This window comes from Mesorhizobium sp. WSM4844 (assembly GCF_055811775.1).
This window is the reverse complement of the sequence record NZ_JBVVQB010000017.1, coordinates 84,136-124,965: the sequence shown is the minus strand read 5'-3', so window position 1 is coordinate 124,965 and position 40,830 is coordinate 84,136. Positions and strand designations below refer to the sequence as shown.

Sequence of the window (40,830 nt, the reverse complement as noted above, 5' to 3'; positions counted from 1 at the left end):
AAGCTGTCGTGCTCCTGGGGCAGCAGCGTCTCGCGCTCCACCGGCCTGTCGCTGACCACCCATACATCCGCAGCCTGCCCAGCCGCGCTGCGGAAAACCTGACATGGCTCGGCCGCTATATCGAGCGATCGGAAGGCACGGTGCGCATCCTGCGCGCCTATCACGTGCGGCTGGCCGAGGCCTCCGACCCGGACATGCCGCTGCTTGCCGATATCAGAGACCATCTCGAACCGTTCGGCATCGACGTCGCGGCGGCGATCCCGCCGGGGCTGATCGGCACGCTGGACAGCGCCGTCTACAGCGCCGGACAGATCCGCGACCGCTTCTCGCCCGACGGCTGGCTGGCGCTGAAGGATCTGTCGAAGACCATCCATCAATTCGCGACAACGGTGGCGCCGGGCGATGATGCGACGCGGGCGATGACGGTCATCCTGCGCAAGCTCGCCGGGTTTTCCGGCCTGCTGCATGAGAACATGTATCGCTTCACCGGCTGGCGCTTCCTGGAGATCGGCCGGCGGTTGGAACGCGGCATCCAGATCGCCCGCACGCTGGCCCGGCTGACCGGGGCTGCGGCGCCCGAAGGCGCGCTCGACATGATGCTGGAGATCGGCGACAGCGTGATGACCCACCGGCGGCAGTATCCGGTGCAGGCCGGCAGGCGCACGGTGATCGACCTCCTGGTGCTCGATCCGCTCAACCCGCGCTCCATCCTGTTCCAGCTCGAGCGGCTGAAGGCCGAGATCGCGCTGTTGCCTGCTGTCGGTGGCGAGGGGCATATGTCGCCGGCGGCGAAAGAGATACTGCAGCTCAACACGGCAATCGCCATCAAGGAGCCCTCGGACATGACGGCCAAGGCCCTGGACGATCTCGCCACCGAGATCGGCGGCCTCTACAACAGCCTCGCCAAGGCCTATTTCGGCTAAGGACGGGACCCGGAGGCTGGCATGCTCTACGACATCAGACTCAATCTGCGTTACGACTATGATGCTGCAGCCGGCGGCGGCCGCCATCAGGTGCGCGTGCTGCCGCCGACGATATCGGGCGTGCAGCGGGTGATCGCCGCTTCGCTGTCCTTCGCGCCGGCGCCGAGCGAACGCTCCGACTTTTCCGATTTCTTCGGCAACAATGTCACGTCGATCGCCTTTCGCGATGCCCATGATGCGCTCGACATCAGGATGAGCGCGCGCGTCGCCGTCTCGCGGCCGGAACCCGGGCTTGACGTATCGCCCGACATTCGCCGGCTGCGGAGCCAACTCGAAGCGGTGCGGTCGCTGTCGCCTGATACACCGCATCACTTTCTGGCCGCCAGCGACCATGTCGGCATTGACGCTGATATCACGGGGTATGCGCGGAGCAGTGCCGGCAGTTCTGTCGTCGGTACCGCCATGGACCTGTGCAACCGCATTCACCGTGATTTCACCTACGATGGCGAGGCGACCACGGTGCAGACCCGGGCGAGCGATGCTTTCAGCCTGAAGCGGGGCGTCTGCCAGGATTTTTCGCACATCATGATCGCCGGCCTGCGCGGCCTCGGTATCCCCGCCGGCTATGTCAGCGGCTTCCTGCGCACCATTCCGCCGCCCGGAAAACCGCGATTGGAAGGGGCCGACGCCATGCATGCCTGGGTCAAGGTGTGGTGCGGGCGCGACACCGGATGGCAGGAATTCGATCCGACCAACGGCATGCGGGCAAGCAATGACCACATCACCGTCGGCCACGGCCGCGACTATTCGGATGTAGCGCCGATCGTCGGCGTCCTGAAGACGACGGGCGGACAGGTCGGCGAGCAGGCTGTCGACGTCATTCCGGTCGTGCTGGAAAAGGCATGACGGCAAGCGAGGCCGCAATCGATCTTGAACATCAGAAGGCTGCTTCTCAAACGCGCATGCGGTGAGCCCGGCATCTTTGTGGCAGCCATGTTCGTCGAAGCAATGGCGGAACCAGCGGGCCGATCCGTTGCTTATCTACGGGAAAATTCCGTGGAGAGGACATGCTGGACAAATCCGGATCGTCGAATGGCCGGTCGGCTGCCAAGGAGGGTGCACCAAAAAACGGGGCGCCGAAGAATGGCGGAGAGGCCTCGGCCGATCGAGCCTCGCTCACCTATGTCACCGATACCGAGCCCGGTATCCGCCGTTTCAGGACCGGCAGGGGATTTTCCTACAAAGGACCTGACGGGCAGGGCGTCGACGAGAACACCATGGCCCGCATCAAGGCGCTCGCCATCCCGCCGGCGTGGGCGGATGTGTGGATTTCGCCCGTTGCTGACGGTCACATCCAGGCGACGGGCCGAGACCAGCGTGGACGCAAGCAATATCGCTATCATCCGCAATGGGCCGAGGAGCGCGACGGCGTCAAATATTCGAGCCTGGTTGCCTTTGCAGAGAGCCTGCCTGAACTGCGACGCCAGATCGACGCCGATCTGCGCCGTCACGGCCTGCCGCTGGAACGCGTTGTCGCCGCTGTGGTCTGGCTGCTCGACAACACGATGATCCGCGTCGGCAATGCCGCCTACGCTCGCGACAACAACAGCTTTGGGCTGACCACACTGCGCGACCGCCATGTCGACATCAACGGCTCGAGCCTGCGTTTCGCTTTCAAGGGCAAGTCCGGCAAGGAGTGGAAGCTGAAGCTCGTCGATCGCCGGATCGCCAGGATTGTGCGCGGGGCGCAGGATCTGCCGGGCCAGAAGCTGTTCCAGTATCTCGACGAGGACGGAAGCAGGCGACCGATCCGCTCCGACGACGTCAACCGCTATATCAGGGAGACGGCGGGGGCGGATTTCAGCTCGAAGCATTTCCGAACCTGGGGCGGCACCATCCATGCTGCGTCGCTGTTTGCGCAAACCGAACGACCCGAAAGCCAGGCACAACAGAAGCGGGTGATGAACGGCGTCATCGACAAGGTGGCCGAGCGGCTGGGCAACACGCGCGCCATCTGCCGCAGCTGTTATATCCACCCACAGGTTTTCGAAGCCTGGTCCGAAGGTCGGCTGCTCGGCGAAATGGCGGATGCGAACAAGCGGAAGCGATCGATAGCCGGCCTTGACGACGAGGAAGCCGTCGTTCTGAGATGGCTGAAGGCGCAGGAAAGTTGAACCGAACAGAGCGGCCTTCATTGCGGTATTCGGCAGCAAAAACCACCACCACGCGCCTGGACCTGTTCCGGTAGCGGGCATTGAAAAAATCACACGTCCTGCTATGTTGTCTAAAATCGACTTTTGTTAAACAGAAACCTGAGGCACCCTGATGGCGAAGACAGCTGTGCGTCGCGGCCTCTCCGTGGGCAAGCGGACGAAAACGCTTCCCAAAGGTGCTGCGAAAATGCAGATGCGTCGCCTAGCCAGGATTAATGCCGTCCTGCAGAGGGCGGAAGAATCCGGCCTGCGCGCTGAGAAGAACGGCAGGATTGCGGGACGGGTGAGTGCTGACCTGATCAAGAAGGCTAAGGCTCGAACCGGATTGACGTCTGATACCGAGCTGGTCGAATTTGCGTTGGCAAATGTAGCCTTGGAAGACAATTTCGCCGAGACCTTCAGGAAAACACGGGGAACGGTGGATCCGACGCTGAAGCTCGGATTCTGAATTGGCCGATTTCGACTTCGGTGCGGCCGTCAGATGGTCGCGATTTGACCCCCAGATAACTTTAAGCCGCCGGCCCGACAAGGAGTTGCCGATCATCGGTAACCTTGTCGAGGCGGGACAGGAATTGCTGCTGGATACCTGTGTTTACCTCGACGGTTTGCAAGGCCGAGCGCCAGAAGCAGTTGCCGACCTCCTCGACATCAGGCAGGTCAATCATTCCACCGTAGCCATCCAGGAACTAATGCACACGGTTGGCGTCCTTAAGCCGAAGCACCCGGGCACCGCCGAAGCGATCAAGCAGATCGGGACAATGATCAAGGATATGCCGCCCCATCGGGTTTTTGCACCAGATCCCGATGTCCTGGGCCGAGCCGCACTCCTCTCAGGAATGCTGTGTCGCCTGCAAGGCTACAAGAATGATTCCAGGCTGCGGGCGCTTCAGGATTGCGTGCTGTTCCTGCAGGCCCAGAAATTGGGATGTACTGTTCTAACGGGCAACATCAGCGACTTCGATTATTTGCTGCAGCTGATCCCGACGGGCCGGGTCTTGATGTATCGGCCAATCCAAATGTAGCTGCAATGCGCCCCAGAAGGCCGGGCGCGTCCGGCGCCTGGCGGTTGCTGTCGGATGATGCTTCATTGTGCTCGCAGGACGTAATTTTTTTATCGACGTTGTGTCGGGATCGGTCCTACTGTTTCGTCCTTTGACAGAGAAAAGGACGCACCTATGCTCTACGCAATCCTCTGCTATGCCTCCGAAGACGTCGTCTGCTCGTGGAGCAAGGAACAGGACGATGCCGTCATGGAAAAACTCCTGGGCGTGCAGGAAAAATACGCTCGGGCCGGCCGGCTTGGCCCGGTGGCGCGGCTGCTGCCGACGACCGCTGCGACAACGCTGAGAAAGGTCAAGGGCGAATCGGTCGTCATCGATGGCCCGTTTGCCGAGACCAAGGAACAGTTCCTCGGCTTCTACACGCTCGAATGCGCCGATCTCGACGAGGCCGTCGACTTTGCGCGCGAGCTTTCCGAGGTCAACCCGAGCGGCGGCTCCTACGAGATACGGCCGGTTTCGCTCTTCAATCCCGCCAAGGTTTCAGCATGACCGACCTTACCTGGATCAGCACAGCGATCAGCACCGCCCGCCCACAGGCGATGGGCGCGCTGCTGCGCTACTTCCGCGATCTCGACGCGGCGGAGGAAGCTTTCCAGGACGCTTGCCTGCGAGCTCTGAAGAACTGGCCGACAAATGGCCCGCCGCGCGATCCGGCGGCCTGGCTGATCTTCGTTGGCCGCAACAGCGGCATCGACGCGGTGCGCAAGCGTGCCAAGCAGGCGCCGCTGCCGGAAGAGCACCAGATCTCCGATCTGGAAGATGCCGAAACCGATATCGCCGAACGGCTGGACGGCGCGCACTACCGCGACGACATATTGCGGCTGCTGTTCATCTGCTGTCATCCCGACCTGCCGGCGACGCAGCAGATCGCCGTGGCGTTGCGCATCGTTTCAGGCTTGAGCGTCAAGCAGATCGCCCGCGCCTTTCTCGTCGGCGAAAGCGCCATGGAGCAGCGCATCACACGTGCCAAGGCGCGCATCGCCGATGCCGGCGTGCCGTTCGAGACGCCCGGTGCGGTCGAGCGCTCCGAGCGGCTCGCCGCGGTCGCCGCCATGGTCTACCTGATCTTCAACGAAGGCTATTCGACCAACAGCGGCGAGGCGCCGGCGCGCGCGCCGCTCTGCGAGGAGGCGATCCGGCTGGCCCGGCTGCTGCTCAGGCTGTTCCAGACCGAGCCGGAGATCATGGGCCTGACGGCGCTCTTGCTGCTTCAGCATGCGCGTGCGCCGGCGCGTTTCGACGACAACGGCGAAATCGTGCTGCTCGAAGACCAGGACCGCAGCCTGTGGAGCCGCAAGATGATCGACGAGGGGCTGGCGCTGGTCGACAAGGCGCTGCGCCACCACAAGCCCGGTCCCTACCAGGTGCAAGCGGCGATCGCCGCCCTGCATGCGCGCGCGGAAAGGCCCGAGGACACGGACTGGAACGAGATCGAGCTGCTCTACAGCCTGCTCGAGCAGATGCAGCCGTCGCCGGTGGTGACGCTCAATCGCGCCGTCGCGGTCGCCAAGGTGCGCGGGCCGGAAGCCGCACTTGCCATGATCGAGCCGTTGGAACAAAGGCTTTCCGGCTATTTCCACTTCTTCGGCCTTAGGGGTGGCCTGCTGATGCAACTCGGTCGTGGTGAGGAGGCGCGCATCGCCTTCGACCGCGCCATTGCGCTTGCCAATACGGCCGCCGAGGCCGCCCATATCCGCATGCACATCGACCGCCTGATGAAGGAAGGCGCCGTGCGGGGTGCGCAGGCAGCGCGCTGAGACGACTCGCTGGTTCAACGGTCTGCCTTTGGCTTAGACCATGCCGGGGTGGCGATTTTTCCCTGAAACGAGTAATGCCACGCCATGACAGCGCCTGATGTGCCGATCGGCGCAGGGACGGCATGGCGCAAGGGTGCATGTCCCAAAACGGCTGCGCACTTTGGGGTCAGGCCCGAGGGCATGCTTTTGGGCGACATGCATAATTGAGCGACGGGTCTGAAAGGGAAAGAAAATGACGATTGCGAAGGAAACAGCCGGGCTGCTGGCGAAACTGGGCGTTGCCGAGGCTGCGCTTTCAGGCGGCGATCTCATCGTGCGCAGCCCGGTGACGGGTGAGCAGATCGCCGCGCTGAAGACGATCTCACCGGCCGATGCGGCAGAGACCATCGACAGGGCGCATAAAGCCTTCCAGGCATGGCGGCTGGTGCCGGCACCGAAGCGCGGCGAGCTGGTGCGGCTGCTAGGCGAGGAACTGCGCGCGCACAAGGCAGAGCTTGGCCGGCTGGTGTCGATCGAGGTCGGCAAGATCCCGTCCGAAGGGCTCGGCGAAGTGCAGGAGATGATTGACATCTGCGATTTCGCCGTCGGTCTGTCGCGGCAATTGTACGGCCTGACCATCGCCACCGAGCGCCCGGGTCATCGCATGATGGAAACCTGGCACCCGCTGGGCGTCGTCGGCGTGATTTCGGCCTTCAACTTCCCGGTCGCGGTGTGGTCGTGGAACGCCGCGCTGGCGCTGGTCTGCGGCGACGCGGTGGTGTGGAAGCCATCGGAAAAGACACCGCTGACGGCGCTCGCCTGCGAGGCGATCTTCGAGCGTGCGGCAGAACGTTTCGGCGATGCTCCGGAAGGCTTGATTTCGGTGCTGATCGGCGATCGCGCCGTCGGCGAAATTCTGGTCGATCATCCTGATGTGCCGCTGGTCTCGGCCACCGGCTCGACCCGCATGGGCAGGGATGTCGGTCCACGGCTGGCGAAGCGCTTTGCCCGCGCCGTGCTGGAGCTCGGCGGCAACAATGCCGGCATCGTCTGCCCGACGGCCGATCTCGACATGGCCTTGCGCGCCATCGCCTTCGGCGCCATGGGCACCGCCGGCCAGCGCTGCACGACGCTCAGGCGCCTGTTCGTGCATGAGAGCGTCTACGACCAACTCGTTCCGCGCCTGAAAAAGGCCTATGAAAGCGTCTCTGTCGGCAATCCGCTGGAGACATCAGCGCTGGTCGGACCGTTGATCGACAAGGCAGCCTTCGACAGCATGCAGAACGCGTTGAAGGAAGCCGCCGCTCAAGGCGGCAAGGTCACCGGCGGCGTGCAGGTCGAGAACGGCCTTCCCGACGCTTATTACGTTCGTCCGGCGCTGGTCGAGATGCCCAAGCAGGTCTCGCCGGTGACGGAAGAGACCTTCGCGCCGATCCTCTACGTGATGAAATACTCGGACTTCGACGCCGTGCTCGACGAGCACAATGCGGTCGGAGCGGGGCTGTCGTCGTCGATCTTCACCCGCGACCTGCAGGAATCCGAGCGCTTCCTCGGCGTCGACGGGTCCGACTGCGGCATCGCCAACGTCAACATAGGCACGTCGGGGGCCGAGATCGGCGGCGCCTTCGGCGGCGAGAAGGAGACCGGCGGCGGTCGCGAGTCGGGCTCCGATGCCTGGAAGGCTTACATGCGGCGGGCCACCAACACGGTGAACTATTCCAAGGCGCTGCCACTGGCCCAAGGCGTGTCCTTCGACATCGACTAGGCTGGTGAGACCCTTGTCGTGGCGGCTACGCCAATAGCTGCCACGATTTATCTCGCTCGCCGTTCAGCGGCTTCCGGGAGATCCAAATCAGTCTGCGAAAGCCGCATCGATGATGGCGAGCTCGGGACTTGAGCGCTCGTAAGGCCCTTGGCCGCCGCAGGATTGCGTCCAAAAATCACACATGTTGACGTTAATTTAACACCATTGTATGGTCGATTCCGTTGGTTCGGATTTCCCATCGGTGTTCGGCGGTTGCTTCGCCGGGCAGCTTTCCCCGCCGTCGTCAAGCGCAAAGCACCAGACTCCTATTCGCAACGCGTATCGGCAAGCGATGAGCTGAGAGGTAGCCATGTCCAGCCTGCTTGGGATCGACAACGGCCTGACGGTGACGAAGGCAGTGATCTTCGACGCCGACGGTTCGCAACTGTCGGTGGCGCGCCGGCGGGTGCCGCAATCGATGCCGCACGCGCGCTGGGTCGAACGCGACATGGCCGGTCTCTGGCAAGCGACCGCCGAGGCGATCCGGGAGGCCATTGCCTTGAGCGGCCGGCCGGCCAGCGACATCAAGGCAGTGGCGGCGACCGCGCATGGTGATGGTCTGTACCTGCTCGACAACGATCGCCGGCCGCTAGGCCCCGGCATATTGTCGCTGGACAGCCGGTCGGGCGAAATCGTCGACAGATGGTCGCGAAGTTCGGTCTTCGCCGAAGCGCTCGCCCTGACCGGCCAAGTGCCGCACGCTTCCTCACCGTCGTCGCTGCTGGTTTGGTTGCGGGAGCACGACCCGGAACGCTTCAGCCGGATAGGGCACGTATTCGCCTGCAAGGACTGGCTGCGGTTTTGCCTGACCGGCACCATCGGCACTGACCTCACGGAGGCAAGCACCTCGTTCACCAATATGCGTACGCAAAGCTATGTGCCGGAGGCGATGCGCATCTTCGGTCTTGAGGCGTTGTTTGAAGCCTTGCCGCCGATGGCGCATTCGGCCGACATCGTCGGCTACGTCACCGCCGATGCAGCGGCGATGAGCGGGCTTGCGAAAGGCACGCCGGTCGCTTGCGGCCTGCATGATGTCACGGCATCGGCGCTTGGCATCGGCGGCCACGAGGAGGGCGTGGTCAGCATCGTCGCCGGCACCTATTCGATCAACGAAATCGTCTCCACCGAGCCGCGCGTCGACCCGCGCTGGTTCTGCCGCAACGCTATCGACTTGGGGCGTTGGAACAACATGTCGATCTCGCCGGCCTCGACGGCGAATTACGACTGGTTCCTCGACACGCTCTGCCGCCCGGAACAGGATGAAGCAAAAAGGACCGGCGGCTCGATCCACGAGATGCTGGCGGCAGAGATCGACGTTGCGCTTGGCAGGCCTTCGACCATCTTGTTCCATCCCTATTTGTTCGGCTCGCCTTACGGCAATGCCGCCAGCGCCAGCTTTCTCGGCCTGCATGGCTGGCATGATCGCGGCGACATGCTGAAGGCAGTGCTGGAAGGCATCGTCTTCAACCACCGCACTCACGTCGAAGCACTGCGCGACGGCTTTGCCGTTCGTGAGGTGCGGCTCACCGGCGGCGGTTCGCGCAATCCGGCCTTCGCGCAGATGTTCGCCGACGTACTCAACGTACCGGTCATCGTCACGTCGACCGACGAGGCGGCTGCCTTCGGCGCAGCCCTTTGTGCCGGCGCCGCGGTTGGCCTGTTTGCCACGCCGCAACAGGGCGCGCGCGCCGTCAGCGAGACGAGCCATGAATATCTGCCCGACGCGGCGCGCAATGCGGCTTTCGAGGATCGTTTTTCTCTCTATTGCCGCATTGCCGAATCGCTCAAGCCGCAATGGCCGGAGATCGAAAGGCTGGCGCGGCAAAGCATTGAGGGGGCTGCATGATCAAGGCCGACGAACGGCGCGAGGAAATCGCCGACTATGTGATCAAATTCGGCCAGGTGCGCATCGACGACCTGGTCGAGCATTTCGGCGTGTCGCGGATGACCATCCACCGCCATATCGACCAACTGGCGCACCAGGGCGTGCTGCGCAAGCTGCACGGCGCGGTGACGGTGCAGCCTTCCGGCCTTTATGAAAGCGCTTTCCGCTATCGGGTGACGGTCGGCAGGGCCGAAAAGGATGCGCTGGCGCATGCGGCGCTGGATTATATCGAGGCCGGCCAGGCCGTCATGCTGGACGATTCGACGACGGCGAACGCGATCGCGCCACTGCTGCCCGACATCAAGCCACTGACCGTCATCACCAACAGCGTCGCGACTGCAGCACTGCTGACCAATGTCGACGATATCGACTTCATCTGCCTAGGCGGTCAGTATCACCGCACTTACAATGCCTATATCGGCATCGTCTGCGAGAATGCCGTGGCGCAATTGCGCGCCAATCTTCTGATTTGCTCGGCTTCGGCGATCTCAGGCACCACGGCCTTCATCCAGGACCAGCATGTGGTCCGGGTCAAGCAAGCGATGGTTGCTGCCTCGACCAGGCGCATTCTTGTCGTCGACCATTCCAAGTTCGACAAGGTCGCCCTGCATGTCTTTGACGATCTGACCCGTTTCGACGCGGTGCTGACGACCGACGGCGTAAGCGATGCGCAGGCGCAAAAGCTCGAACAGGCCGGCGTAAAGCTGCGCATCGTCAAGATGACTAAGCCATGAGCCCTTCCGACGACGCAGGCGCATCCGACCCCGGCTCAGCCGACCCGATCGGGCGCCTCGCCTTTATGAACAGGACGGGCGACATCGACGTCGTCATTCTTGGCGCCGGCATCAATGGGGCTGGCCTGTTCCGGGATCTGTGCGCGCAAGGCGTCAGTTGCCTGATCGTCGACAAGGACGATTTTGGCTCAGGCACAAGTGCTGCGCCGTCGCGGCTGATCCATGGCGGCCTGAAATATCTCGAAACGGGCGAGTTCGGGCTGGTGGCACAGTCAACGCTGGAGCGCAACCTGCTGTTGAAGAACGCGCCGCACTATGTCAGCCCGCTGCCGACAATCATCCCGATCTTCTCCTGGAGCAAGGGCATTTGGGCGGCGTTGCGCACGCTGCTGGGCTCGACCAGCGCGCCGCGCAGCCGCGGCGCCGTCCTCATCAAGATCGGCCTGACGATCTACGATTTTTATGGGTCGCAGCATCGTGTCATGCCGCGCCACCGACTGGTCGGGCGACGGCGGGCGCTGAGCGATATACCGGCGCTGACCAAGTCGATCGTCGCCACCGGCATCTATTACGACGCCAAGATCAGCCATCCCGAAAGGCTGGTGCTCGAACTGATCACCGACGGGCTGGCAGCAAATGCCCTCGCCGCGGCGGCCAACTACACGACGTTGGTTTCGTCGTCCAATGGCGTGCTGACTTTTCAGTCAAAAGGCGGGGGCCAGTCCGAGAACGGCGCTGTATTTTCGGTACGGCCGAAACTGGTCGTCAACGCCGCCGGCCCGTGGATCGACGATGTCAACGCCTCGCTGGGCGCGCCGTCGAAAATGATCGGCGGCACCAAGGGTTCGCATATCCTTTTGAAGCATGACGAACTGGTACGAAGCCTGGCAGGCCGCATGCTCTACTTCGAAGCCGACGACGGCCGCATCTGCCTTGTCTACGACTATCTCGGTCTGGCGCTTGTCGGCTCGACCGACATCCAGGCCGACAACCCGGACACAGTATGCTGCGAGCCGCAGGAGATCGACTATCTGCTCGAGAGCGTGCGTGCGCTGATGCCGGGCATGAGCTTTGGACGCGACCAGATCGTCTATGCCTATAGCGGCATCAGACCGTTGCCTGCATCCGACGCCTCTGTCCCCGGCTTGATCAGCAGGGATCATTCGGCACCGCTCATCGAGCCGGAAGGTTCGCGTCCGTTTCCGATTATCTCGCTGGTCGGCGGCAAATGGACGACGTTCCGCGGCTTTGCCGAGGAGGTTGCCGACACGGTACTCGACCGGCTGGGACGCGGCCGCAAGGTCACCACGCGATCGATGCCGATCGGCGGCGGCAAGGGGTTTCCAACCGAGCCTGCGGCGCGAGCCGCCTGGCTGGCCGATGCCAGATCGGCTTCGGGCGCCGACGAACGCCGTCTCGACCAGCTTCTGTCGCGCTACGGCACCAAAGCGTTGCCAATCGCCCGCCACCAAAGTTCAGGAGACAATGAAAATCGCCTGCCGGGGGCAAGCGACTACGGCACATCCGAAATCGACTACATCGTTCGTAATGAATTCGTCGAGCATCTGGCTGATATCGTCATGCGGCGCACGACCCTGGCCATTGGCGGTTCCCTGACCATGAGCGATTTGAAGCAGATCGCCGCCATTGCCGGCCGTGCACGTAACTGGGACCCGCAGCGAATGTCCGACGAACTCGATGCCGCTGTCGCGCAGCTCAGCGACAGGAATCTGATGCGATTGTGATGGCGCCCTGATTTGGGACGAACACCGCGCGGGTATGTGCTGTTTTCAAAAAATACCACACGAAAACAGCCTACTAAGCTTGGTTGACAGGTGGCCATTCTCCGGCACTGCCGGAGAATGGGCAAAATATCACATGTCTTGACGTGAATTTAACACTAACGTATGGTCTATTTTATGCCTGAGGCCTGACTGTTCCGAAAGGCTTCGGCTCGTGAGGAATTTCTTGCTTACGGCGGTTGGGCTGACGACCAGCGCATGCAATCGCGGTCACACGATCGTGCAGCCGAATACCGGCAGGGTTCTCGGCCGCAATCAACTGATACGCGGTTAAAGTTCTTCTCGATAACGCCGGCTGCACGCTGATCCTGGTGAAGGCGGATTGACAACGTCATGAACGCGTGAAAAATTTTTCAACTGAAGATAATAATATCATCTTGGGAGGAGATGGAATGAAAGCCAGCAACGCCGCCAGTCGTGACCGTGACCTGATCGGCGTCATGCCGCAGGTCGTTGCGCCATGAGTTCGCAGCCCGCCGCCACGATCAATCGGCGGGTCGGCGTTCGTTGGATTGTTGCCGCGGCCGCAATCTTGATTTTGCTCGGCGCAATGGTTCTCGACACCAAGGTCGTCATAATTGGTTCGGCGGAGGACGCGCGAAAGGCTGCGTTTTCCCCGGAAGAATACGGCAAGTCCGAGTTTCCGAAGGTTCAATCCGCGGTGGAGCAGCGCGCGGTTAACGCCGCTACCCTCGCGTCGGCCATTGCCAAGGACAAGGCGGCGGCGGAGAAGGAGTACGGTGTGCCGGCCAATGTCGGTACGGAATTCTCAGTCAAATTCACCGGCGTCGTCGGTGAGGGAAAGTCCGGCATCTACGCCGTCAAAGTCGACGATGTTCCCAGCACCTTGGTCATTCGCGTGCAGACCGGGCCGGCGATCAACGGAACCGACCTGCGCGATGCCACGGGCACGATCACCTTCGGGCAATTCACCAATCAGATCGAGTATCAGAACGCCGGATCGGCCTTGAACAACGAGATGAAGAAGCAGGTGTTGTCGGCCATCGACAATACCAAGCTCACCGGAAAGGCGATTTCGGTGATCGGCGTCTTCAAATTGATCAATCCCAAGGGCTGGCTCGTCACACCCGTAAAGCTGAGCGTTCAATGAATGCGGCGCCTCAATTCGAGCCGGCGGCCGGCGACACCGTGCTCGCGGCGCGCAACATAGTAAAATCCTATGGCGGAACGCATGCCCTCAAGGGGGTCAATTTCGACATCCGCCGTGGCGAGGTCACCACGCTGTTCGGAGAGAATGGCGCAGGCAAGTCGACGCTGATGAAGATCCTTTCCGGTGTCGAGACGCCGACGTCCGGAAGTATCGAGCTCGATGGCCGTCCTGTCGTCTTCTCCTCGACCGTCGACGCGCGGGACCGCGGCATCTCGATAATCCATCAGGAGTTGAGTCTCGCGCCCAATCTGAGTGTGCGCGACAATATTTTCATGGGCCGTGAGTTGCGGGGCGCGACCGGCCTCGACTTCGCGGAAGAGGCTCGTCAGACGCGGATGCTGATGGCCGATCTCGAGGAAGACATCGATCCGCTGACCCTGGTGCAGGATCTGCGCCTGGGGCAGCAGCAGATCGTCGAAATCGCCCGCGCGCTCTCCGTCGATTCACGCATCCTGATCATGGACGAGCCTACTTCCGCATTGAGCGCGACCGAGGTGGAGGTGCTGTTCAAGGTAATCCGGGATCTAACCGCCCGCGGCGTCTCGATCGTGTACATTTCTCATCACCTCGAGGAGGCGCTGCAGATCACCGACCATGCCGTGGTGCTGCGAGACGGAACGATCACGGCGACGGCCAATGCGAAGGACATCGATCTCGAATGGATCGTCCGCAACATGGTGGGCGAGAACTTCGACCTGGGATCGCCACCCACCGGTTATGCATTCGGCGATGTTGCCCTGTCGATCGATGATGTGAGCATCGCCGATGCTTCGGGTTCGGACCGCCTGGTCGTCGACCGGCTGTCGCTCGATGTCCGCGCGGGCGAGATCGTCTGCATTTACGGGCTGATGGGCGCCGGGCGCACGGAATTGCTGGAGTGCGTCGCCGGACGACTGCCGATGACGGGCGGCCGGGTCTTGCTGGAGGGCAAGGACGTCTCCCGCCTCAGCATCGCCGAGCGCATATCAAGGGGGCTTGTGCTGGTGCCTGAGGACCGCCAACGCGACGGCCTGGTTCAGACGATGACCGTGGGGGCAAATCTGTCGCTCGCCAGCATTGGCGCCTTCGTCAAGGGGATGCTGCTTTCGCAATCGCGGGAGCGGTCGCTGATCGACGGAACCATTCGCGATGTGCGCGTCAAGACGGCGGGCGCAGGCGCGCCCATCGGATCGCTGTCCGGCGGCAATCAGCAGAAGGTCGTCATCGGCAAGATGCTGACCACCGACCCCAAGGTCATGCTGCTGGACGAGCCCAGTCGCGGGATCGATGTCGGCGCCAAGGCGGAGGTGTTCCGGCTGCTCGGCGAGCGGGCTGCGCAGGGGCTCGCGGTCGTGTTCTCGACCTCGGAAGTCGCCGAGTGCCTTGGTATCGCGCACCGGATCATCGTCATGCGCCGAGGCAGGATTTCGGCTCAGTTCGGCGCCGACGTCTCGAAAGAGCAGATCATGGCAGCCTCGGGCGAGGCCGTGCTTGTCTGATCAGAAGAATACAGGAGCCCAGACCGTGACCAACGCCAGTCAGAATAGTAGCCGCTCCGGCTCGAGGACATCGAGCGGTGGCTTCAGCCTGGCCAAGCTGTTGCTGGAGGGCCGGGCATTCCTCGCGCTGATGGTGATCATCCTCGTCTTCTCGATGCTGTCGCCCTATTACTTCTCGCTGGGCAATTTCCTCACCATGGCGTCGCATGTCGCCATCTTCGGCATCCTAGCGGTCGGCATGCTGCTGGTCATCCTCAATGGCGGCATCGACCTGTCGGTCGGATCGACGCTTGGGCTGTCGGGCGTAATCGCCGGATTCCTGATGCAGGGCGTGCAGTTGCAAACGCTCGGCATCGTGCTGTTTCCCCCCGTCTGGGTGGTCGTGGTGCTGGTGTGCGTGCTCGGCGCACTGGTCGGTCTGGTCAACGGCGTCCTTATCGCCTGGTTGAAGGTGCCGGCCTTCGTTGCCACGCTGGGCATGCTCTATGTGGTGCGCGGCGCCGCGCTGCTGATGACAAACGGCCTCACATATAATGATCTCGGCGGCAAGCCGGAGCTGGGCAATACCGGCTTCGATTGGCTGGGCTTCAACCGCCTGTTCGGTATTCCCATCGGGGTGCTGGTCATGGTGGTCATCGCGATCATCGGCAGCATCATCCTCAATCGCACGGCCTTCGGCCGGTGGCTCTATGCCTCCGGTGGCAACGAGCGCGCCGCGGAACTGTCCGGCGTGCCGGTGAAAAAAGTCCAGGTGTCGGTGTATATGCTGTCCGGCATCTGCGCCTCGGTAGCCGGCCTCATCCTGTCCTCGGAACTGACCTCGGCAGGACCGACCGCCGGCAACTCCTACGAACTGACCGCCATTGCAGCCGTCGTCATCGGCGGCGCCGCACTCACCGGTGGTCGAGGCAATATCCGCGGCACGCTGGTCGGGGCCTTCGTCATCGGCTTCCTCTCCGATGGCCTGGTGATCATCGGCGTGTCCGCCTACTGGCAAACAGTGTTCACCGGCGCTGTCATCGTGTTGGCGGTGCTGCTCAACGCCATTCAGTATCGCCGTCGCGTCAAGCTCCCGGGCTCGACCGGCGGCCCTTCGACTTCTCCGCAACAAGCCGGCAAGGCCCGAACGGCCGATCCCGCTCACGAGAAGATTGCCGGTTGACCGGTACCATCGCTAACCAAGGAGGAAATTTCATGTATGGCAAGGCAAGAATTCTAATGCTCACGGCCTTTGCACTGGCCGCTCCGGTCCTCGCAGGGTCGGTAAGCGCAGCGTCGGCCGAAGGTCTCATTTCGATCATCGTCATTGACCCCGCCAACCCGTACTGGCTCACCGAAGGCAATGTGGCCAAGGCCGAGGCCGAAAAACTCGGCTACACCGCGACTGTCGGCGCATCGAAAGCCGACACGAACACGGAAAGCAGACTGATCGACACCGCGATCACCAACAAATCCGTGGCGATCATCCTCGATCCTGCCGACGCCAGCGGATCCATCGGCGCCGTCAAGAAGGCGATTGCCGCTAACATTCCGGTCTTCCTCGTCAACGCCGAGATAAACCAGGAAGGCCTGGCCAAAGCGCAGCTCGTTTCCAACAACGCACAGGGCGCCGCTCTGGGGGCACAGCAATGGGTGACTAATATCGGCGAGAAAGGCAACTACGTCGAACTCTTGGGCGCCCCGTCCGACAACAACGCCGCCACGCGGTCAAACGGATACGAGACCGTGATCAGCCAGTATCCGGACCTTAAAAAGGTCGGCTCGGAAGTCGCCAACTGGGACCGTACCCAGGGCCACGACAAGATGCAGAGCCTGCTGCAGGCCCATCCCGATATCATCGGCGTGACGAGCGGTAATGACGAGATGGCGCTCGGCGCGATCGCCGCGCTGAAAGAAGCCGGAAAGCTGTCGAGCATCAAGGTCGGCGGCTTCGATGGCTCTCCGGACGCCGTCGCCGCGATCAAGGCGGGCGACTTGCAGTACACCGTGCTCCAGCCGGTGGCCGTCTACTCGGCGAAGGCCGTGCAACAGGCCGACTCGTTCATAAAGACCGGTAAAACCGGCGCGCCGACCGAGAAGCAGCTGTTTGACTGCCTTCTCATCACCAAGGACAACATCGACAAATACACGGCTCCCTTCACGCTCTCGGAGTAAAAACGAAGGAGGAGTGTCCCGCGGGACACTCCTCGTCTGATCCGAGGCGGCGACCTTTTTGATCGGGCGACGCACCGCTCACATGTATGACGCTAAAACTGAAACACGGGCCGGTGACGATTGAATCCGCCCGGGTGGCTCTATGGAGCGGCTGATGTGGCCCACCCCATGTCGTTGAAACGTCATCCGTGCCGACCCATATGAGCATTGCGTCGGATGTTTTCCTCCCATTGCGTCCGGCGCGTTCCCCTCTGGAGGTTTTGAACCTTCACGCTTGGCCGGACTTTTACAGTCCGGCCTTTTTCTTTTTGGCCCCGTGAAGCTGCGCTGCCGCGAGCGAACTGCAAAACCGCGCGTAGGTGGAGCATCCACGCCCGGCAGGACGTGGTGTTGGCAGCGTGGATGGGCGCCCAACCGGCCAGCCAACAACCGAGAAATGGCCATTCTCGCCACACTCGACAGCGGCTTGGCAGTACGGGTGCGGCGACGGAAGCTGCCATTATGTCAGAAAATCCACTAGTCTCGCCTGGTTTGCGAGACGGCGAGAGATGCCCGACCTGAAACAGATGCCCGATATGAAGCAAATGAGATTGCTCGGCATCGTCACCGCGACGGCGATCGGCCTGTATGTCTGTTATCTCCTGGCATTGCCTTTTTTGCCCGCATTGACCTGGGCGGTGGTGTTGGCAATCATCCTGTATCCGGCTCATCGACAGGTCGAGGAAAGGCTCAGGAACAAGAACCTGGCTGCACTGATGTCTGTCAGCATCGCGGCGGTGGCGGTCGGCCTGCCGCTTATCTTCGTGGCACAGCAGCTTGTTCGCGAGGCGGTAAACGGCGCCACCTACCTGGAGGAGGTCATCCGGGGCTGGAACACAGATGTCTTCGTGTCGGGCTATCCCAGGCTTTCGGCGGTTGCCCAGTGGATCGAGAACCAAATCGATCCGGCCGGCACGGTGGCCGCATTTGTTCAATGGCTGACGGCACAAAGCACATCGCTGTTGCGCGGCTCGATCAATCAGGCCGTGATGTTCGTGCTGACATTCTATCTGCTGTTCTATTTTCTGCGGGACCGTGAATCCGCCCTGCGCGGGATCGAGCGTCTTTCGCCCCTGCGTACCGCGGAGACGGCATACACGCTGTCCCGCCTTGCCGAGACTGTACATGCGATCCTGATAGGCACCGTGCTTGTCGCCGCTGTGCAGGGGACTCTGGGCGGCCTGATTTTCTGGTGGCTCGGCCTGCCCACTCCGGTGTTCTGGGGCCTGGCAATGGGATTTCTTGCCATCGTGCCGGTGCTCGGCGCATTCCTGATCTGGGTGCCGGCAGCGATCTATCTCGCGCTGGAGGGGGCTTGGGCGAGCGCGGCGATCCTGACCGTCTGGGGCGGCGTGGTTGTCGCCGGCATCGACAATCTGCTCTATCCGATACTTGTCGGGAACCGGCTGCGGCTCCACACGGTGGTGGCCTTTGTCGGTGCTGTCGGTGGCATCGTCCTCTTCGGAGCATCCGGTCTCGTCCTCGGCCCTGCAGTGATTGCGGTCACCGTCAGCCTCATTGACATCCTCAAGCAACGACTGAGCGACCGGCCCGAGGCGGAACTGACGCCAAAGCGCGACACAAAGCCATCACGTCAGTCGAGAGCCGCGCCTGGTCGTGAATAAGCATCGCCACGCGCCGGGTGCGGAGAAAGGCGCCGATCGGGTGGACAGTTTCCCGTTCGTCGTCCCATTATCGATGCCAGGCGTTTGGTGAGTTGTAAAAGCGTGAAGATTGCATGCGTTATCGGCAGCGGGTTCCTCTTTCGTCGAGTATATCAGCGCTTTGTTGGAGAGCCAAATGCAAGAATTCCTTCTTTTTGCGATCGTAGGGTTTTTAGCTCAGGCTGTGGACGGCGCTCTCGGCATGGCCTACGGCGTGATTTGCTCGACAACACTACTGGGGTTCGGCGTGTCTCCTGCACATGCTTCGGCTTCAGTTCACGCGGCCGAGCTGTTTACCACGGCGGCCTCGGGTTCGGCTCACCTCTATCACCGCAATATCGACTGGAAGCTTTTCTGGCGGCTGATGCCGTTTGGCGTGCTCGGCGGCGTTCTCGGCGCTTTTGTGCTCACCTCGTTTGAGGGGGCAATCATGAAGCCTTATGTGACCACATATCTTGCGCTCGTCGGAGGTTGGCTCCTGTTCCGTTCCTTCCGACGGATACCAAGCAAGCCGGTCCCTGCAGCCGCGGTGCCTCCGCTTGGGCTTGGTGGTGGATTTCTCGATGCGGCAGGGGGTGGCGGATGGGGACCCATCGTGACGACGGGCCTTCTCGGTTTTGGCGGGACGCCCCGCTACGTGATTGGCACGGTAAATGCCACCGAGTTCCTTACCACGCTGTCGGTGTCCCTGACCTTCCTGTTTGCGTTATTGACCGGCCATTGGGCGGAGGCAGGAGCACTGGCAGAAAATCTGATCGCCGTTGCCGGCTTGGTCCTTGGCGGGGTGATCGCAGCGCCGATGGCCGGATTGATGGTGAAGTCGATCGCAGAAAAGACGCTTCTCAGGCTCGTTGGCACTCTCATCATACTGCTTGCGGGCTGGCAAACCGCGCAACTCTTCGAATTGGTGTAACAGAGGCACATCGACCGTGCCGGAGACAAAAACTCAATTCCCAAATGGAACGAAGAGGCCCCTTTGTTGTTTGGATGCCTTGGACAACCGGAGGCCGAGTCGATGAGAAAATTGGTTGCAACAGCAGGGTTGGCGCTGGCGGTCGCGATGCCTGCAGCGGCTCAGGACGCCGCGACCGCGAAAGCCGAATTCGTCAACATGGCTGGCGAGAAGAATGGAACGGCCACGCTGACCGAGACGGCGCAGGGTGTGCTGATAGAGTTGCAGGTGACGGGACTGCCGGCGGGCGAATTGGTTGCGTTCCATGTTCATGAGACCGGAAAGTGCGATCATCAGACCGGCCATGACTCGGCCGGTGGACACTTCAATCCGACGAATGCCGAACATGGATATCTCGCCGGAAAAGGCCCGCACGCGGGCGATATGCCAAATCAGCGGGTCGGCGCCGACGGCGTTTTGCGTGCTCAGGTTTTCAACAGCATGGTCAAGCTGGATGGTGGGGAAACGGCGATACGAGGCAAGGCATTGATGATCCACGGTGGGCAGGACGACTACAAAAGCCAGCCTGCCGGCGATGCCGGAAAACGTCAGGCCTGTGCCGTGATCGAGTGAGAAAACCCCAGGGGCGTAGCCGACATATGATCTGACCGGCGCTACAGTTCGGCGGCCGGGCAGATGGTCGGAGCCTCTGGCATGAGGATAAGCCAGACGGTAAGCTCATGAGCCTGCAGAGGAACTGGCGACGCAGCCATTGCGCCGAGGTTGGCCTTCATTTGCGACTGCCGGATGATTGCATGAACGATACTTCTCCTATGGCTGTGCCCGCCACGGGCCTTGCCCAGTCAGCCATTTCCGCCCGCGGCCTGGTCAAAACCTTCGGCAAGCTGCGTGCCGTCGATGGTATCGACCTCGATGTGCCGCGCGGCATTATTTTCGCTATCCTGGGTCCGAACGGCGCCGGCAAGACAACGCTGATGCGGATGCTTGCGACGCTGTCGCGCCCCGACGCCGGCTCCGCGACCGTGATGGGGCACGATCTCGTGCAGGCCCCGCACGAGGTCCGTGCGGCAATCGCGATGACCGGGCAGTTCGCTTCGCTTGACGAGGACCTGACGGGCCGGGAGAACCTCGTCCTGCTCGCCCGACTCTGGGGTTTTCGCGGTCGTGCCGCGAAAGCCCGTGCGGACGACCTGCTCGCGGCTTTCGGCTTGTCCGAAGCGGCGACGAAGCAGGTGAGGGACTATTCGGGTGGCATGCGAAGGCGGCTCGACATAGCCGCCTCGCTGATCGTCACGCCGGGCGTGCTGTTCCTCGATGAGCCGACCACGGGCCTCGATCCGAACGCCCGCAAGGATGTCTGGGGCATGATCCGCGGCCTCGCCGAGGCCGGCGTCACCATCCTGCTCACCACGCAATATCTCGAAGAGGCCGATCAACTCGCGGCACGCATCGCCGTCATCGACCACGGCAGGAAGATTGCCGAGGGCACCAGCCGCGAATTGAAGGCGGCCACCGGCTCCGGGTTTCTCCATGTCGCGCTCGCCGATGTTGCGCGGCTGGACCAGGCGGCGTCGATCCTGGAACGCCGGCTGGAGCACCCTGTCCAACGCAGTGCCGAGGGCGCGGAACTCTCCGTCCTTGCCGGCACGGCGAAGGCCGCCAACGAGGCGCTCGCCGACCTGGTCGCTGCCGGCATCGAACTGTCGGATTTCTCCATGGGCCAACCCAGCCTTGAGGAGGTCTTCTTCGCGCTGACGGGCCAGCCGAGCCTGGGTGAAAGCCGGAAGGACGACAAGCCATGATCGACACGACATCCCTGCATCGGCTGCAAAGGGTCGCCCGACCGAGGTCCCCATCAGCCCTTTCCAACGCGCTGGTCTTCGGATGGCGCGCGGTGCTGAAATTCAAGCATGTGCCGGAGCAACTGTTCGACTTGGTGATGACTCCGATCATGTTCACGCTGCTGTTCACCTTCGTCTTCGGCGGTGCGCTCGCCGGTTCGCCTGGCGAATACCTGCAGTTCTTCCTGCCCGGCATCCTGGTTCAGACCGTGGTGTTCAACGCAGTCTATTCGGGCATGGGATTGTCGACCGACCTCGGCAAGGGCTTGTTTGACCGCTTCCGATCGCTGCCGATCTGGTCGCTCTCTCCGTTCGCCGGTCTGATGGTGGGCGACATCCTGCGCCATTTGATTGCCGCCTCGATCATCCTCACCATCGGGCTGATCCTCGGCTACCGGCCGGAGGCGGGCATCCTCGGCGTGCTTGCCGCCTTCGCCATGCTGATCGCCATCGGGTTCGGCATGGGCTGGGTATTCATCGTGCTCGGCCTGCTGATCCGAACGCCAACCACAGTGATGACGCTCGGCTTTACCTTCCTGTTTCCGCTCGTCTTCGCCTCAAACATCATGGTCGACCCCGGGACCATGCCGGACTGGCTGCGGGCCTTCGTCGAAGTCAATCCGGTGTCGCTGATGACGACGGCGCTGCGCGGGTTGATGGGTGGCGGGGCGACACTCAGTCAGGTCGTCCTCGCCCTGATCGCGCCGGTGGCGCTGACCGCGATCCTGGCGCCGACGACACTATGCCTGTATCTCAGAAGGTGAGAGGCGTAGCGGGAGAGGTATCCCTACGCGACATGGGCCGTGCGCTGCCTCGGCTTGATCGCGGTGGCGAGCAGCAGGCCGGCGACGATAAAGGCGGCGCCGGCGAGGTCGTAGTCGTGCAAGCTTTCGCCTAGGAAAAGATAAGCGAGCACGGCGACAAAGACAGTCTGCAGATAGAGCAGCATGCTGGCGCGCCCGGCGCCAAGCGTCTCGACGCTGCGGTTGTAGAGGTAATACATCAGCGCGCCGCCCGGGCCAGCGACATAGGCGAGTGCCAGAAGGCCGTTCGCATGCAGCGCCGAACGCTCGCCGGAAAACAGCTCCCAGAGATAGAGGGGCAGTGCGGCCAGCGCGCCGGCCCCCAGCAGCAGGACCACCGTCGGCAGCAGTTCGATGGCGAATTTGGCGCGACGCAGCAGCACGGTGTAGAGGCCCCAGCAAAACGCGCTGCCGACGATCCACAACTCTCCGGGATTGAACTGGAGCCGCATCAGCGCGGTCAGGTCGCCGCGCGCCACGATCACCACCATCCCGACCAGAGCGAGCAGCGCGCCAAGCGCCTTCCAGATGCCGAGGGGCTCGCCGAGCACGAAGCGGGCAAGCACCATGGTCATGATCGGCGACAGCGCCATGATGATGCCGGCGGTCGTCGCGTCGGTGTAATTGAGGCCCGTGTAGATCATGCCCTGACAGAGGGTCAGCCCGATGGCGCCGATGGCCAGCACCTCGATCGCCCGGGACTGGATCAGTGCGAGCATCGCCCCGTGATGATGATGGACGATAGGCAGCAGGATCGCGCAGGCGAGCGCCAGCCGCCAGAAGCAGAGCGCCCAAGGCGGCATCTCGGGGGCGACCCACTTGGCTGCGATGTAGACGCCGGCGGACAGGAGCCAGCAGAGCGTCGCGGTGGAATAGGCGAGTGGAAGCGATGCGTCGGCTGTCGTCTTGGCTACGCCAGGATCGGCTATCGGCAGCGATTGCATGCCCGTCTCCTCCCACAGCCGATCTTAGCAAAATTGCTGCGTCTTGCCGAGCAGCAACGTCAGCTATGTCACCAATCCCTGTGCGGCCTGCTCGAGCGCAACATCTGGAGGATGGCGCGTGCGGATACCGAAGTATCTTCATCGCGCTGACGCGTGCCGATGCAGCGCCGGACAGGATCGCCGATTTAGATCTGGTCCGCGGTGGTGTGCGGCTGTCTCACCAGCTCGGCTTGCCACGTCGACAAAAGGCAAACCGCTGTGGAAAACCGAGCGGAAGATGGCGTCCCATGACGCCAAGCCGATCTCTGCTTACCGCCCGCTCATTCTTCAGGTGCACGTGTCGGCACGTATTCGCTCGCGTCGAACACGTGGTGGTGAACGCGTCCGGTGAACATCTTCAGCAGCTCTCCGGTAACTTGGCGGCTTTCGGACCGGATGGGGGACTGAAGCGCCAATTCGCAGGCCGCCATATCCGGATAGCGGATGGCCAGCGCCATTGCGTAGGCCGGGGCGCCTTCGTCGCGGATAGTTCCGTCGAGGATGCGGATTTCCTCGGCTCCGGGAAACTGCGTCCAGAGCGGGACAAGCCGGTCTTTCACGAACTGGCGGAACTCAGCCTCCCTGCCGCTATGGATTTCGCCTTCGAAGAGCGCGTATCGGATGATCATGGTTTCTCCGGTGTTTCGGCCTGCAACATTTCCCGGTGCGGCCGCGAGGCCGCGCGACCGCCGGATCGGTTGAGGTGGGCTGCTGTGGCCGGGTGAGTCGTAGCGCGCGCATCTTCCCGATGCGCCCGCTACGGCCTGCGCCTACATCTTGCTCCACATTTTCTTGTATTCGTCGCGATAGCCATTGTCGGGGTCGAAGCTGTTCTTCGGCCCGCCGTCGAATTCGACGTTGTCCGCTGTCACGACATGGAGCGGCGAAAGGTAGCCGGACCATTTTACACCGGCGATCGCGCGGTTCAGCTCGTCGACCAGTTGCCAGCCCTGCAGGTTGAGCGGTTCGGCCACCGTCACCTTCTGGAACTGGCCGGCGCGGATGCGTTGATAGGCCGATTCCGAGCCGTCGCCGGCGGCGACATTGATCGGCGCGTCGGTACCCGTCTTGCCGGCTGCCGCGAGCGAGGGGCCCATGAAGTCGAAATAGAGATCGTTGATGGCCAGCGAATGCGTCCAGCTGTCGCCGTACTTCTGCAGCAGTGAGGTGGTCAGCTGCGGCATGCGCTGCGACGTTTCGGCGATCGGCGTGTCGACATATTCGAGCACGGTCCCGCCGAGCTTCTCGATTTCTTCCTTCATCCGATCGGCCTTGGCGATGGCTATCGCATAGGTGGAATCGGTGAAGATCACGACTCCGGGTTTTCCTTTGGCGTCTGCGTAGGCCCAGTTCGCGGCCGCGGCTGAAACCTGCATGGCGTCGGTGGAGACATTGGCAAAGAGCCCGATCTTGTCGTCCGGGCCGATCGTCGGCCCGGCATGCCAGGCGACCATCGGAATGCCCGCGGCCTTGGCCTGCTCGATCGCCGGTGCCTGTTCGACCGCGTCGAAGCCGTTGATGATGATGCCGCTTGGCTGCAGCGCCATGGCCTGGCCGAAGGCGGCGGTGCGGCCTCCGATCGATCCGGCGCCGTCGATTACCTTGACCTCCCAGCCGATCGCCTCGGCCGCTTCCTCGACGCCGGTCGTCACCCCAAGGATGCCGCCATTCTTCAGGTCGCCGGCAAGAACGACGATTGTCTTGCCTTCCTGGGCCCTCGGGCCGGAGGTCGGGCCATCCCAGGCCGTAACTTTCTGGGCGTGTTTTTCGACGATCGCCATGGCGTCGGCCATCGCATCGGCCCGCGCCTGGTCGGCAAATATTGCCGGGGCCACGATGGCGGCCGACAGCATTGCCACCGATGATTTCAAGAAGTTCCTGCGCTGCATAACCCTACTCCCTGCTCTTAAGATCCTGATCGACTGTCTGGACTATTAGCTTCCGGACGGATTTGGCTTTCGCGGCAGTTTTGCCGCGGCGCCCCGTTTGCGCTGCGCGTATCCGGCAATGCCGATCGCGACGAGAAGCGTCACGCCGTTGAATAGAGGCTCAACGAAGAAGGAGCCGCCGAATTGCTGGATTCCGGAAATTCCGACGGCGAGGATGGCGACGCCAATCATCGTGCCCCAGACATTGACCCGGCCGGGTTTGATGGTGGTCGAGCCGAGGAACGCACCGACAAGCGCCGGCAGCAGATATTCAAGGCCGACGCTCGCCTGGCCGATGCGCAGTTTGGAAGCGAGCAGAACGCCCGTCAGTGCGGTGAGAAACCCCGATGAGACGAAAGCCCCGATGACGAAGCGCCGGACGGGAATGCCGTTGAGGGCAGCCGCCTTGGGATTGGCGCCGATCGCATAGACGTAGCGGCCGATCGGCAAATATTCCAGCACGATCCACAACGTGACGGCGATCGCCAGCACATAGAAGCCGGTGATCGGCAGGCCGAACAGCATGGTGCCGTTGAGCGCATAGAACCCGTCGGGCAGGACACCGACCACCTGCCGCCCGCCGGTGTGCCAAAGGGCAAGCGCATAGAGCACGGTTCCCGTGCCGAGCGTGGCGATGAAGGAATCGATCCGGGCGACTTCCACGAGGAGCCCGTTCAGGAAGCCCGTACCGGCGCCGAGAAACAGGACGATCATCACGGCGAGGGGCCAGGGGATACCCAGCATGGTCTGCAGGCTGATGGCGAGGATGTGCCACAATACTATTCCGTAGCCGACGGTCAGGTCGATGCGGCCCGAAGCCATCGGGATCATGGCGGCCAGCGACAGCAGTGCGATGATCGCCTTGTCGGAAACGATCGAGCGCAAATTGAGCAGTGTCGGGAACGTTTTCGGCAGCAGGATTGAGAACAGCACGATCAGCATGAGTGTGAGGATGACGAGCCCGTAGACTGGGACGAGCCTGATGAGCTTCTGCCGCGCCGGCAGGCCGGTCATTTCGCCCCGTGTCGGCTCGAGAGCGGTGGATTCGATGGATTGCATGGTCTTGCTCCGGGTCGGTCAGGCGGCTTCGGATGCCGATGCGGCGGTGATTACGGCGGATGTCGTGAGTTCATCGCCGGCGAGTTCGCGAACGATCTGCCCGCGGGAAAAGACCAGCGCCCTGTGGCAGATATGGGCGATCTCCTCGAAGTCGGTCGAAACAACGACGACGCCCAATCCGGCTTCGAGCGCCCGCCTGATCAGCCGGTAAATCTCGGCCTTCGCGCCGACATCGACGCCGGCGGTTGGGTCTTCGGCGATGAGCAGCTTGCGGCCGGTATGAAGCCAACGGCCGACGACGACCTTCTGCTGGTTGCCGCCGGACAGCGCCTCGATCGGCAGGTCCGGATCGTTGGGCCTGAGGCCGACCGTGTCGCCGATCGCCCGAGCAAGTGCCGCCTCCTTGTGGCCTGCGAGAAAGGAAAACAGGCTGCGCCTGGCCGCGCCCGGATTGATAAAAATGTTTTCGCGGATTGAGAGTGCAGCCGCGATCGACTCCTCGGTGCGATCGCGGGCGATGAGACCGACTCCGGCTTGCATCGCCGCAATGGGACTGGAGAGATCAGGCGTTTTGCCGTCGATGGAAATCTCGCCCGCAAAAGTTGTGCAGCCGAAGAGCGTCCGCCCGATGAGTTCCTGCCCGGCGCCGCGCAGCCCGACAAGGCCGAGCATTTCACCTCGGCGGACGTCGAAGGAAACCGGCCCGGCTCCCGCGCAAACCAGGTCGCGCACCGCACAGATCGTCGAGCCCGCCTTGGTGGCCGCCTTGGCAAAGATCTGGCTCGCCGGTCGCCCGACGATCATTTCCACCAGTTCGTCCGGCTTTGTGTCGGCTACCTTCTTCTGGCCGACCAGCTTCCCGTCCCGCAGCACGGCTACCCTGTCTGCGATGCGGAAAATCTCGTCGAGTCGGTGCGAAACATAGATCATGCCGACGCCGCGCTGCTTCAGGGGACGAAGCGCGTCGAACAATCGGTCGACCTCGTCGGCGGGAAGGCTCGCCGTCGGCTCGTCGAGCACGAGCACATCGGCTTCGGTTGCCAGCGCTCGGGCGATCGCGACGAGCGACTTTTCCGTCCGGGTGAGGTCCTGGACCCGCGTCGTCGGATCGAAATCGCAGCCGACGAGGCTGAGCGCGGCCTGGGCCCGCTCTTCCGTCGTGCGCCAGTCGATAAGGCCCGAGCGGAGCGAAAACCCCTGAGCGAGCCCGACATTCTCGCCGACGGACATCCATTCGATCAGGCCGAGGTCCTGGTGGATGAAGGCGACCTGCTGGCGCTGGTTGGGACGCGGGGGCCGATGCTGATACGGCTCGCCGCGAAACAGGATGCGTCCGCCATCCGGCCGGTGGATGCCGGCGAGCGTCTTGATGAGCGTCGATTTGCCGGCGCCGTTCTCTCCCAGCAGGGCGAGAATTTCGCCCTCATGCAGATCAAGCGATACGTCGGAAAGCGCGCGCGTGCCGCCGAACTCCTTGGTAATCGACTGAAACTCGACCAGCTTGTTCCCGAACACGCACGCTCCTCCCAAAGCTATTAAGCATATGTTATCGATAACATACCCGGATAGTCAAGCGCCGCCCGCGTAAATCATGCGTCAGTCCTGGCGCATGCCATCGAGCAGGCGCATCATTTCGGCGGAATCGCGGGCTCCGAGACCGGCCGCGCAAAGCAGGCGATGAATTTCGACGACCTGCCCAGTCATCGGCAGCGGAGTCTTCGTCTTCAGCGCGAACGCCTGGAGGGAATCGAGATCCTTCAGCATGTTGTCGATCCGGCCGGTCGGCGAAAAATCGCGCGCGGCGAATTTCTTCATGAACTCCTGCATGATGTTGGAATCGGCGCGACCGCCGGCGAGCGCTGCGGGAATTAGTGCTGCATCGACGCCTCCGGCTTCGGCCAGTTTCACGGCTTCCGCGACCGCCTGGAACAGCACGGCGCAAAAGAGTTGGTTGATCAGCTTGGTCGTCTGGCCGGCGCCGCTCGGGCCCATCAGCGTGTAGTTCGCGCAAAGATGCTGCATGACGGTTCGGGCGCGCTCGAAATCGGCCTTGTCGCCGCCGGCCATAACCGTCAGGCGGCCCGCAAGCGCGCCGGGTGCGCCGCCCGAAAGCGGACAGTCCACCCACTTCATGCCGGTTTCGTCAGCAAGTTTTTTCGACAATTGCGCGGTATCGACCGGATCGATGGACGACATATCGATGAGGATCTTCCCGGGTCCGGCTGCTTCAGCGACGCCCTCGGCGCCGAAGACCGCGGCACGCACTATGTTGGCGTGGTTGAGGCTGAGGATGACAAAATCGCTTGCCTGCGTCGCGGCGGCAGCGGAGGCGGCGGATACTGCGCCTTTACCGGCAAGAGCGGATACCTTGGCGCTGTCGAGATCGAACACCGTCACCGCCTGCCGCTCCTCGAGAAGCCGGGACGCGATCGCCGAGCCCATGATGCCGGCGCCGATGACGGCGATTTTTGCTGGGACTTGCGACATATCTCACGTTCCCTTCATTTGCTGAACCTGCACCCCGATCCCCGTCTCCGCCAGCAGTGCACAAGCGGCGTCTGTGATCGCGTCCACCGTCGCGGCGATGTTGACCGTGACCACGCCCTGCTCGGCCGTGGGATCTTCCAGCGTCGCGAATTGGCTGTCCAGCAGCGAGGGTGGCATGAAGTGGCCGCGCCGCTCGCCGATCCGTTGCCGCAGCAATTGGTGCGATCCTTCCAGGAACACGAAGACCAGATCGCCTCCGGCCGCCTGGCGAAGGCGATCCCGATAAGCTTTCTTGAGTGCCGAGCAGGTGACGACAAGGCCATCGCCTTGCGCCGTACGCAGCGCCCTGCCGACAAGGTCCAGCCAAGGCCAGCGATCGGCGTCGTCAAGCGGAACGCCGGCCGACATCTTCTCGACGTTCTGGATGGGATGCAGCGCGTCGCCCTCGACAAATCCGATGCCCAGGCGCGCGGCGATGCCCTCGCCAATGCTGGTTTTGCCGCAGCCGCTGACGCCCATCACCACGATGAGGGCCGGCTCAGAGGCAGGTCGTGATGCCGCCATCGACATAAAGCGTATGACCGTTGACGAATGACGAAGCCGGGCCGGCGAGGAAGACCGCCGCGCCAACCAGTTCGTCGACATTGCCCCACCTTCCCGCCGGCGTGCGGTTGGCCAACCAGGCCGAGAACTCCGGATTTTCGACCAGAGCCTGATTGAGCGGGGTCTTGAAATAGCCGGGCGCGATCGCGTTGATCTGCAGGCCATGTTTGGCCCAGTCCGCGCACATGCCGCGCGTCAGATTGCGCACGGCGCCCTTGGTGGCGGTATACGGCGCGATGTTGGTCCGGGCCAATTCGCTCTGCACAGAGGCGATGTTTATGATCTTGCCTTTCTGGCGTGGGATCATGTGCCGGGCCACCGCCTGACCGACATAAAAGACGCTCGAAATGTTGGTGCGCAGGAGTTCATCCCATTTGTCGACCGGAAAATCCTCGAGCGGCGCGCGATACTGCATGCCAGCATTGTTCACGAGAATATCGATCGGCCCAAGATTGGCTTCGATGTCGGCGACGCCTTTTGCGGCAGCCTCTGCTGAGGTGACGTCGAACACCGCGCCATCGGCTTTGAAGCCCTTCGCGGCGAGCATTCCAGCCGCCTCCGCGACTTTGTCGGCGTTGCGGCCGTTGAGTACGATTGTCGCGCCATGACGCGCCAGACCCTCGGCCAGCGCCAGGCCTATGCCTTGGCTCGATCCGGTAACCAGGGCTCGAAGCCCAGTCAAATCGAAGAGCGAACTCACTCCAACCTCCCTGCAAGGCAAAACGATTCCAGGCGAACCGATTTTCTTGCTCCGCCTTTCTACCCTATTGACATGGATGTTATCGATAACATAGTCAATAGAAAAGGTGAAAATTCGGAGGAGACCAGCCGGTGACCGACATCCTGATGATAGGCCCTTACCCCGCCTGGGACATGGAAGACCTGGAAGCAAAATACCGGATGCATAAGCTCTGGGAGGCGACGGACACGGACGCGCTGCTCGCCGGAAAGGCCGACGCCATCCGCGCCATCGCAACCCGCGGCGAACTGGGCGCGAGCGCCGCGCTCATGGCAAGGCTGCCCAAGCTGGAGATCGTCTCCTGCTACGGAGTGGGCACCGACGCGATAGACCTCGGCCACGCCAGGGCGAACGGGATCCGGGTCACCAACACGCCGGATGTGCTTACCGAAGACGTCGCCGACATCGGCATCGCTCTTCTGCTATCGGTGGCGCGTAATATCCCTCAGGCGGATGCCTATGTGCGGAACGGAAGCTGGACCAAGGGCAATATGCAACTCGTTACCCGCGTCTGCGGCAAAAAGCTCGGCATTGTCGGCATGGGCCGGGTCGGCGCCGCGGTGGCAAAGCGCGCGGCCGCCTTCGATTGTGCCATCTCGTACTACGACATCAACAGGCGCGGCGACCTACCTTACACCTATGTCGGCGACCTCGTGGACTTGGCGCGCGACAGCGAATTTTTGATCGTAACACTCGCCGGAGGCGAAAGCACAAAAGACATCATCAACGCCTCCGTCCTTGAAGCGCTCGGTCCTGACGGCATTCTCGTCAACATCTCGCGTGGCAGCACGGTCGACGAAACGGCGCTGCTCGCAGCCCTGGAATCGAAAACGATCAAGGGAGCGGGGCTTGACGTCTTCTGGAACGAGCCGGCGATCGACGAGCGCTTTCTGAAGCTCGGCAATGTCGTGCTGCAGCCGCACCACGCCAGCGGCACGGTCGAAACAAGAAAGGCGATGGGCAAGCTCGTGCGCGACAATCTCGCCGCCCATTTCAGCGGGCAGGCCCTGCTGACGCCGGTCGTTTAGGAGGAGCGTCCATGAAGTCGCTCGTCATTCATGCCGCAAGGGATCTGCGGATCGAAGAAACCGACCCCGGCGCGCTCGAACCCGGACAGGTCGAGATCGCCATTGAGGCCGGCGGCATCTGCGGCTCCGACCTGCATTACTACAACCACGGCGGCTTCGGCGCGATCCGGCTGCGCGAGCCGATGATCCTCGGCCACGAAGTCGCTGGCACGATCAGGGCGGTCGGGGAGGGGGTTTCCTGCCTCGAGACAGGCGATCGGGTTGCGGTCTCGCCAAGCCGGCCGTGCAATGCCTGCCGCTATTGCCTTAAGGGCCAGCAGAACCAATGCCTCAACATGCGCTTTTACGGCAGCGCCATGCCGATGCCGCATATCCAGGGAGCATTCCGCCAACGGCTGGTCGCCGACGCCTCGCAGTGCCACCGGATAGCAGACCACGTCTCGATCAACGAGGCGGCCTTCGCCGAGCCGTTCGCGGTTACGCTGCACGCCGTCAACCGGGCGGGTTCGCTGTTGGGCAAGCGGGTTCTCGTCACGGGCTGCGGGCCGATCGGGGCGCTTTGCATCATCGCCGCCCGCGCGCACGGGGCACGGGAAATCGTCGCAACCGATGTGATGGCCGGCGTTTTGAAAACAGCCACGGAAATCGGCGCCGATCGCACGATCAACGTCGCGACCGACGCCGACAAGCTGGCGGCCTACAACGCCGACAAGGGATATTTCGACGTGATGTTTGAGGCGTCGGGCAACGAGCGCGCTGTTCGCGCCGGTCTTGAGGTTCTAAGGCCGCGCGGCGTGCTGATGCAGCTCGGGCTCGGCGGCGACCTGGCGATCCCGCAAAATCTCGTCGTCGCGAAGGAAATCGAGATGCGCGGCACGTTCCGCTTCCACGACGAGTTCGCGCTCGCCGTCGACCTGATCAACCGCCGCCGGGTGGATGTGAAACCGCTGCTTACAAGGATCTATCCGCTCAAGGAAGCCGTCGCAGCCTTCGAGATCGCCGGCGACCGCAACAAGTCGATGAAGGTCCAGATCGCCTTCTGAAGGGCTGCGCTACCGGAGCGAGCCGCTCACAGCATAGCGGCGCCGATCGCTGCCAGGGCGGCGCGCGACGTCGATGTCCTGCTCGCCGCTTGCCGATCCAACGCCAATCGCGCCCGCACCCATTGCGCTTGCTGGCGCCATGCCTGCGCTCAGCGCCTTCATTGCGCCGTCATGGCTCAGACTTACGGTTTCGCGGAACATCGCCATGGTGCGGCCTCTATCGCCGGAATGGTTGAGTGTTAGGCGCTTTCCCGCTCCACCACCTTGTAGCTGGTCAAGATAATTTCCTGGGACAAGCCGTTGTCCTCGCCCTTGATCGACTGGATCAGCTTGCGTGCTGCCTGTTTGCCGATGCCGTAGCAGTCCACGTTCACCGTCGTGAGTGTCGGATGGCAGTAAGCTGCAATCTCGAAATCGCCGAAGCCGGCGATCGCGATGTCCTGCGGAACCCGGATGCCCCGGCGCTTGCACTCCATCACCGCACCAAACGCCGACAAATCCGAGACGCACAGCGCGACCTCGGTATCCGGCCAGCGCTCCAGCATGCCGACGACCGCCTGTCCGCCCTGCTCGATCGAAATTGGAGGCACGCCGAATGAAACCAGGCGGCCGGGCGGCAGGCCGAGTTCCTCGATCGCCTTGACGAAGCCGGCCCGCCGCTGGCTGCCGCGCGTATCCCGTGACGTCGTACCGCCGATATAGCCGAATTTCCGGTAGCCTTTTTTCGCCAATGTCCTGACGAGCAGCGCCATCGCCTCCTCGTTTGAGAAGCCGACGACCTGATCGATCGGCTTTGGCGGCAATTCCCACGTTTCAACCACCGGAATGCCCGCGCTTTCCAACATGCGCCGCGTCAGATCGGTATGTGTGCCGCCAGTCAGGATAATGCCCTCCGGACGGCGGCGAAGCATCGCCTCGATCAGCCTTTCTTCCTTTTCCGCCGTGTAGTCGGTGTAGCCAAGCAGAAGCTGAAGACCCGTATTCTCCAGTTCGTCGGTGATGCCGCGGGCGGTGTCGGCAAAATTCGAATTGTTGATCGAGGGAATGATCGCGGCCACAAACCCGGTCTTGCGTGATGACAGGCTTCCGGCGGACTGGTCGAGCACATAACCAAGCTCGTTTACCGCCGTCAGGATCCGTTCACGCGTTGCATCCGAGACGCGGCCGTCCTTCTTGAGTGCTCGCGAAACCGTCATCGCCGAGACGCCGGCCCGGCGGGCCACGTCAAGCATCGTCGGCACCTGGTTCTCGGGAGATTTGGCGTTCAGTTCCTTGGGCATCATGGCGCTCCGCAAGCCGGTTGCGGGACGCACGCCAACGACGGAGCGTGCCATGGATTCATCGCGCGCCTGTCCTCATGCATGCCCCCTTGGAAATCAGGCTACGACATGTATGTTATCGCTATCATACCGCGCTGGCAACAGCCGTCGCGCCGCCGCCGCACGAGATCGATGCACGCCGGTCAAGTGCCCGTTGCCGCTCCAGTAACCAGGAGAACTTAACCCAGTGTATGGAGAGATTGAGGATACAGGTTTCGAAATGCTCGATCCGCGATTTGCCGCCTGCTTCGTCGGGCACGCGCGCGTCGAGCGGCTTTGGTCGGGCGGGCGCTGGCTGGAGGGCCCTGCATGGTTCGGGCCGGGCCGCTACCTCATCTGGTCCGACATTCCGAACAACCGGATGATGCGCTGGGATGAGACCGACGGCTCGGTCTCGGTGTTCCGCCAGCCTTGCAATAACGGCAACGGAAACACGGTCGACAAACAGGGGCGGCTTGTCACCTGCGAGCACCTGGCGCGACGGGTGACAAGGACGGAGTTCGATGGCGCGATCACGATCGTTGCCGACCGGTTCGAAGGCAGGCGCTTCAACTCGCCGAACGACGTCGTGGTTGCGTCGGACGGCGCGATCTGGTTCACGGATCCGCCCTACGGCATCATGCACGACTATGAGGGCGATTACGGCGAGGAAGAGATCGGCGGCTGCCATGTCTACCGGGTCGATGCGGCGACGGGCGCGGTCAGTCGAGTCGCCGACGACTTCGTCAAGCCCAACGGCCTTGCGTTCTCCCCCGACGAAAAACTGCTCTATGTCGCCGACACGGGCGCTACGCACCTGGAGCGCGGACCCCGTCACATCCGGAAGTTCCGCGTCGGCGACGAAGGAAGGCTGAGCGGCGGCGACGTCTTTGCCGAATGCGCCAGCGGATTTTTCGACGGCTTCCGGATCGACACGAAAGGCCGCGTCTGGACCAGCGCCGGTGATGGGGTTCACTGCTTCGATCCGGACGGAACGCTAATCGGCAAGATCCGTATTCCCGAGACCGTCGCGAACGTCACTTTCGGCGGAACTCGCCGCAATCGACTCTTCATCTGCGCGACGACTTCGCTTTATGCCGTCTATCTTACCGCTAACGGATCCAAACTGGGCTGACACTGCAGCAGAACGGTCAGCCATCTCGGGCGTCTGCGACTGCTCGACAATGTTACAACTCGACCATCGAGGTAGAGCCAAGATCGGGGAGTCGCCGAAGCGAATGTCCCTTAGACGCGCAACCAAGCCGCGAATCTCCTGCATTTCGCGGATTTGGGGCTAACAATCCATGAAACACTCGCTGGGCACTTGACATCATGTTATCGATAACATCAATATAGGGCGGTTGGAGGAGAAATGAGATCGGCACGCTCGCAAATGCGGGGCTAAGGCCCGCGGAGAACGCCTTGTGCAGTCGGTCGCCAAGGGCAGTGTGCAGATCCAATTTTCCAACATCGAAGCTCTAGGAGCAGACACAGCCATCTGTCCGATCGTGTCAATGCCGGTGGATGCACGGACATATTTGATAGGCGCCTCGCAGTCGGCGCCTCGGGATCTTTCACGGAGGAGAACACCATGAAACCACTTGTCAAAATCCGCGCAATATTCGCCGCGATCAGCCTTGCCGTCCCAATGCTAGCGATGGCCAACGCGCCCGCCAGCGCCATCACTCTGGAAGAGATTACGTCACGCGGCAGCGTCCGAATCGGCGTCGTGACCGGCGCGCCTCCGATGGGCATGGTCGATGAAAGCGGCAATCCGACGGGTTACGACGTCGACGTCGCCAACCTCATTGCCGGTTATCTTGGAGTGAAGGCAGAACTCGTTCCGCTGACGCCGCCGTCGCGAATCCCAGCCCTGCAAACCGGCAAGGTCGATTTCCTGGTGGCCACACTGGCGCCTACCGGAGAACGGGCCAAGACCGTCATGTTCACCCAGCCCTACAGTGCCTTCAACATGGTGATCGTGTCTGGCCCAGATCAGAAATTCGCCCAGCTATCAGAGCTCGAAGGCAAACGCGTTGGCGTCAATCGGGGCTCGTCGCAGGAAGCCGCATTGCGGCGGGTCGCCGTGCCGGGGCTCGAGATCGTCGTGTTCGAGGACGATTCGACAACCGCTCAGGCGCTCTTCGCCGGCCAGGTCGATGCGACCGCGCTCCCCTCTACGGTTGCCAACGCCATCATTCAGCAGCGGCCGGACGCCGGTCTGCAGGTCGGCTTCACCTTTTTCCGGCAAGGCAACTCCATGGCTACCACGCTCCAGGATTTCGAGGTGCACCAGTGGCTCAACACCGCGATCTATCTGATGAAGAATTCCGGCGAACTTGACGCCATCGCGACGAAGTGGACGGGCACCGCGATGCCGCAACTGCCTTTGTTCTGATCTCACGAAAGGTTGCCGGACGATCTGCGTCCGGCAAATTCGTTGGTGACGTTCCGATCGAGGACCAAGAATGTCTTACACATTCCAGTTCGGCGCTATCGCGCAATACACCGACGAGATTGTCGCCGGGATATGGCTGACGATCATGTTGTCCGCCGCCTCCATCGTGATGGGAAGTTCGTTCGGCATCGTTCTCGCGTCGCTGCGTTCGATGCACGGCCGGGCAGTGCGGCTCATGGTCGATGCGTATGTCGAGATCATCCGCAACACGCCATTCCTGGTTCAGCTTTTCATCATCTATTTCGGACTACCCGGCGTTGGTCTGCGGGTTAGTGCAACGACGGCGGCGCTGATCGGCATGACGATAAACCTCGCCGCCTATTCGACCGAAATTATCCGAGCCGGCATAGAAGCCGTCCACAAGTCGCAGATCGAGGCGGGCGAAGCCCTCGGGTTCACATCCTTTCAAATCTATCGCCATGTCATCATCATGCCGGCAATTGCCAAGGTCTATCCGGCGCTGTGCAGCCAGTTCGTCCTGATGATGCTTGCTTCAAGCATCTGCTCGGCGATTTCGACCAAGGAACTCGCCGCTTCCGCAGCCTTTGTCGAATCGCAAAGTTTTCGTTCGTTCGAAGTCTATATCGTCGTGACGCTGATCTATCTGGCTCTCGCCCTGGCGTTGCGCGCGATACTGGCGCTCGTCGGCTGGGGCCTGTTCGGGCGCCGTGTGGCGCGCAAGGCGACGGCCTCCCTTGCGGAGGTGCAGGCATGACGCTCCGGACTTTCGGCTTCAGCGAATTCGGTTTCCTTGTCTCGGCGCTGCAGTGGACGATCCTTTTGACCGTCATTGCGCTTTCGGGTGGCGGCTTTATCGGCTTCATCATTGCACTCGCGCGGACCTCGACACGCAAGGCCGTGCGGGTTGCCGCCGCCACCTACATCCAGGTCATCCAGGGCATTCCCGTGCTGATGATCCTGTTTCTTTCGTATTACGGCCTCAGCCTCGCCGGCTTTCAAATGCCGCCCCTGGTCGCAGCCGGCGTTTCGATGACGATCTATGCCTCGGGCTACCTTGCGGAGATCTGGCGCGGCTCCATTCAGGCCGTGGCCAAGCAGCAATGGGAGGCGTCGGAATCCTTGGCGATGACGCGAGCCCAGCAATACCGCTACGTCATCCTGCCCCAGGCCCTACGCATCGCGCTCCCTTCCACCGTCGGCTTTGCCGTGCAGGTGGTCAAGAACACGTCGATCACCTCAATCATCGGCTTCGTTGAACTCGCCCGCGCCGGGCAACTCATCAACAACGCGACGTTCCAGCCGTTCCGCGTTTTTCTCGCAGTCGCGGCTCTCTACTTTGTCGTCTGCTATCCATTGTCCCAGCTGTCGCGTCTGCTGGAAAGGAGGCTTCATGCCGGAAGTGCATATTGATAATGTCCACAAGAGCTTCGGAGCTGTCGAAGTCCTCAAGGGCGTCTCGCTGTCCGTCAATCGGGGCGATGTGTTTGCGTTGATCGGCCGCTCCGGCTCCGGAAAAAGCACGCTTCTGCGCTGCATCAACGGATTGGAAAAGATCAATTCCGGCCGCATCGAAGTTGCCGGCCACGCCGTTGGCCGAGACCCGAAAGAGTTGCGCAAGCTGCGCACCGATGTCGGCATCGTCTTCCAAAGCTACAATCTCTTTCCGCACCTGACGGTGGGCGAAAACATCATGCTGGCGCCGCGGATCGTCAAATTGGTGTCGAAAGCTGAAGCCAAAACCACTGCGGAGGAGGTTCTCGGCATGGTTGGCCTGTCGGAGAAGTTCGACGCCTATCCCGACCAGCTTTCCGGCGGCCAGCAGCAGCGCGTGGCGATCGCCCGCTCGCTCGCCATGCGTCCCAAGGTGATGCTGTTCGACGAGGTGACGTCGGCGCTCGATCCGGAACTGACCGAGGAGGTGCTGAACGTGCTGGAAACGCTCGCCCGTAACGGAATGACCATGCTGCTCGTCACCCACGAGATGGGTTTTGCCCGCCGGGTGGCGACCACAACGATTTTCATGCATCACGGAAAGATCTGGGAAGAGGGGCCTTCGGTTGAACTCTTCGGCAGGCCGAAGACCCCGGAACTGCAGCAGTTTATTAAATCGGACGTGAAGTAGCCCGGCAAATCAGGCCGGGAGCCGCCACATTCGCACACGACCTGTACCGCGCAATTCCGTTTCCGCGAGAGGGTCGCAAGCAAAATTTGGTCCAAGAAGTTTGCGAGTTGCATCCGAAATACGGATTTCGTCGGGCTCCGCTGACGTTTGAATACGTGCGGCGAGATTAACGGTCTCGCCCCAAAGGTCATAGGCAAACCGCCTTTTGCCTATGACGCCCGCGACGATTGGCCCTGAGTGAATTCCAATTCTGAGTCTTATCGGTTCTCCTGCGAAGCGTTCGTGCTTAACCGCCTTGCGCAGTTCAAGTGCATAGTGCGCGAGGGCTTCTGCATGATCGGATCGCGCGACGGGCAGGCCAGCGACCACCATCACACAATCGCCTATCGTCTTGATCTTTTCGCAGCCGTCTCGTTCCGAGAGCAGATCCGCCGCCTTGAAGAAGTAGTTCAAAATAGCCAGCGTTACCTCGGCTCCGACGTTCCGCGCTCTTTCCGTAAATCCGACGATGTCGGCAAAAAGCACACTCACGTCAGCATGGTTGTCTGCAATTTGTTCGTCCGCTTTTAACCGCTCCGCGATCGACGCCGGAAGAATGTTGAGGAGCAGGCTTTCGGCGCGCTGGTATTCACGCGACAATCCCTCCTGGCTCTGCCGCAACGCCTCGTTCGTCAGCTGTAATTTTTCGTTGAGTTGACGCTCCCTTTCTTGCAGGAGTGTCATTTCATAAGCCTTTTGTTGAAGCCGCTGCCTGTTGTCGCGTTCGGCAGTTGCGTCAAGAAAGAGCAGCCATACGCAGGCATTGCCAGCAAAAAGATGAAGGTCCGCGACACGCCCGCTGGGCAGTTCGACCATGGCCATATGGTATGGAAGCTCCGGGCAAGGCAGCAAGCCTTCCATGAATGCAAGCTGCTCGGCTACGGGCTTGCCAAGGCAAAGTGATGATAGGCCGTAATGTTCAACATTGCCGCCCTTCTCAGCTATGCAAAGCTGGGCGTCAATTTTCAGATATGCGACAGAGTGCTCGTTGGAGAAGAAATCGTAAATCCAGCTTCTGACTTCTCTTGGCAATCCACGCATGGTCTATTCGGTGACCATCGAAGCAAGCTGGCGGAACGCATCATCAACATGTTCACCCGAAAGCGCACTTGTCAGATAGATTTGCCATCCAAGTTGCCTCAGTTCGTTAATCTCACTATCCGATATTGCCCACCGATCGGCCAGATCGGATTTGTTGAACAGTAATACGAACGGCATGGCGCCGAATTCGGCCTCGGCCCGCTCGCGCAGCGTGAGCGCCACGGCAAGAGTAGCGGCGCGGGTTCCATCGACGACAAGCACGAGCCCGCTCGCACCTCGCACATAGCTGACGCGGAATGAGCCGATATCGTCTTCGCCGGCCAAATCCCACAAAATCAGATCCACGGTTTTATCCGGCAGTACAACACTCTTCTTGTCGATTTTCACTCCCACCGTGGTCAAGTAGGTTTCTGAAAAGATGCTTTGCACAAACCTGCGAACCAGACTCGTCTTTCCGACAGCGAACCCGCCCAACATGCAGATCTTTTTTTGCAATAACCTGGGCCCTAGTGGAAGTTTACCGTAACCGAAACTCTGCGATTGGCGGAGCTCCCGGTTCGGCTATTCTCAGTCTCCGCCGGCTCAAAAGTGCCCGCGCCGCGAACCAAAAGCGATTCCGGAGCAACGCCGCGCTTCTTGAGAAGCGCACGAACTGTCTCGGCGCGGGCGGCGCTGATCGACGCGTTGGCCGTCTCACGGCCCACGGCGTCCGAATGGCCGGTCAACATGAACTGTGCTGTTACGCCTGCCTTGCGGGCGTCCTTGGCCAATTCCTTCAATTGATTCGCCAATTGGTCGAGAACTGGCAGTTGCTCTGGTCCCGGTACAGCCTTGCCAGAATCGAAGAAAATGTCGACCGCTTGAATAGCCTCCCTCAAATGCGTGAGTTCCTGAGGGGTCACCTCGCGCAGCTCGGAAATTTCCAGAGAGAGTCCGTCCGCGGCCAGTTGTTGGGCGGCGACCCGCGCCCGATCTATCCAGGCGGCAGGAGCCTCGCCCACGACAACGATGCGATCCTTGATGATCGAAAATCGTACTGAATCCGGCGGAGTCAGCGACGCCATCAGCCGCTTCACCACGAACTTCGGATCAAGGCTCTGATAGAATTGCCACTGCGAATGAACGCGAGCAGGATCAACCCCTGTTCCGGACAGCAGAGCCTGCGGGTCTGCGGCCTGCGGGTCTCTCAGGCCGGAAATATAGAAATGCCCGCCACTCGCCCTTTGTTGGGCGACGATGATTCCCGGTTGGGCCTCAAGACGCGACACATAAGTCTGCCAGTGCTCCGCCGCGCGTGCTTCGGGGCTCACATCACGAACCTTGGAGAAGTCGAACACCGGTCCGCCTGCCTCAAGCTGTCGGGCCGCTGCGCGTGCCCGATCTATCCAGGTGTCGGGAGCCTCACCCTCGGCAACGATGCGATCCTCGACGATCGAAAGCCGAACCGATTTCGGCGGGGTCAGCGACGCCGTTAGCCGCTTCAGCACGAACTCCGGATCAAGGCTCTGATAGAATTGCCACTGCGAATGAACGCGGGCGGGATCGACCTGCGTTCCGGACAGCAAAGCCTGCGGGTCGGCGGCAAGCGGGTCTCTCAGGCCGGCAATATAGAATTGGCCATCGCGCACCTTTTGTTCGGCAACGATGATGCCCGGCTGGGTTCCCAGTCGCGACACATAGGCCTGCCAGCGCTCCGCCTCGCGTGCTTCGGGGCTCACATCACGGACCCTGGAGATATCGAATACCGGTCCGCCTGCCTCAAGCTGTCGGGCCGCTGCGCGTGCCCGATCTATCCAGGTGTCGGGAGCCTCACCCTCGGC

41 protein-coding genes are annotated in these 40,830 nt (G+C 62.0%); 28 read left to right on the top strand and 13 right to left on the bottom strand.

All coding sequences use genetic code 11. From position 1 onward, the window contains the following. From AC0L2A_RS16265 to AC0L2A_RS16170, 20 genes are all read left to right on the top strand, one after another. The coding region (locus AC0L2A_RS16265) for an alpha-E domain-containing protein (protein ID WP_473609611.1) at positions 1 to 923 on the top strand (923 nt) is incomplete at its 5' end. 21 nt (positions 924 to 944) lie between these two features. After that, positions 945 to 1,829 carry a transglutaminase family protein gene (locus AC0L2A_RS16260; RefSeq protein WP_091594789.1) on the top strand — a complete coding sequence of 295 codons (885 nt, stop codon included), beginning with the start codon at positions 945 to 947 and terminating at the stop codon, positions 1,827 to 1,829. Positions 1,830 to 1,990: 161 nt separating this feature from the next. Beyond that, positions 1,991 to 3,097: a DNA topoisomerase IB gene (locus tag AC0L2A_RS16255; RefSeq protein WP_473609610.1), complete on the top strand. Its 1,107-nt coding sequence runs from the start codon at positions 1,991 to 1,993 to the stop codon at positions 3,095 to 3,097. A gap of 151 nt (positions 3,098 to 3,248) precedes the next feature. After that, the gene (locus AC0L2A_RS16250) at positions 3,249 to 3,584 is read left to right on the top strand and encodes a hypothetical protein (RefSeq protein ID WP_473609608.1); all 336 of its coding nucleotides are present in this window, start codon (positions 3,249 to 3,251) and stop codon (positions 3,582 to 3,584) included. Between the two features lies 1 nt (position 3,585). After that, complete coding sequence (locus tag AC0L2A_RS16245; protein ID WP_473609607.1) at positions 3,586 to 4,158, top strand: type II toxin-antitoxin system VapC family toxin; 573 nt, start codon at positions 3,586 to 3,588, stop codon at positions 4,156 to 4,158. A 153-nt stretch (positions 4,159 to 4,311) separates the two neighbouring features. Further along, positions 4,312 to 4,686 carry a YciI family protein gene (locus AC0L2A_RS16240; protein WP_027153193.1) on the top strand — a complete coding sequence of 125 codons (375 nt, stop codon included), beginning with the start codon at positions 4,312 to 4,314 and terminating at the stop codon, positions 4,684 to 4,686. Next, a complete protein-coding gene (locus AC0L2A_RS16235; protein ID WP_473516568.1) occupies positions 4,683 to 5,954 on the top strand; it encodes an RNA polymerase sigma factor in 1,272 nt (423 codons plus the stop codon). Before AC0L2A_RS16240 ends, AC0L2A_RS16235 begins: the two co-directional genes overlap by 4 nt. A 232-nt stretch (positions 5,955 to 6,186) precedes the next feature. After that, the gene (gene amaB, locus AC0L2A_RS16230; RefSeq protein ID WP_473609605.1) at positions 6,187 to 7,698 is read left to right on the top strand and encodes an L-piperidine-6-carboxylate dehydrogenase; all 1,512 of its coding nucleotides are present in this window, start codon (positions 6,187 to 6,189) and stop codon (positions 7,696 to 7,698) included. Positions 7,699 to 8,047: 349 nt separating this feature from the next. Beyond that, on the top strand, positions 8,048 to 9,583 hold the full coding sequence (locus AC0L2A_RS16225; RefSeq protein ID WP_473609604.1) for an FGGY-family carbohydrate kinase: 1,536 nt from the start codon (positions 8,048 to 8,050) through the stop codon (positions 9,581 to 9,583). After that, complete coding sequence (locus tag AC0L2A_RS16220; protein ID WP_091594774.1) at positions 9,580 to 10,356, top strand: DeoR/GlpR family DNA-binding transcription regulator; 777 nt, start codon at positions 9,580 to 9,582, stop codon at positions 10,354 to 10,356. Before AC0L2A_RS16225 ends, AC0L2A_RS16220 begins: the two co-directional genes overlap by 4 nt. Further along, entirely contained in the window at positions 10,353 to 12,101 is a 1,749-nt protein-coding gene (locus AC0L2A_RS16215) for a glycerol-3-phosphate dehydrogenase/oxidase (RefSeq protein WP_473609603.1), read from the top strand. Before AC0L2A_RS16220 ends, AC0L2A_RS16215 begins: the two co-directional genes overlap by 4 nt. Before the next feature lie 517 nt (positions 12,102 to 12,618). After that, on the top strand, positions 12,619 to 13,269 hold the full coding sequence (locus tag AC0L2A_RS16210) for a DUF2291 family protein (protein WP_473609601.1): 651 nt from the start codon (positions 12,619 to 12,621) through the stop codon (positions 13,267 to 13,269). Next, positions 13,266 to 14,807: a sugar ABC transporter ATP-binding protein gene (locus AC0L2A_RS16205; protein WP_473609600.1), complete on the top strand. Its 1,542-nt coding sequence runs from the start codon at positions 13,266 to 13,268 to the stop codon at positions 14,805 to 14,807. The genes AC0L2A_RS16210 and AC0L2A_RS16205 overlap by 4 nt, the downstream gene beginning before the upstream one ends. An 88-nt stretch (positions 14,808 to 14,895) precedes the next feature. After that, a complete protein-coding gene (locus AC0L2A_RS16200; protein ID WP_473609624.1) occupies positions 14,896 to 15,969 on the top strand; it encodes an ABC transporter permease in 1,074 nt (357 codons plus the stop codon). A gap of 32 nt (positions 15,970 to 16,001) precedes the next feature. After that, the gene (locus AC0L2A_RS16195; protein WP_473609599.1) at positions 16,002 to 16,961 is read left to right on the top strand and encodes a substrate-binding domain-containing protein; all 960 of its coding nucleotides are present in this window, start codon (positions 16,002 to 16,004) and stop codon (positions 16,959 to 16,961) included. 584 nt (positions 16,962 to 17,545) lie between these two features. Beyond that, positions 17,546 to 18,625 (top strand): AI-2E family transporter, encoded by a 1,080-nt coding sequence (locus tag AC0L2A_RS16190; protein ID WP_473609622.1) that lies wholly within the window; start codon positions 17,546 to 17,548, stop codon positions 18,623 to 18,625. Between the two features lie 175 nt (positions 18,626 to 18,800). Continuing rightward, on the top strand, positions 18,801 to 19,577 hold the full coding sequence (locus AC0L2A_RS16185; RefSeq protein WP_023798004.1) for a sulfite exporter TauE/SafE family protein: 777 nt from the start codon (positions 18,801 to 18,803) through the stop codon (positions 19,575 to 19,577). Positions 19,578 to 19,679: 102 nt separating this feature from the next. Continuing rightward, positions 19,680 to 20,189, top strand: a complete 510-nt coding sequence (locus AC0L2A_RS16180) for a superoxide dismutase family protein (RefSeq protein ID WP_027153182.1) — start codon at positions 19,680 to 19,682, stop codon at positions 20,187 to 20,189. A 182-nt stretch (positions 20,190 to 20,371) separates the two neighbouring features. Continuing rightward, positions 20,372 to 21,379: an ATP-binding cassette domain-containing protein gene (locus AC0L2A_RS16175; protein ID WP_473516572.1), complete on the top strand. Its 1,008-nt coding sequence runs from the start codon at positions 20,372 to 20,374 to the stop codon at positions 21,377 to 21,379. Next, positions 21,376 to 22,182, top strand: coding sequence for an ABC transporter permease (locus tag AC0L2A_RS16170; RefSeq protein WP_473516573.1), 807 nt, complete (start codon positions 21,376 to 21,378; stop codon positions 22,180 to 22,182). Before AC0L2A_RS16175 ends, AC0L2A_RS16170 begins: the two co-directional genes overlap by 4 nt. 23 nt (positions 22,183 to 22,205) lie before the next feature. Here the strand turns inward: AC0L2A_RS16170 and AC0L2A_RS16165 are convergent, their stop codons facing one another. From AC0L2A_RS16165 to AC0L2A_RS16130, 8 genes are all read right to left on the bottom strand, one after another. Beyond that, on the bottom strand, positions 22,206 to 23,165 hold the full coding sequence (locus AC0L2A_RS16165) for a DMT family transporter (RefSeq protein ID WP_473516574.1): 960 nt from the start codon (positions 23,163 to 23,165) through the stop codon (positions 22,206 to 22,208). 320 nt (positions 23,166 to 23,485) lie between these two features. Continuing rightward, the gene (locus AC0L2A_RS16160) at positions 23,486 to 23,833 is read right to left on the bottom strand and encodes a hypothetical protein (RefSeq protein ID WP_023797999.1); all 348 of its coding nucleotides are present in this window, start codon (positions 23,831 to 23,833) and stop codon (positions 23,486 to 23,488) included. Between the two features lie 141 nt (positions 23,834 to 23,974). After that, positions 23,975 to 25,093: an ABC transporter substrate-binding protein gene (locus AC0L2A_RS16155; protein ID WP_473609597.1), complete on the bottom strand. Its 1,119-nt coding sequence runs from the start codon at positions 25,091 to 25,093 to the stop codon at positions 23,975 to 23,977. A gap of 45 nt (positions 25,094 to 25,138) precedes the next feature. Further along, positions 25,139 to 26,191: an ABC transporter permease gene (locus AC0L2A_RS16150; protein ID WP_128168922.1), complete on the bottom strand. Its 1,053-nt coding sequence runs from the start codon at positions 26,189 to 26,191 to the stop codon at positions 25,139 to 25,141. Between the two features lie 18 nt (positions 26,192 to 26,209). After that, positions 26,210 to 27,706 (bottom strand): sugar ABC transporter ATP-binding protein, encoded by a 1,497-nt coding sequence (locus AC0L2A_RS16145; protein ID WP_473609596.1) that lies wholly within the window; start codon positions 27,704 to 27,706, stop codon positions 26,210 to 26,212. Between the two features lie 81 nt (positions 27,707 to 27,787). After that, the gene (locus AC0L2A_RS16140) at positions 27,788 to 28,678 is read right to left on the bottom strand and encodes an NAD(P)-dependent oxidoreductase (RefSeq protein WP_473609594.1); all 891 of its coding nucleotides are present in this window, start codon (positions 28,676 to 28,678) and stop codon (positions 27,788 to 27,790) included. A 3-nt stretch (positions 28,679 to 28,681) separates the two neighbouring features. Further along, positions 28,682 to 29,248 (bottom strand): gluconokinase, encoded by a 567-nt coding sequence (locus tag AC0L2A_RS16135; protein ID WP_473609593.1) that lies wholly within the window; start codon positions 29,246 to 29,248, stop codon positions 28,682 to 28,684. Next, on the bottom strand, positions 29,217 to 29,981 hold the full coding sequence (locus tag AC0L2A_RS16130; protein ID WP_473609592.1) for an SDR family oxidoreductase: 765 nt from the start codon (positions 29,979 to 29,981) through the stop codon (positions 29,217 to 29,219). Before AC0L2A_RS16130 ends, AC0L2A_RS16135 begins: the two co-directional genes overlap by 32 nt. Before the next feature lie 146 nt (positions 29,982 to 30,127). On the opposite strand from AC0L2A_RS16130, the gene AC0L2A_RS16125 reads away from it, so the two are divergent. Continuing rightward, a complete protein-coding gene (locus tag AC0L2A_RS16125) occupies positions 30,128 to 31,048 on the top strand; it encodes a 2-hydroxyacid dehydrogenase (protein WP_473609621.1) in 921 nt (306 codons plus the stop codon). An 11-nt stretch (positions 31,049 to 31,059) separates the two neighbouring features. Continuing rightward, a complete protein-coding gene (locus AC0L2A_RS16120) occupies positions 31,060 to 32,091 on the top strand; it encodes an L-idonate 5-dehydrogenase (protein ID WP_473609590.1) in 1,032 nt (343 codons plus the stop codon). Positions 32,092 to 32,100: 9 nt separating this feature from the next. On the opposite strand, the gene AC0L2A_RS16115 is transcribed toward AC0L2A_RS16120, so the two are convergent. Continuing rightward, entirely contained in the window at positions 32,101 to 32,298 is a 198-nt protein-coding gene (locus AC0L2A_RS16115) for a hypothetical protein (protein ID WP_473609589.1), read from the bottom strand. A 32-nt stretch (positions 32,299 to 32,330) separates the two neighbouring features. Continuing rightward, the gene (locus AC0L2A_RS16110; protein ID WP_473609620.1) at positions 32,331 to 33,323 is read right to left on the bottom strand and encodes a LacI family DNA-binding transcriptional regulator; all 993 of its coding nucleotides are present in this window, start codon (positions 33,321 to 33,323) and stop codon (positions 32,331 to 32,333) included. A 274-nt stretch (positions 33,324 to 33,597) separates the two neighbouring features. Between AC0L2A_RS16110 and AC0L2A_RS16105 the strand changes: the two genes are divergently transcribed. The 5 genes from AC0L2A_RS16105 to AC0L2A_RS16085 all read left to right on the top strand — a co-directional run bounded on the left by AC0L2A_RS16105 (position 33,598) and on the right by AC0L2A_RS16085 (position 37,930). Continuing rightward, positions 33,598 to 34,524, top strand: coding sequence for an SMP-30/gluconolactonase/LRE family protein (locus tag AC0L2A_RS16105; RefSeq protein ID WP_473609588.1), 927 nt, complete (start codon positions 33,598 to 33,600; stop codon positions 34,522 to 34,524). A gap of 456 nt (positions 34,525 to 34,980) precedes the next feature. Continuing rightward, entirely contained in the window at positions 34,981 to 35,787 is an 807-nt protein-coding gene (locus AC0L2A_RS16100; protein ID WP_473491014.1) for a transporter substrate-binding domain-containing protein, read from the top strand. A 70-nt stretch (positions 35,788 to 35,857) separates the two neighbouring features. Further along, complete coding sequence (locus AC0L2A_RS16095) at positions 35,858 to 36,562, top strand: amino acid ABC transporter permease (protein ID WP_473609586.1); 705 nt, start codon at positions 35,858 to 35,860, stop codon at positions 36,560 to 36,562. Then, the gene (locus AC0L2A_RS16090) at positions 36,559 to 37,218 is read left to right on the top strand and encodes an amino acid ABC transporter permease (protein ID WP_473524982.1); all 660 of its coding nucleotides are present in this window, start codon (positions 36,559 to 36,561) and stop codon (positions 37,216 to 37,218) included. The genes AC0L2A_RS16095 and AC0L2A_RS16090 overlap by 4 nt, the downstream gene beginning before the upstream one ends. Continuing rightward, positions 37,199 to 37,930 carry an amino acid ABC transporter ATP-binding protein gene (locus tag AC0L2A_RS16085; protein ID WP_473609585.1) on the top strand — a complete coding sequence of 244 codons (732 nt, stop codon included), beginning with the start codon at positions 37,199 to 37,201 and terminating at the stop codon, positions 37,928 to 37,930. Before AC0L2A_RS16090 ends, AC0L2A_RS16085 begins: the two co-directional genes overlap by 20 nt. A 9-nt stretch (positions 37,931 to 37,939) precedes the next feature. On the opposite strand, the gene AC0L2A_RS16080 is transcribed toward AC0L2A_RS16085, so the two are convergent. Genes AC0L2A_RS16080 through AC0L2A_RS16070 form a run of 3 tightly spaced genes read right to left on the bottom strand, consistent with a single transcriptional unit; the run spans position 37,940 to position 40,497 of the window. Then, positions 37,940 to 39,010: an adenylate/guanylate cyclase domain-containing protein gene (locus AC0L2A_RS16080; protein WP_473609584.1), complete on the bottom strand. Its 1,071-nt coding sequence runs from the start codon at positions 39,008 to 39,010 to the stop codon at positions 37,940 to 37,942. A gap of 3 nt (positions 39,011 to 39,013) precedes the next feature. Beyond that, positions 39,014 to 39,487: a Rab family GTPase gene (locus AC0L2A_RS16075; protein ID WP_473609618.1), complete on the bottom strand. Its 474-nt coding sequence runs from the start codon at positions 39,485 to 39,487 to the stop codon at positions 39,014 to 39,016. 29 nt (positions 39,488 to 39,516) lie between these two features. Next, entirely contained in the window at positions 39,517 to 40,497 is a 981-nt protein-coding gene (locus AC0L2A_RS16070; protein WP_473609583.1) for an OmpA family protein, read from the bottom strand. Positions 40,498 to 40,536: 39 nt separating this feature from the next. On the opposite strand from AC0L2A_RS16070, the gene AC0L2A_RS16065 reads away from it, so the two are divergent. Then, positions 40,537 to 40,830, top strand: a 294-nt coding sequence (locus tag AC0L2A_RS16065) for a hypothetical protein (protein WP_473609582.1), incomplete at its 3' end; no start/stop codon positions are given.

Excerpts from the sequence above, each read along its gene's own strand:
- AC0L2A_RS16205 (WP_473609600.1), top strand. The coding sequence starts at position 13,266 with ATGAATGCGGCGCCTCAATTCGAGCCGGCGGCCGGCGACACCGTGCTC.
- AC0L2A_RS16210 (WP_473609601.1), top strand. The coding sequence starts at position 12,619 with ATGAGTTCGCAGCCCGCCGCCACGATCAATCGGCGGGTCGGCGTTCGT.
- AC0L2A_RS16260 (WP_091594789.1), top strand. The coding sequence starts at position 945 with ATGCTCTACGACATCAGACTCAATCTGCGTTACGACTATGATGCTGCA.
- AC0L2A_RS16165 (WP_473516574.1), bottom strand. The coding sequence starts at position 23,165 with ATGCAATCGCTGCCGATAGCCGATCCTGGCGTAGCCAAGACGACAGCC.
- AC0L2A_RS16180 (WP_027153182.1), top strand. The coding sequence starts at position 19,680 with ATGAGAAAATTGGTTGCAACAGCAGGGTTGGCGCTGGCGGTCGCGATG.
- AC0L2A_RS16120 (WP_473609590.1), top strand. The coding sequence starts at position 31,060 with ATGAAGTCGCTCGTCATTCATGCCGCAAGGGATCTGCGGATCGAAGAA.
- AC0L2A_RS16085 (WP_473609585.1), top strand. The coding sequence starts at position 37,199 with ATGCCGGAAGTGCATATTGATAATGTCCACAAGAGCTTCGGAGCTGTC.
- AC0L2A_RS16170 (WP_473516573.1), top strand. The coding sequence starts at position 21,376 with ATGATCGACACGACATCCCTGCATCGGCTGCAAAGGGTCGCCCGACCG.
- AC0L2A_RS16135 (WP_473609593.1), bottom strand. The coding sequence starts at position 29,248 with ATGTCGATGGCGGCATCACGACCTGCCTCTGAGCCGGCCCTCATCGTG.
- AC0L2A_RS16195 (WP_473609599.1), top strand. The coding sequence starts at position 16,002 with ATGTATGGCAAGGCAAGAATTCTAATGCTCACGGCCTTTGCACTGGCC.
- AC0L2A_RS16215 (WP_473609603.1), top strand. The coding sequence starts at position 10,353 with ATGAGCCCTTCCGACGACGCAGGCGCATCCGACCCCGGCTCAGCCGAC.
- AC0L2A_RS16235 (WP_473516568.1), top strand. The coding sequence starts at position 4,683 with ATGACCGACCTTACCTGGATCAGCACAGCGATCAGCACCGCCCGCCCA.
- amaB (WP_473609605.1), top strand. The coding sequence starts at position 6,187 with ATGACGATTGCGAAGGAAACAGCCGGGCTGCTGGCGAAACTGGGCGTT.
- AC0L2A_RS16220 (WP_091594774.1), top strand. The coding sequence starts at position 9,580 with ATGATCAAGGCCGACGAACGGCGCGAGGAAATCGCCGACTATGTGATC.
- AC0L2A_RS16225 (WP_473609604.1), top strand. The coding sequence starts at position 8,048 with ATGTCCAGCCTGCTTGGGATCGACAACGGCCTGACGGTGACGAAGGCA.
- AC0L2A_RS16110 (WP_473609620.1), bottom strand. The coding sequence starts at position 33,323 with ATGCTTGACGTGGCCCGCCGGGCCGGCGTCTCGGCGATGACGGTTTCG.
- AC0L2A_RS16175 (WP_473516572.1), top strand. The coding sequence starts at position 20,372 with ATGAACGATACTTCTCCTATGGCTGTGCCCGCCACGGGCCTTGCCCAG.
- AC0L2A_RS16250 (WP_473609608.1), top strand. The coding sequence starts at position 3,249 with ATGGCGAAGACAGCTGTGCGTCGCGGCCTCTCCGTGGGCAAGCGGACG.
- AC0L2A_RS16095 (WP_473609586.1), top strand. The coding sequence starts at position 35,858 with ATGTCTTACACATTCCAGTTCGGCGCTATCGCGCAATACACCGACGAG.
- AC0L2A_RS16115 (WP_473609589.1), bottom strand. The coding sequence starts at position 32,298 with ATGGCGATGTTCCGCGAAACCGTAAGTCTGAGCCATGACGGCGCAATG.
- AC0L2A_RS16140 (WP_473609594.1), bottom strand. The coding sequence starts at position 28,678 with ATGTCGCAAGTCCCAGCAAAAATCGCCGTCATCGGCGCCGGCATCATG.
- AC0L2A_RS16125 (WP_473609621.1), top strand. The coding sequence starts at position 30,128 with ATGATAGGCCCTTACCCCGCCTGGGACATGGAAGACCTGGAAGCAAAA.
- AC0L2A_RS16185 (WP_023798004.1), top strand. The coding sequence starts at position 18,801 with ATGCAAGAATTCCTTCTTTTTGCGATCGTAGGGTTTTTAGCTCAGGCT.
- AC0L2A_RS16080 (WP_473609584.1), bottom strand. The coding sequence starts at position 39,010 with ATGCGTGGATTGCCAAGAGAAGTCAGAAGCTGGATTTACGATTTCTTC.
- AC0L2A_RS16155 (WP_473609597.1), bottom strand. The coding sequence starts at position 25,093 with ATGCAGCGCAGGAACTTCTTGAAATCATCGGTGGCAATGCTGTCGGCC.
- AC0L2A_RS16075 (WP_473609618.1), bottom strand. The coding sequence starts at position 39,487 with ATGTTGGGCGGGTTCGCTGTCGGAAAGACGAGTCTGGTTCGCAGGTTT.
- AC0L2A_RS16190 (WP_473609622.1), top strand. The coding sequence starts at position 17,546 with ATGAGATTGCTCGGCATCGTCACCGCGACGGCGATCGGCCTGTATGTC.
- AC0L2A_RS16255 (WP_473609610.1), top strand. The coding sequence starts at position 1,991 with ATGCTGGACAAATCCGGATCGTCGAATGGCCGGTCGGCTGCCAAGGAG.
- AC0L2A_RS16240 (WP_027153193.1), top strand. The coding sequence starts at position 4,312 with ATGCTCTACGCAATCCTCTGCTATGCCTCCGAAGACGTCGTCTGCTCG.
- AC0L2A_RS16160 (WP_023797999.1), bottom strand. The coding sequence starts at position 23,833 with ATGATCATCCGATACGCGCTCTTCGAAGGCGAAATCCATAGCGGCAGG.
- AC0L2A_RS16100 (WP_473491014.1), top strand. The coding sequence starts at position 34,981 with ATGAAACCACTTGTCAAAATCCGCGCAATATTCGCCGCGATCAGCCTT.
- AC0L2A_RS16090 (WP_473524982.1), top strand. The coding sequence starts at position 36,559 with ATGACGCTCCGGACTTTCGGCTTCAGCGAATTCGGTTTCCTTGTCTCG.
- AC0L2A_RS16150 (WP_128168922.1), bottom strand. The coding sequence starts at position 26,191 with ATGCAATCCATCGAATCCACCGCTCTCGAGCCGACACGGGGCGAAATG.